Annotated in this window: 54 protein-coding genes, 1 tRNA gene and 1 riboswitch (1 of these 56 cut by a window edge); of the genes, 27 read left to right on the top strand and 28 right to left on the bottom strand. The window is 59.2% G+C overall.

From position 1 onward, the window contains the following. A protein-coding gene (locus AC0ZWN_RS04860) for an ArsR/SmtB family transcription factor (protein ID WP_007917068.1) crosses the window boundary here: on the bottom strand, nt 1–24 show its beginning. 279 nt of this gene lie to the left of the window's left edge; the window shows 24 of its 303 coding nt (coding positions 1–24); it begins with the start codon at nt 22–24; its stop codon lies off the left edge, out of view. A 170-nt stretch (nt 25–194) separates the two neighbouring features. Between AC0ZWN_RS04860 and AC0ZWN_RS04865 the strand changes: the two genes are divergently transcribed. Further along, nucleotides 195–767: an acyl carrier protein phosphodiesterase gene (locus tag AC0ZWN_RS04865; protein ID WP_476334225.1), complete on the top strand. Its 573-nt coding sequence runs from the start codon at nt 195–197 to the stop codon at nt 765–767. A 114-nt stretch (nt 768–881) separates the two neighbouring features. On the opposite strand, the gene AC0ZWN_RS04870 is transcribed toward AC0ZWN_RS04865, so the two are convergent. Together AC0ZWN_RS04870 and olsB are read right to left on the bottom strand one after the other, a co-directional pair. Then, nucleotides 882–1,676, bottom strand: coding sequence for a lysophospholipid acyltransferase family protein (locus AC0ZWN_RS04870; protein WP_476334227.1), 795 nt, complete (start codon nt 1,674–1,676; stop codon nt 882–884). Beyond that, complete coding sequence (olsB, locus tag AC0ZWN_RS04875) at nt 1,676–2,431, bottom strand: L-ornithine N(alpha)-acyltransferase (protein ID WP_476334228.1); 756 nt, start codon at nt 2,429–2,431, stop codon at nt 1,676–1,678. The genes AC0ZWN_RS04870 and olsB overlap by 1 nt, the downstream gene beginning before the upstream one ends. A gap of 153 nt (nt 2,432–2,584) precedes the next feature. Between olsB and AC0ZWN_RS04880 the strand changes: the two genes are divergently transcribed. The 5 genes from AC0ZWN_RS04880 (at nt 2,585) to AC0ZWN_RS04900 (ending at nt 6,931) form a co-directional block, all read left to right on the top strand. Continuing rightward, nucleotides 2,585–3,463: an acyl-CoA dehydrogenase middle domain-containing protein gene (locus AC0ZWN_RS04880; RefSeq protein WP_476334230.1), complete on the top strand. Its 879-nt coding sequence runs from the start codon at nt 2,585–2,587 to the stop codon at nt 3,461–3,463. A gap of 167 nt (nt 3,464–3,630) precedes the next feature. After that, nucleotides 3,631–4,704, top strand: a complete 1,074-nt coding sequence (locus tag AC0ZWN_RS04885) for a serine hydrolase domain-containing protein (protein WP_476334232.1) — start codon at nt 3,631–3,633, stop codon at nt 4,702–4,704. Beyond that, a complete protein-coding gene (locus AC0ZWN_RS04890; RefSeq protein WP_476334233.1) occupies nt 4,701–4,997 on the top strand; it encodes an amidase in 297 nt (98 codons plus the stop codon). The genes AC0ZWN_RS04885 and AC0ZWN_RS04890 overlap by 4 nt, the downstream gene beginning before the upstream one ends. 184 nt (nt 4,998–5,181) lie before the next feature. Then, nucleotides 5,182–5,772 (top strand): YceI family protein, encoded by a 591-nt coding sequence (locus AC0ZWN_RS04895; RefSeq protein WP_476334235.1) that lies wholly within the window; start codon nt 5,182–5,184, stop codon nt 5,770–5,772. Nucleotide 5,773: 1 nt separating this feature from the next. Beyond that, nucleotides 5,774–6,931 carry a phospholipase D-like domain-containing protein gene (locus AC0ZWN_RS04900; protein WP_476334236.1) on the top strand — a complete coding sequence of 386 codons (1,158 nt, stop codon included), beginning with the start codon at nt 5,774–5,776 and terminating at the stop codon, nt 6,929–6,931. 131 nt (nt 6,932–7,062) lie between these two features. Here the strand turns inward: AC0ZWN_RS04900 and bglX are convergent, their stop codons facing one another. Next, the gene (bglX, locus tag AC0ZWN_RS04905; protein ID WP_476334238.1) at nt 7,063–9,354 is read right to left on the bottom strand and encodes a beta-glucosidase BglX; all 2,292 of its coding nucleotides are present in this window, start codon (nt 9,352–9,354) and stop codon (nt 7,063–7,065) included. 262 nt (nt 9,355–9,616) lie between these two features. Here bglX and AC0ZWN_RS04910 point away from each other — a divergent pair, with 262 nt between their 5' ends. The 4 genes from AC0ZWN_RS04910 to AC0ZWN_RS04925 all read left to right on the top strand — a co-directional run bounded on the left by AC0ZWN_RS04910 (nt 9,617) and on the right by AC0ZWN_RS04925 (nt 13,151). Continuing rightward, the gene (locus tag AC0ZWN_RS04910; protein ID WP_093438567.1) at nt 9,617–10,225 is read left to right on the top strand and encodes a LemA family protein; all 609 of its coding nucleotides are present in this window, start codon (nt 9,617–9,619) and stop codon (nt 10,223–10,225) included. Between the two features lie 13 nt (nt 10,226–10,238). Then, complete coding sequence (locus AC0ZWN_RS04915; RefSeq protein WP_476334240.1) at nt 10,239–10,994, top strand: TPM domain-containing protein; 756 nt, start codon at nt 10,239–10,241, stop codon at nt 10,992–10,994. A gap of 33 nt (nt 10,995–11,027) precedes the next feature. Then, on the top strand, nt 11,028–11,645 hold the full coding sequence (locus AC0ZWN_RS04920; RefSeq protein WP_476334242.1) for a TPM domain-containing protein: 618 nt from the start codon (nt 11,028–11,030) through the stop codon (nt 11,643–11,645). A gap of 288 nt (nt 11,646–11,933) precedes the next feature. Then, nucleotides 11,934–13,151, top strand: coding sequence for a class I SAM-dependent methyltransferase (locus AC0ZWN_RS04925; protein ID WP_476334244.1), 1,218 nt, complete (start codon nt 11,934–11,936; stop codon nt 13,149–13,151). Nucleotides 13,152–13,232: 81 nt separating this feature from the next. On the opposite strand, the gene AC0ZWN_RS04930 is transcribed toward AC0ZWN_RS04925, so the two are convergent. Further along, nucleotides 13,233–14,138: a DMT family transporter gene (locus AC0ZWN_RS04930; RefSeq protein ID WP_476334246.1), complete on the bottom strand. Its 906-nt coding sequence runs from the start codon at nt 14,136–14,138 to the stop codon at nt 13,233–13,235. A gap of 278 nt (nt 14,139–14,416) precedes the next feature. Between AC0ZWN_RS04930 and AC0ZWN_RS04935 the strand changes: the two genes are divergently transcribed. The 3 genes from AC0ZWN_RS04935 (at nt 14,417) to AC0ZWN_RS04945 (ending at nt 15,845) form a co-directional block, all read left to right on the top strand. Then, entirely contained in the window at nt 14,417–14,998 is a 582-nt protein-coding gene (locus AC0ZWN_RS04935) for a DJ-1/PfpI family protein (protein ID WP_095049176.1), read from the top strand. Nucleotides 14,999–15,011: 13 nt separating this feature from the next. Then, nucleotides 15,012–15,317, top strand: coding sequence for a ribbon-helix-helix domain-containing protein (locus tag AC0ZWN_RS04940; protein WP_122608807.1), 306 nt, complete (start codon nt 15,012–15,014; stop codon nt 15,315–15,317). 183 nt (nt 15,318–15,500) lie between these two features. Then, the gene (locus tag AC0ZWN_RS04945) at nt 15,501–15,845 is read left to right on the top strand and encodes a YegP family protein (protein ID WP_093438535.1); all 345 of its coding nucleotides are present in this window, start codon (nt 15,501–15,503) and stop codon (nt 15,843–15,845) included. Between the two features lie 140 nt (nt 15,846–15,985). Here AC0ZWN_RS04945 and AC0ZWN_RS04950 read toward each other — a convergent pair whose 3' ends face one another. Together AC0ZWN_RS04950 and AC0ZWN_RS04955 are read right to left on the bottom strand one after the other, a co-directional pair. Beyond that, nucleotides 15,986–16,867, bottom strand: a complete 882-nt coding sequence (locus AC0ZWN_RS04950) for a dihydrodipicolinate synthase family protein (protein WP_476334249.1) — start codon at nt 16,865–16,867, stop codon at nt 15,986–15,988. 22 nt (nt 16,868–16,889) lie between these two features. Further along, nucleotides 16,890–17,672 (bottom strand): aldolase, encoded by a 783-nt coding sequence (locus tag AC0ZWN_RS04955; RefSeq protein WP_077571483.1) that lies wholly within the window; start codon nt 17,670–17,672, stop codon nt 16,890–16,892. A 107-nt stretch (nt 17,673–17,779) separates the two neighbouring features. On the opposite strand from AC0ZWN_RS04955, the gene AC0ZWN_RS04960 reads away from it, so the two are divergent. Beyond that, complete coding sequence (locus AC0ZWN_RS04960) at nt 17,780–18,322, top strand: helix-turn-helix domain-containing protein (RefSeq protein WP_093438526.1); 543 nt, start codon at nt 17,780–17,782, stop codon at nt 18,320–18,322. A gap of 99 nt (nt 18,323–18,421) precedes the next feature. Here the strand turns inward: AC0ZWN_RS04960 and AC0ZWN_RS04965 are convergent, their stop codons facing one another. Further along, nucleotides 18,422–19,441, bottom strand: a complete 1,020-nt coding sequence (locus AC0ZWN_RS04965) for a DUF4917 family protein (RefSeq protein ID WP_476334252.1) — start codon at nt 19,439–19,441, stop codon at nt 18,422–18,424. Between the two features lie 154 nt (nt 19,442–19,595). On the opposite strand from AC0ZWN_RS04965, the gene yiaY reads away from it, so the two are divergent. After that, nucleotides 19,596–20,744 (top strand): L-threonine dehydrogenase, encoded by a 1,149-nt coding sequence (yiaY, locus tag AC0ZWN_RS04970; RefSeq protein WP_476334254.1) that lies wholly within the window; start codon nt 19,596–19,598, stop codon nt 20,742–20,744. A 28-nt stretch (nt 20,745–20,772) separates the two neighbouring features. Here yiaY and AC0ZWN_RS04975 read toward each other — a convergent pair whose 3' ends face one another. Continuing rightward, nucleotides 20,773–21,396, bottom strand: a complete 624-nt coding sequence (locus AC0ZWN_RS04975) for a hypothetical protein (RefSeq protein WP_476334256.1) — start codon at nt 21,394–21,396, stop codon at nt 20,773–20,775. Nucleotides 21,397–21,616: 220 nt separating this feature from the next. Between AC0ZWN_RS04975 and AC0ZWN_RS04980 the strand changes: the two genes are divergently transcribed. The 8 genes from AC0ZWN_RS04980 (at nt 21,617) to AC0ZWN_RS05015 (ending at nt 28,149) form a co-directional block, all read left to right on the top strand. Then, on the top strand, nt 21,617–22,894 hold the full coding sequence (locus tag AC0ZWN_RS04980) for an NHL repeat-containing protein (RefSeq protein WP_476334257.1): 1,278 nt from the start codon (nt 21,617–21,619) through the stop codon (nt 22,892–22,894). Nucleotides 22,895–23,266: 372 nt separating this feature from the next. Continuing rightward, nucleotides 23,267–23,995 (top strand): PA3715 family protein, encoded by a 729-nt coding sequence (locus AC0ZWN_RS04985; protein WP_476334259.1) that lies wholly within the window; start codon nt 23,267–23,269, stop codon nt 23,993–23,995. Between the two features lie 37 nt (nt 23,996–24,032). After that, a complete protein-coding gene (locus AC0ZWN_RS04990; RefSeq protein WP_476334261.1) occupies nt 24,033–24,749 on the top strand; it encodes a PA3715 family protein in 717 nt (238 codons plus the stop codon). Between the two features lie 4 nt (nt 24,750–24,753). Continuing rightward, complete coding sequence (gene fos, locus AC0ZWN_RS04995) at nt 24,754–25,170, top strand: fosfomycin resistance glutathione transferase (RefSeq protein ID WP_476334262.1); 417 nt, start codon at nt 24,754–24,756, stop codon at nt 25,168–25,170. A gap of 59 nt (nt 25,171–25,229) precedes the next feature. Then, on the top strand, nt 25,230–25,868 hold the full coding sequence (locus AC0ZWN_RS05000; RefSeq protein ID WP_460127363.1) for a LysE family translocator: 639 nt from the start codon (nt 25,230–25,232) through the stop codon (nt 25,866–25,868). 79 nt (nt 25,869–25,947) lie between these two features. Further along, the gene (locus AC0ZWN_RS05005) at nt 25,948–27,297 is read left to right on the top strand and encodes a sensor domain-containing protein (protein ID WP_476334264.1); all 1,350 of its coding nucleotides are present in this window, start codon (nt 25,948–25,950) and stop codon (nt 27,295–27,297) included. Nucleotides 27,298–27,413: 116 nt separating this feature from the next. Continuing rightward, complete coding sequence (locus AC0ZWN_RS05010; protein ID WP_007911485.1) at nt 27,414–27,569, top strand: KGG domain-containing protein; 156 nt, start codon at nt 27,414–27,416, stop codon at nt 27,567–27,569. Between the two features lie 76 nt (nt 27,570–27,645). Continuing rightward, nucleotides 27,646–28,149, top strand: a complete 504-nt coding sequence (locus tag AC0ZWN_RS05015) for a DUF4142 domain-containing protein (RefSeq protein WP_116254485.1) — start codon at nt 27,646–27,648, stop codon at nt 28,147–28,149. 84 nt (nt 28,150–28,233) lie between these two features. Here AC0ZWN_RS05015 and AC0ZWN_RS05020 read toward each other — a convergent pair whose 3' ends face one another. After that, nucleotides 28,234–28,644, bottom strand: a complete 411-nt coding sequence (locus tag AC0ZWN_RS05020; RefSeq protein WP_038358294.1) for a low affinity iron permease family protein — start codon at nt 28,642–28,644, stop codon at nt 28,234–28,236. 165 nt (nt 28,645–28,809) lie between these two features. Between AC0ZWN_RS05020 and tam the strand changes: the two genes are divergently transcribed. Then, nucleotides 28,810–29,580, top strand: coding sequence for a trans-aconitate 2-methyltransferase (gene tam, locus AC0ZWN_RS05025; protein ID WP_476334265.1), 771 nt, complete (start codon nt 28,810–28,812; stop codon nt 29,578–29,580). A gap of 291 nt (nt 29,581–29,871) precedes the next feature. On the opposite strand, the gene AC0ZWN_RS05030 is transcribed toward tam, so the two are convergent. Next, entirely contained in the window at nt 29,872–30,609 is a 738-nt protein-coding gene (locus AC0ZWN_RS05030; protein ID WP_476334266.1) for a class I SAM-dependent methyltransferase, read from the bottom strand. A gap of 563 nt (nt 30,610–31,172) precedes the next feature. Here AC0ZWN_RS05030 and AC0ZWN_RS05035 point away from each other — a divergent pair. Continuing rightward, nucleotides 31,173–31,535, top strand: coding sequence for a DUF6124 family protein (locus AC0ZWN_RS05035; protein WP_093438463.1), 363 nt, complete (start codon nt 31,173–31,175; stop codon nt 31,533–31,535). 76 nt (nt 31,536–31,611) lie between these two features. Here the strand turns inward: AC0ZWN_RS05035 and AC0ZWN_RS05040 are convergent, their stop codons facing one another. The 16 genes from AC0ZWN_RS05040 to AC0ZWN_RS05115 all read right to left on the bottom strand — a co-directional run bounded on the left by AC0ZWN_RS05040 (nt 31,612) and on the right by AC0ZWN_RS05115 (nt 48,224). Beyond that, nucleotides 31,612–32,871, bottom strand: a complete 1,260-nt coding sequence (locus tag AC0ZWN_RS05040) for a type II toxin-antitoxin system HipA family toxin (RefSeq protein WP_476334268.1) — start codon at nt 32,869–32,871, stop codon at nt 31,612–31,614. Then, nucleotides 32,864–33,181: a helix-turn-helix domain-containing protein gene (locus AC0ZWN_RS05045; RefSeq protein ID WP_007911474.1), complete on the bottom strand. Its 318-nt coding sequence runs from the start codon at nt 33,179–33,181 to the stop codon at nt 32,864–32,866. The genes AC0ZWN_RS05040 and AC0ZWN_RS05045 overlap by 8 nt, the downstream gene beginning before the upstream one ends. Before the next feature lie 143 nt (nt 33,182–33,324). Continuing rightward, nucleotides 33,325–33,732: a type II toxin-antitoxin system HicB family antitoxin gene (locus tag AC0ZWN_RS05050; protein ID WP_186623803.1), complete on the bottom strand. Its 408-nt coding sequence runs from the start codon at nt 33,730–33,732 to the stop codon at nt 33,325–33,327. A 48-nt stretch (nt 33,733–33,780) separates the two neighbouring features. Next, nucleotides 33,781–33,930 (bottom strand): type II toxin-antitoxin system HicA family toxin, encoded by a 150-nt coding sequence (locus AC0ZWN_RS05055; protein ID WP_322847290.1) that lies wholly within the window; start codon nt 33,928–33,930, stop codon nt 33,781–33,783. A gap of 226 nt (nt 33,931–34,156) precedes the next feature. Beyond that, a tRNA-Gly gene (locus AC0ZWN_RS05060) sits at nt 34,157–34,230 on the bottom strand. A gap of 158 nt (nt 34,231–34,388) precedes the next feature. After that, nucleotides 34,389–35,273 carry an alpha/beta fold hydrolase gene (locus AC0ZWN_RS05065; RefSeq protein WP_093438451.1) on the bottom strand — a complete coding sequence of 295 codons (885 nt, stop codon included), beginning with the start codon at nt 35,271–35,273 and terminating at the stop codon, nt 34,389–34,391. A 316-nt stretch (nt 35,274–35,589) separates the two neighbouring features. Then, a complete protein-coding gene (locus AC0ZWN_RS05070) occupies nt 35,590–36,282 on the bottom strand; it encodes a pseudouridine synthase (protein WP_476334269.1) in 693 nt (230 codons plus the stop codon). A 33-nt stretch (nt 36,283–36,315) separates the two neighbouring features. Beyond that, nucleotides 36,316–36,546 carry a cysteine-rich CWC family protein gene (locus tag AC0ZWN_RS05075; protein ID WP_064119704.1) on the bottom strand — a complete coding sequence of 77 codons (231 nt, stop codon included), beginning with the start codon at nt 36,544–36,546 and terminating at the stop codon, nt 36,316–36,318. Next, complete coding sequence (locus tag AC0ZWN_RS05080; RefSeq protein WP_093438442.1) at nt 36,539–38,026, bottom strand: sensor domain-containing diguanylate cyclase; 1,488 nt, start codon at nt 38,024–38,026, stop codon at nt 36,539–36,541. Before AC0ZWN_RS05080 ends, AC0ZWN_RS05075 begins: the two co-directional genes overlap by 8 nt. Before the next feature lie 385 nt (nt 38,027–38,411). After that, on the bottom strand, nt 38,412–40,184 hold the full coding sequence (gene atzF, locus AC0ZWN_RS05085; RefSeq protein WP_476334271.1) for an allophanate hydrolase: 1,773 nt from the start codon (nt 40,182–40,184) through the stop codon (nt 38,412–38,414). Between the two features lie 24 nt (nt 40,185–40,208). Beyond that, nucleotides 40,209–43,856, bottom strand: coding sequence for an urea carboxylase (uca, locus tag AC0ZWN_RS05090; RefSeq protein ID WP_476334272.1), 3,648 nt, complete (start codon nt 43,854–43,856; stop codon nt 40,209–40,211). 277 nt (nt 43,857–44,133) lie between these two features. Next, complete coding sequence (locus AC0ZWN_RS05095; protein WP_099758246.1) at nt 44,134–44,775, bottom strand: urea amidolyase associated protein UAAP2; 642 nt, start codon at nt 44,773–44,775, stop codon at nt 44,134–44,136. Nucleotides 44,776–44,786: 11 nt separating this feature from the next. Then, a complete protein-coding gene (locus AC0ZWN_RS05100) occupies nt 44,787–45,512 on the bottom strand; it encodes an urea amidolyase associated protein UAAP1 (RefSeq protein ID WP_476334273.1) in 726 nt (241 codons plus the stop codon). A 25-nt stretch (nt 45,513–45,537) separates the two neighbouring features. Then, complete coding sequence (locus AC0ZWN_RS05105; RefSeq protein WP_476334274.1) at nt 45,538–46,326, bottom strand: ABC transporter ATP-binding protein; 789 nt, start codon at nt 46,324–46,326, stop codon at nt 45,538–45,540. Beyond that, on the bottom strand, nt 46,323–47,138 hold the full coding sequence (locus AC0ZWN_RS05110; RefSeq protein ID WP_016984721.1) for an ABC transporter permease: 816 nt from the start codon (nt 47,136–47,138) through the stop codon (nt 46,323–46,325). Before AC0ZWN_RS05110 ends, AC0ZWN_RS05105 begins: the two co-directional genes overlap by 4 nt. A gap of 18 nt (nt 47,139–47,156) precedes the next feature. Next, complete coding sequence (locus tag AC0ZWN_RS05115; RefSeq protein WP_476334275.1) at nt 47,157–48,224, bottom strand: putative urea ABC transporter substrate-binding protein; 1,068 nt, start codon at nt 48,222–48,224, stop codon at nt 47,157–47,159. A gap of 63 nt (nt 48,225–48,287) precedes the next feature. Next, a riboswitch (guanidine-I (ykkC/yxkD leader) is annotated at nt 48,288–48,388 on the bottom strand. 283 nt (nt 48,389–48,671) lie between these two features. Here AC0ZWN_RS05115 and AC0ZWN_RS05120 point away from each other — a divergent pair. Both AC0ZWN_RS05120 and AC0ZWN_RS05125 read left to right on the top strand, forming a co-directional pair. Further along, nucleotides 48,672–48,935: a hypothetical protein gene (locus AC0ZWN_RS05120; RefSeq protein WP_476334276.1), complete on the top strand. Its 264-nt coding sequence runs from the start codon at nt 48,672–48,674 to the stop codon at nt 48,933–48,935. 181 nt (nt 48,936–49,116) lie between these two features. Continuing rightward, nucleotides 49,117–49,524 (top strand): hypothetical protein, encoded by a 408-nt coding sequence (locus tag AC0ZWN_RS05125; protein ID WP_099758249.1) that lies wholly within the window; start codon nt 49,117–49,119, stop codon nt 49,522–49,524. A gap of 132 nt (nt 49,525–49,656) precedes the next feature. On the opposite strand, the gene AC0ZWN_RS05130 is transcribed toward AC0ZWN_RS05125, so the two are convergent. Continuing rightward, entirely contained in the window at nt 49,657–54,957 is a 5,301-nt protein-coding gene (locus AC0ZWN_RS05130) for an SET domain-containing protein-lysine N-methyltransferase (RefSeq protein ID WP_476334278.1), read from the bottom strand. Nucleotides 54,958–55,232: the final 275 nt, after the last annotated feature.

The following is a 55,232-nucleotide window of genomic DNA, read 5'->3' on the forward strand; positions in this document are numbered from 1 at the left end:
TATTTCGTCGAGGTCGAGGTTCATGGCAGGGTGCTCACAATGTGTACAACGCTATATCGCGATGTGGCGAAATATAAATCGTTAGATCGCGATACACCAATATGATTTTGATCTGACGTCAGCATAAATTGGTATATCGCGTTATAACGATACGATGGTGTATGGATTGCGGGTCGCAGTGCTAAGCTGCGCCCATGAACTATCTCGCACATTTACACCTCGGTGGCCAGCGCCCCGGGCAACTGCTCGGCAGTCTGTATGGCGATTTCGTCAAAGGTCGGCTGCAAGGGCAGTTTGCCCCGGAGGTCGAGGCGGCCATTCAACTGCATCGGCGGATTGACGTGTTTACCGATCGCCATCCGTTGGTGGACGTTGCGTTGGGGCGGTTTTCCGATACGAGGCGGCGTTATGCCGGGATCGTCCTCGACGTGTTTTTCGATCATTGCCTGGCCCGGGACTGGCGGTTGTATGCCGATCAGCCGCTGGAGGTTTTCACCGCTGATGTGTATCGGGTGCTGACCCGCGAACGGCAACTGCCCGAGCGATTGGCGAAGATCGCCCCGCACATGGTCGCCAATGACTGGTTGGGTTCGTATCAGGAATTTGAAGTGCTGGAGCAGGTGTTGCGCGGCATCTCACGGCGGCTGAGCCGGCCGGAAGAGCTGGCGGGGGCGATGGAGGAATTGCGGCGGTTGTATGAGCCGCTCAGTGAAGACTTCCGCTTGTTCTACCCACAACTCCAGGACTTCGCACAAATCCGTCAATGACATAAAACCAATGTGGGAGCGAGCTTGCTCGCGAAGGCGTCGTGTCAGCCAACATCAACTTTGAATGACATACCGCTTTCGCGAGCAAGCTCGCTCCCACAGGGGTTCTGTATTTCAAGCAGCTATCAATTCGCCGGCACGACGCGGTTCGACCGGTTTCGCCACTTCGCCAAACAACGCCTTCTGCACCGCCTGCTGTGCTTCAAATGCCAACGCCGCACGCTCACGCCCCTGACAGGCAATCGGCTTGAGCAGATGGACTTCGACATCGCCGCAATCATTGCTGAACAGACGCATCAGGTGCGAGAGCAGATCATCGTCACCAATGAACGGCGCCAGCGCATCGATCTCGCCATCACGCAGATAACGGATCGCCACCGGTTGCAGCATCACCTCGGAATCAATCGCCGCCGCCAGCAAGCGACCATGAAAGGTACGCAGCGAGCGCCCATCGGTGGTGGTGCCTTCCGGGAACATCATCAGGGCGTGGTCGGTTTGCAGGTGACGGGTCATCTGCTTGCGGATCAACTGGCTGTCGCCCGAACCGCGACGGATGAACAGGCTGCCAGCCTTCGCCGCCAGCCAACCAGCCACCGGCCAGGTACGCACTTCGGCCTTGGACAGAAACGACAACGGCGTGAGCATGCCGAGCAGCGGAATATCAGTCCACGACACATGATTGCTGACCCACAGCATCGGCTGTTTCGGCAGCTCACCGTGCACGGTCACGCGAAAGGGCAGGGCATTGCTCAGGCGCGCCATGAAGAAGCGCGACCAGCGCTGACGCCGTTCCATCGAATGCGCCAGGCCAATTCGTTCAAATACGCCAAAGACAGTGGCCATGGTCAACCCCAGCGCCACCACCAGCAGCACCCGCGCGATCCGCGCGTACACCCGCAGCCGGCTCATCACACGGCCGCCTTGAAGTGCTTGGCGTAGCGCGGGCAGAGTTCGTCGCGCTTGAGCAGGATAAACACATCGGCGACCTGGAAGTCTTCGTCCCAGCACGGCTCGCCGCAGATCTTCGCGCCCAGGCGCATGTAGGCCTTGAGCAGCGGCGGCATTTCGGCGATCACATTGGACGGAATATCCAGGGTTGGCAGCGGATTTTTCGGCACGGCGCGCAGGTTTTCGGTGCACAGATAGCGTTCACGCAAACGCTGCATGATCGCGTGGGCCTGGATGCCGCCGTCCTGCATCGGAATGCTCGCGCAACCCATCAAGTAGCTGTAACCGCCCTGATTCAACACTTCGGCCAATTCGCCCCACAACACCGCAATGGTGCCGCCGTTGCGATAGGCCGGGTCGACGCAGGTGCGACCGATTTCGAGGATCGGGCCTTGCAGATGCGTCAGGCCGTGCAGGCTGAATTCTTCTTCGCTGTAAAACTTGCCGAGGCTGCTGGCAGCGGTGTGATCGAGCAGACGCGTGGTCGCCACCAGACGGCCGGTGTTCAAGTCACGCACGCCGATGTGGCTGCAGTGAACATCATAATCATCCATGTCCAGACCCAGTTCCGCGCCTTTCAGTTTGGCGTTGAACTCGCCGCTGAAGACGTTGAAGCGCAAGGCCTGGGCTTGCTGCAAGGCCTCGGCGCCGATCAGGCGTTCGGCTTGCAGGCGGCGTTCATTGCCGGTGTCGCTGATGCGGGCGATCTGAGTCATGTGAATCTCCGTACGGGCCTTTAACCCGTCGTGGGTTGCAGCCGATCGACTTTCTTTATGCAGCCGTGTTGTGCAAAGTCAGGCTATGTAGCCCCGGTGTCATCGCCATGAACGTTCGGTGATGCTTATATGACAGCCCACAAGGAGCCTCTTATGCCCTGGCCAGATCTGCTGCACCGCCGTGAACGATTGCCCGCCGTTGCTGACCTGGCCGAGGGTTTCGCGACGTTGTTGCAGCAACTGGGCAACGTCACCCCATTCGAATTGGCGGTCGCGGGCGGGCGGCGGATGGCGACGCCGGGGCTGGCGTTTCTGGTCGGTTATCAGGCGGCATTGCGCATGTTGTGGCCGAGTGCTCCGCTGAGCCTCGGTGCGTTGTGTGCGACCGAACAGCGCAGTTTGCGTCCGGCGGACATGCAGACCCGGCTGACGGATTTACGTCTGAGCGGACGCAAGGATTTTGTCACCGCCGGCGATGCGGCGGACTGGTTGCTGATCGCCGCGCGCAGTGAAGAATCCGGTGAATCGCCGCGCCTGAGTCTGGCGGTGGTGTATCCCGGCGAACCCGGCGTGACCGTGGAGAAACTGCCGGCGCTGCCGTTGATGCCTGACGTCAGCCATGGTCGGCTGCAGCTTGATAACGCGTTGTGCGAGTTGTTGGCCGGCGATGGTTGGGACGCTTACGTCAAACCGTTCCGCACGCTGGAGGACGTTTATGTGCTGAGCGCGATGACCGCATGGCTATATGGCGTCGGTCAGGACAGTGACTGGCCGCAGGCGCTGCAATTGCGCTTGCTGGCGCTGTTGGCCGGGTGTGCGGAGGCGAGTCGGCAACCGCCGAACAATCCGGCCGGGCATGTGTTGTTGGCTGGGTTGTTTGCGCAGTTTGAGGCGCTGGAGGGGGAAGTGAGTCAAGCGTTGGCTGACGGTCCGGCAGAGTGGGCGCAGATGTGGCAACGCGATCAAGGCGTGATGCAGTTGGCGGCGGGGGCTCGGGCCAAGCGTCTGGCCAAGGCTTTGGCGCAGGCTTGACTGGCCTCTTCGCGAGCAAGCTCGCTCCCACAGTTTGATGGCATTCCAACTGAAGGAACTCGGTCAACTGTGGGAGCGAGCTTGCTCGCGAAGGCGGCCTCAACATCCCCACACATCTGTCATCAACCCCGACTAATCTCAGCAGGTTCATTCCCAGAGCCCTCACCATGCGCAAAGGCCTGTCGCTGTTTCTGCTGCTGATCAGCTTCACCGTTCAGGCCGAACAATGGCCCGGTGAAGCATGGCCAATCGGCACGACGATCACCGATACCGGAGCGCTGGAGAATTACGCCTTCCCACCCCGCGATGACAACACCCGCCAAGGCATCCGCACCGACGCCTTGCTGATCATCCGCGACGGCCAGATCATCTACGAACGCTACGCCGGCCCGACCACCGAACAAACCCCGCACCTGACCTGGTCGATCAGCAAAAGCCTGATGGCCACCGTCCTCGGTGTGGCGTACGGCGAAGGCCTGTTCAAACTCGAAGCCCCGGCCGTGCAGTTTTACCCGCCGCTGGAACAACACCCAGCCATCAAAATCGCCGACCTGCTGCACTGGGCCTCCGGTATCGACTGGCAGGAAGATTACGAATACGCGCCACTGAAATCCTCGGTGGTGGCGATGCTCTACACCCGGGGCCGTCGCGACATGGCCGCGTTCACCGCCGATCACGATGCTTACGCCGAACCGGGGCAGGCCTTCCGTTATTCCAGCGGCGACAGCAATCTGCTAGCGGCGGCGTTGAAAAATATCGTCGGCCCGCAGCGTTATCCGGATTATCCGTGGACGGCGTTGTTCGAACCGTTGGGCATCCGCCACGCCGTGTGGGAGACCGATGCCAACGGCACGTTTGTCGCTTCCTCTTATGCCTACCTGACCGCGCGGGATCTGGCGCGGGTCGGTTTGCTGATGGCTCGTGACGGGCGCTGGCATGATCGGCAGTTATTGCCCAAGGAGTGGGTGGCGTTCAGCCGCACTCCCTTCGCCGGTTACAAAGCCCATCAGGACGAAGCCGTGCCCGGCGGCCAATGGTGGCTCAATCGTCCAGCCGATGGTGCTGAATCGCCATGGCCCGCTGCACCGCCCGACACGTTTGCCGCCCTCGGGCATTGGGGCCAGGCGCTCTACGTGATCCCCAGTGAAAAACTGCTGATCGTGCGTTACGCCGATGACCGCGACGGCAGCTACAGCCATAACGAACTGCTCAAACACGTGCTGAAGGCGGTGCGGCCATGAAGCGCTTCTTGCTGTTAATGCTGGTCCTGCTGCTCGGCTGGATCGTCTACGAGCGCGAAAATCTGTGGGCCTTCCCCGACATCATCAGCGCCTATACCGCCAAGGAATATTGTTCCTGTCGTTACGTGATGAACAACGACGCCGAGTATTGTCGTGGCTATGTAAAACAATGGCTGCCGACCAGCCAATTCACCGATGACAGCGCGAACAAAACCATCACGGTCAGCGGCATGGGCCGCAGCAATCGCGCCCAGTGGCAAAGCGAACGGCAAGGCTGTCGCCTGAATCCCTGAAAACACCCGATTGTTTTTTGTGGGAGCGAGCCTGCTCGCGAATGCAATAGCAGGCGCACCTTGTCTGTTGAGGCAGATGACGTCTTCGCGAGCAGGCTCGCTCCCACCGGGTGTGATCTTCAGTTTGCAATAACAGCGTGTGCGGTTAAGGTTCGTGCAGGTTTATCAGCCCCACGAGTGTTCAATGTTCAACCGCTCTCTCTGTGCAACCCTCTCCAGTCTGCTGCTCGCCAGCGTCGCATTGCCGGCGCAGGCCAATTGGTATCTGGACGGCGAGTCGTCGCGGCTGTCGTTTGTCAGCACGAAAAACACCCATATTTCCGAAGTGCAGCGCTTTCTGGTGCTGCACGGCAAGGTCGACCCCAACGGTCGCGCCGAAGTCGAAGTCGAGATGGATTCGATCAACAGCGGCATCCCGCTGCGCGATGAGCGCATGCGCAAGGAGCTGTTCCAGATCGAGCAATTCCCCGAAGCGACCATCACCACCCAGATCGACCTGCGCCCAATCAACGATCTGGCCCCCGGTGCGCAGCTGGAATTGCGTCTGCCGCTGACCGTCAACCTGCACGGCAAGCAACACGAATACCCCGCCGAACTGCTGGCGACGCGCCTCGATGACCGGCGTTTTCAAGTGGTCACCCTGGAACCGTTGGTGATCAGCGCCGAGGATTTCGATCTCGTGCCGGGGCTGGAAAGCCTGCGCAAACTTGCCGACCTGTCGGCCATCAGTCTGTCGGTACCGGTGGGTGCGGTGCTGATTTTCACGGCGCGCTGACATGCGCGGCGCGGTGTTTCCGTGGCGCGATGGCAACCGGTTCGAACTGTTGATCGATGGCCCGCAATTCTTCCCGCGCATGCTTGAGCAGATTGCCGGCGCGCAGGAGCAGATCGAACTCGAGTTGTATCTGGTCGAGGCTGGCGCCTGTGCCGAAACCATCGTGCAGGCGCTGGTGCTGGCCGCCGAGCGTGGCGTGCGCGTGCGTTGCCTGTTCGACGATTACGGCAGCCTGGCGTTTACTCTCAATCTGCGCCAGCGCCTGACACACGCCGGCGTTGAACTGCGTTTCTACAATCGGCTGAACTGGCGGCGCTGGGTCGGTAATTTCTATCGTGATCACCGCAAGTTGCTGCTGGTCGATCAGCGTCTGGCGGTGGTTGGCGGCACCGGTGTCACCGATGAGTTCTGGACACCGGGGCACGACACCAGCGAGTGGCACGAAGTGATGGTCGAGATCAGCGGCCCGCTGGTGATCGACTGGCAATTGCTGTTTGATCGCCAGTGGATCGCCAATCGCTATCGCCGCGCTTGGCGCCCGGCCGCGCATTTCGGCTTGCCACGGTTACCACGGGTGCCGGACAAGGGCGAGGGCATGGGCCGAGTGGCGTACGCCGACGCCCGCCAACATCGCGACATTCTGCAATCGCTGTTTCGCGCTTTGAACAGCGGGCAAAAACGCATCTGGATGGCCACACCGTATTTCCTGCCGACCTGGAAAATCCGCCGCTCCCTGCGCAAGGCAGCGGCGCGCGGAGTCGATGTGCGGCTACTGCTGACCGGGCCGCGCACCGATCACCCGTCGGTGCGTTACGCCGGGCATCGCTACTACCCGCGACTGCTCAAGGCCGGGGTGCAGATCTTCGAATACCAGCCGTGCTTTCTGCACTTGAAAATGGTGCTGGTTGACGATTGGGTGAGCATCGGTTCGTGCAACTTCGATCACTGGAACCTGCGCTTCAATCTGGAGGCAAATCTGGAGGCGCTGGATCCGTCGTTGACGGCAGCGGTGCAGGCGAGTTTTGTGAAGGACTTCGGGCTGAGTCAGCAGGTGAGTCTGGAGGAGTGGCAGCGCCGGCCGTTGTGGCGGCGGGTGAAGCAGCGGGTGTGGGGCTGGGTGGATCGGTTGGTGGTCAACATTCTCGACCGCCGCGGCTAGTCGCTCACGTTGATCGTTCCTACGCTCTGCGTGGGAATGCAGCCCGTGACGCTCCGCGTCACTGGACGCGGAGCGTCCCTTGAGGCATTCCCACGCGGAGCGTGGGAACGATCAGGGTACTGCGGCGTTGGTTACAGCAATTCAAAGCTCTGCTGCGTCACGTCCTGCGAATCCAGGCCGATCTGCACGTTGAACTTGCCAGGCTCTGCCGCGTATTTGAGCTGGGCGTTATAGAACTTCAGGTCATCCTCGCTGATGGTGAAGTGCACGACTTTCTGTTCACCGGCCTTGAGCATGATTTTCTGGAAGTTCTTCAGTTCTTTCACCGGACGAATCATCGAGCCGGTGACGTCCTGAATGTACAACTGCACCACGGTTTCGCCGTCACGCTTGCCGGTGTTCTTGACCATGACGCTGGCGTCGAGCTTGCCGGTGGCGTTCAGGGTGGTCGACGACAGCGCCATGTCACTGAGGGCGAATTGGGTGTAGCTCAGGCCATAACCGAACGGGAACAGCGGCCCGGTCGTGTCATCGAAATACTGCGAGGTGTAGTTGCCCGGTTTGCCCGGCGTGAACGGCCGGCCAATGCTCAGGTGGTTGTAGTAAGTCGGGATCTGGCCCACGGAGCGCGGGAAGGTCACCGGTAGTTTGCCCGACGGGTTGTAGTCGCCGAACAGCACGTCAGCGATGGCGTTACCGCCCTCGGTGCCGCTGAACCAGGTTTCCAGAATGGCGTCAGCCGACTGGTTCTCTTCGAGAAGGGTCAGTGGGCGGCCGTTCATCAGCACCAGCACCAGCGGTTTGCCGGTAGCTTTCAGCGCGCGGATCAGCTCACGCTGGTTTTCCGGAATGTTCAGGTCGGTGCGGCTGGAGGATTCGTGAGACATGCCACGGGATTCACCGACTGCCGCGACGATCACGTCAGCGTCCTTGGCGGCTTTCACCGCTTCGTCGATCAGCACGTTGGCCGGACGCGGATCGTCGACCACTTCCGGCGCATCGAAGTTGAGGAAGTTCAGGTAGTCGAGGACCTTCTTGTCGCTGGTGATGTTGGCGCCACGGGCGTAGATCAGGTTCGCCTTGTCACCGATCACCGAGCTCATGCCATCGAACAGGGTCACCGATTGCGCAGGCTTACCCGCTGCGGCCCAGCTGCCCATCATGTCGATCGGTGCTTTGGCCAACGGACCGACCAGTGCGACTTTCGCGTCTTTCTTCAGCGGCAGGGTTTCGTTCTGGTTCTTCAACAAAACCAAGCTGCGACGCGCCACTTCACGGGCCTCGGCACGGTGCAGACGGCTTTCGGCGTAGGTGTCGGCCGGATCGTCCTCAGCCTTGCCGATGCGCAGGTACGGGTCCTTGAACAGGCCCATGTCGTACTTGGCCGCGAGCACTTCGCGTACGGCGTTGTCGATGTCTTTCTGTTCGATCTCGCCGGACTTGAGCAGCCCCGGCAGCTCTTTGCCGTACAGGGTGTCGTTCATGCTCATGTCGATACCGGCCTTGATCGCCAGCTTCGCCGCTTCACGACCGTCGCGGGCCACGCCGTGCTTGATCAGTTCGAAAATCGCGCCGTGGTCGCTGACCGCCAGGCCCTTGAAGCCCCAGTCTTTGCGCAGCAGATCATTCATCAGCCAAGTGTTGGCGGTGGCCGGAATGCCGTTGATCGAGTTGAGCGCAACCATCACACCGCCGGCACCGGCATCAATCGCGGCGCGGTACGGCGGCAGGTAATCCTGGTACATCTTCACCGGGCTCATGTCGACGGTGTTGTAGTCGCGACCGCCCTCGACCGCGCCGTACAGGGCGAAGTGCTTGACGCTGGCCATGATGCTGTCGGCCGCGCTCGGGGTGGCGCCCTGATAGGCGCGCACCATGACGCCGGCAATGCGTGAAGTCAGGTAGGTGTCTTCACCGAAGCCTTCGGAGCTGCGGCCCCAGCGCGGGTCGCGAGAGATGTCGACCATCGGCGCGAAGGTGATGTCGAGACTGTCGGCGGCGGCTTCTTTAGCAGCAACGCGCCCGGACTGACCGACGGCGTCCATGTCCCAGCTCGAAGCGAGGGCCAGTGGAATCGGGAAAATCGTACGGTGACCGTGGATCACGTCGTACGCGAAAAACATCGGAATCTTCAGGCGACTGCGCATGGCAGCATCCTGCATCGGCCGGTTTTCCGGACGGGTGATCGAGTTGAACGTGCCGCCGATGTTGCCGGCGGCGATTTCTTTGCGGATCAGCTCTCGGGGCATTTCCGGGCCGATGCTGATCAGGCGCAACTGGCCGATCTTCTCGTCGAGGGTCATTTGCTTCATCAGGTTGCTGATGAACGCGTCCTTGTTTTCCAGGGGGACCGGGGTCGTGGCGGCCAATACTTGATGACTGGCCAGACTGACGAACAGACCCAGCAAACACAGCTTCTTCATGAATAGTTTTCTCAAGGGCCCAAGCGGCAATGCAACGCCGGCCAGCCAAAATTTAGGGAGCGACTATTGTTGTTCGGGTACAGGCTCAAAGAAACAGAGCCAAAAAACGGCAGCCGACACTTGGCCGCATGATCACGCAGGGCACTTTTTAGCCCATTGCCCCGTCGTAATCCAGCGACGCGGCCGATTATGCCCCAACAGCCCGCTGAGAATGTTTCGCGCTCGGTTTTTATAATGATATGTGCCAAGGAGCATCACTGCGATGAATGTAAGCCCAACCAATCGCTCGCGTTTGCAGGTCGCCACACTGCTGGTGCTGGCCACGCTGTTGACCGCGTGCGGCATCAACAATATCCCGACCCTCGACGAACAGGCCAAAGCTGCGTGGGGCCAGGTGCAGAACCAGTACCAGCGCCGCGCCGACCTGATCCCCAACCTGGTGGAAACGGTGAAGGGTTATGCCAAGCATGAAGAGGAAACCCTCACGGCAGTGATTGAAGCGCGGGCGAAAGCGACCTCGATTCAGGTCGACGCCAGCACCCTCGACAATCCCGAGAAACTCAAGCAATTCCAGCAGGCGCAGGACCAACTGACCGGCGCATTGAGCCGCCTGATGGTGGTGTCCGAGCGCTATCCGGATCTGAAGGCCAACCAGAACTTCCTCGCCCTGCAATCGCAGCTGGAAGGCACGGAAAACCGCATTGCCGTGGCTCGCCGCGATTTCATTCTGGCGGTGCAGAAATACAACACCGAGATTCGCACCTTCCCCGGTCGCCTCTGGCACAGCGTGATGTACAGCGATCTGCCGATCCGCGAAACCTTCGAAGCCACCACGCCCGGCGCGGAAAAGGCCCCGGAAGTGAAATTCTGATTCGAGGTTGTCCATGCGTGTGTTGAAAATGGGCCTGGTGCTGATGCTGTGGCTGTTCGCCGTCAGCGCCCGGGCCGAGTTGACGTTCCCGGCGCTGAGCGGGCGGGTGGTGGACGAAGCGCAGATGCTCGAGCCGTCGGTGCGCACGCAACTGACCCAGCAGTTGCAGGCCCACGAACAGGCGACCGGCGAGCAGTTGGTCGTGGTCACGCTGCCGGATCTGCAAGGCACGACCATCGAGGACTTTGGCGTTCAACTCGGGCGTCATTGGGCGATTGGTCAAAAGGACAAGAACAACGGCGCGCTGCTGATCGTTGCCCGTGACGAGCGCAAACTGCGCATCGAAGTCGGTTATGGCCTGGAGGATCGGCTGACCGATGCGCAGACTTCAGTGATCATCCATCAAGTCATCACGCCTGCGTTCAAGAGCGGCAATTTCAGCAAAGGCATCAGCGACGGCGTGGCGGCGATGCTGGTGGTGCTGGGTGGCAATCCGCTCGATGAACCGTCGACGGTGTATGAATCCACCGGTGATCCGTCCGATGATTTCATCTCGCGGCATCCGGCATTGTTTGTGTTTTTGGTGATGTTGTTCATCCTGACGGTGTTTGTCTGCCAGATGCTCGGTATCCTGCCTGCCGGCCGGGGTGGCTCTGGAGGAGGGGGCGGCTTCGGCGGTGGTGGCGGATTTGGCGGCGGCGGTGGAGGTGGAGGCTTCAGCGGCGGCGGGGGCAGTTTCGGCGGCGGTGGTTCGTCCGGCGGCTGGTGATATCAGAAGAATAATGAGCAGGCACTTTTCAACATGGCACTACTGACCGAACACGAACAACGCAAAGTCGCCGAGGCGATTGCCCGGGTCGAGCGCGACACCGACGCCGAACTGGTGACGGTGCTGGCCGCGCGCGCCGATGACTACGCGTACATCCCGCTGCTGTGGGCAAGCCTCTTGGCACTGGTGGTGCCGGGCGTCGTGCACTACCTGACCGGGTGGTTGACCATGCACAGTCTGCTGCTGGTGCAGTGGGGCGCGTTTATCGTGCTGTGTCTGCTGTTTCGTTTGCCGAAAATCACCACTCATTTGGTCCCGCGTCGCGTACGCCACTGGCGCGCCTCGAATCTGGCGCGGCGGCAGTTTCTAGAGCAGAACCTGCACCACACCGTGGGCAGTACCGGCATGCTGATTTTTGTCTGCGAGGCGGAGCGGTATGTGGAGATTCTGGTGGATGAGGGGATTTCCAAACGACTGGACAATAAATCCTGGGATGCAATTGTCGCGGCGTTTACCGAGCAGGTGCGGCTGGGGCGTACGCTGGAAGGGTTTGTGACGTGTATCGAGGCGTGTGGGGAATTGCTGAAGGTGCATGTGCCGGTGACGCAGGTGAGGAATGAGTTGCCGAATCGGTTGATTGTGCTGGGGTAAGGCCTGGATTATTCGTCGACGCAGAGATCCAACCCCTCACCCCAGCCCTCTCCCAATGGGAGAGGGGGAAAGGGAGCAGATCGGGGGCCTTTCAAACCTGAGTTCGGCTCGGTAGTTCAGGTCGGCGTAGCTCGTGAAAACACCTCGGTCAGTCCCCTCTCCCTCCGGGAGAGGGCTAGGGTGAGGGTGCTTCTAACAACCGTTGGGTAAATAAGAGCGTGTCCCCAACCCCCATCCCCCCTAAAATACCCGCCATTCCCGATTTCGCCCGTCCGAGGCCGCTTTTTCATGTCCGTTACTGCCCCGTCCATCAAGCCTGCGCCCGATCACCACGCCCAGTTCATCGAGCTGCTGCAAACCAGCCTCGAACAGAACGGCTTCATCAAACTGGTGCTGGCCAAATACGTCGGCGAAGAAGTGGATCTGCAGCGAGTCATCATCAAACCGGTGACGGTCAAGGCGCAGCCGAATCTGTCGTTCGTCTATCGCTACAAAACCCGCGACATCACCAAAAATCTGCCCTTGGCTGACGGCGTGGCGGCGATTGCCGAGTTGTTGCCGGCCTCGTTCAAAAATGCCCATTTACTCGCGGTGACTGATGAAGCCCAGCTCGAATACAGCAAAAAGGGCAAGAGCTCGCTGTTCAAGAGCAAACCTCAGCAATTGCGCGAAGCGCCGTCTGCCGAGCACAACCGCGAGAAAAACCGCTTCCTCGAATTGAGCCGACCGTTCCTCAAGGATCTGGGCGTGACCAACGCGCAACATGAGCTGATCCCGGCGATGTCGCGCAAGTGGAAGCAGATCAACAAGTTCATCGAAGTGTTCAGCCATGCCCTGACCTCGTCGCCGCTGGCGCTGGACAAACCGGTGCGGGTGGCAGATTTCGGTTCGGGCAAGGGCTATCTGACGTTCGCCATTCACGATTACCTGCGCAATACGCTCAAGGCTGAAGGCGAGGTCACCGGCGTCGAGTTGCGCGAAGAGATGGTCAACCTGTGCAACGCCGCTGCAGCGAAACTCGATCACCCGGGGCTGGTGTTCAAGTGCGGTGACGTACGCAGTGTGGCGCCGAGCGAGCTGGACGTGATGATCGCCCTGCATGCCTGCGACATCGCTACCGATTACGCGATCCACACCGGCATCCGTTCCGGCGCGTCGATCATCATGTGCTCGCCGTGCTGCCACAAACAGATCCGCCTGCAGATCCAGAGCCCGGCGTTGCTCAAGCCGATGCTGCAATACGGTTTGCATCTCGGTCAGCAAGCGGAAATGGTCACCGACAGCTTGCGCGCGCTGTTCCTTGAAGCCTGCGGTTACGAGACCAAGGTGTTCGAGTTCATCTCGCTGGAACACACCAACAAGAACAAAATGATTCTGGCGGTGAAGCGCGCCGAACCGCTGGACCCGACGCAGTTGTTGGTGAAGATCGAAGAGTTGAAGGCCTTCTACCACATCAGCGAGCACTGCCTGGAAACCTTGCTGCGCGCGGATGGTTACCTGGCCTGACACAAAACCCTGTGGGAGCGACGGTGCGACGATTCGACCTGCTCGCGAAGGCGGACTGACATTCAACAATGATGTTGGCTGTTACGGACCCTTCGCGAGCAGGCTCGCTCCCACATGGGGTTTGATCGCGGTCTTGCGGCCGAGCATCACGGTGGCAATCACACCGCAGGCAAACACCCAGGTAATCGGTTCGACATGTTCACCAAAGAACAGCGCCGAAAACGCGATGGTGAAGAAAATCTGCAATAACTGGATCTGACTGACCCGGGCGATGCCACCCATGGCCAGCCCTGCGTACCACGCGAAAAATCCGAGAAACTGCGAAAACAGCGCCACATACCCGAACGCCCACCAGGCCTTGGCCGACACCGCGCCCTGATGTTGCAGCGCCAGATACAGCACCGGCCCGATCAACAACGGCGTCGACAACACCAGCGCCCAGCAGATCACCTGCCAGCCGCCCATCTCCTTGGCCAACCGGCCGCCCTCGGCATAGCCCAGACCACCGACGGCAATCGCACCGAGCATCAGCAGATCGCCCGCTTGAATGCTGCCGGCACCGGTGTATAGCGCATAACCGAGCACCAACGCGCTGCCCAACGCCGCGCAGGCCCAGAAGGCCTTTGACGGACGTTCGTGGGACAACCACGCGGCGTACAGCGCCACGCACAAATGTTGCAGCCCGTTGACCAGCGCACCGTGGGACGCCGGCAATGTCTGCATGGCCCACGCCGACAACACCGGAAAACCCAGAATCACCCCGGCGATCACCAGGCTCAGGCCTTTGACTTGCTGCCACGTCGGCCATTTCTCGCGGCGCCATAACAGCAACGCCGCCGCCGGAATCGCCGCGAACAGCGCACGCCCCAAACCGTTGAGCAGCGGATGCAGTTCCTGCACCACGATGCGGGTGAAGGGCAGGGTAAGGCTGAAAATCACCACGCCGAGCAGGCCGAGGGCCATGCCGGTGTTTTCGCGCGAGGACATGATGGAGACCAGATTTGAAGGTGGCAGGGAATGACCTTCATAAAGCCATAAACCGGGGGCTTGTGACTGTTACAGCTAGGCACGGACTTAGGCGTACAGTTTGAGGGCCTCTTCGCGAGCAAGCTCGCTCCCACAGGAGAATGCATTCCAAATGTGGGAGCGAGCTTGCTCGCGAAGAACGATGACACGGTCTGAGGTAGTAGCCGGTTGTTACCCGAGCCTCCGGATAAGGTCTACCTTGAATACTCCCAAGCATGTCCTCCAGAGGAGTCCTCCCCATGGCCGCGAAAAAGATCCTGATGCTGGTCGGCGATTACGTCGAAGACTACGAAGTGATGGTGCCGTTCCAGGCCCTGCAAATGGTCGGTCACACCGTTCACGCCGTGTGCCCGGACAAGGCTGCCGGTAAAACCGTGCGCACTGCGATCCATGACTTTGAAGGCGATCAGACCTACAGCGAAAAGCCCGGTCACCTGTTCGCGCTCAACTTCGATTTCGCCAAGGTCAGCGAGGCCGATTACGACGCGCTGCTGATCCCCGGTGGTCGAGCGCCGGAATACCTGCGTCTCAATGAAAAAGTCCTCGACCTGGTGCGCGCCTTCGACAAGGCCGGCAAACCGATTGCTGCGGTCTGCCACGGCGCGCAATTGCTGGCAGCGGCGGGCGTGCTTGAAGGTCGCGAATGCAGTGCCTATCCGGCCTGCGCGCCGGAAGTGCGACTGGCGGGCGGTACGTACATCGATATCCCGGTGACGGACGGCCACGTTCAAGGCAATCTGGCCACAGCCCCGGCATGGCCGGCGCATCCGAACTGGCTGGCCGGTTTCCTCGGTTTGCTCGGCACCAAAATCACCCTGTAACGAGGATCCGCCGATGTGCGAGCTCTACGTCAAGGCTGACCCGATTCTCTACGAATCACGCTCGCGTTCGCTGCGCATCTGCGGTGTGGTGACGACGTTGCGCCTGGAGAATCAGTTCTGGGACATCCTCAGCGAAATCGCCGAGGTCGACGGCATGACCACTAACCAGCTGATCACCAAGCTGTATGAAGAGGTGATGGATTATCGCGGGGAAGTGGTGAATTTTGCCTCGTTCCTGCGGGTGAGTTGTACGCGCTATCTGAGTCAGCGGCGGGTGAGTGCGCCGGAGTTGTCGGTGGTGCGGGCGGTGGTGAAATAGCCGGCACCGAGCTGCCTCATTCGCGAGCAGGCTCGCTCCCACTTTCGACCGCGTTCTGCAACTGGAATGCGCTCAAATGTGGGAGCGAGCTTGCTCGCGAAAGGGCCGGTTCAAGCGACAGATATTCAGGACTGGTCTTTACTCTGAAGCGCCAAACCTCTCAATCGCCAAGGAGAAACGCGCATGTCCGGATGGTACGAAATCAGTAAAAGCAGCAACGGCCAGTTCAGGTTCGTGCTGAAAGCGGCGAATGCCGAAACGATTCTGACCAGCGAGCTGTACACCACTCGCGCTGCGGCCGACGGCGGCATCGCTTCGGTGCAAACCAACAGCCCGCTGGATGAGCGCTATGAGAAGAAGTCGACGAAGGACGGCCATCCGTACTTCAACCTGAAAGCGGCCAATCATCAGATTATCGGCAGCAGTGAATCGTATTCGTCGGAGGCGGCGTGCGATAAAGGCATTGCCAGTGTGAAGGCGAACGGACCGAGCAAAGTGATCAAGGACAAGACCTTGCCGGTGCTCTGACCTCACTTTCAAATCCACCAAAACCCCTGTGGGAGCGAGCTTGCTCGCGAAAGCGGTCGTTTACTCAACATCAATGTTGACTGAACTGACGCCTTCGCGAGCAAGCTCGCTCCCACAGGTTTTTGTATATTGCAGTGAGATCAGCGCAGGGTCTTCAGGATCGTTTGCAGCTGAGTCTGGCCCGCTTCACTCAGCGGAAATACCGGCAAACGTGGATCGCCCACCTCCAGCCCGGTCTGCCGCAACCCTGACTTGATCGTCGCCGGCAAGCCACCCTTGAGGATGAAATCCAGCAGCGGCAACTGGCGGTAAAACAAATTCCGCGCGCGATCCAGATCACCGGCCATGGCGGCCTCGTACAAGTCCAGATTCAACTGCGGGATCAAGTTCGGCGCCGCCGTGCACCAGCCTTTCGCCCCGGCCGCAAACGCTTCCAGTGCCAGCGGATTGCAGCCGTTGTAGAACGGCACCTGACCTTCGCCGAGCAATTGCAGTTTGTGCATGCGCTGAATATCGCCGGTGCTCTCCTTGACCATGGTCACGTTTTCCACGCCTTTGACGATGCGCAAAATCAGCTCCACCGACATGTCAGTGCCGCTGGTGGCCGGGTTGTTGTAGAGCATGATTGGCACGCCGATGCGCTCGCCAATAGCGCGGTAGTGAGCGAAGATTTCCGCCTCGGTGAGCTTCCAGTACGAAGCCGGCAGCACCATCACCACATCGGCACCGTGGCCTTCGGCGAAACGTGCGCGGCGCACGGCTTTGGCGGTGGTCAGGTCAGAGACGCTGACGATGGTTGGCACCCGTTTGGCGACGTGCTTGATGCTGAACTCGGCAACCTGATCCCACTCCGCATCGCTCAGGTAAGCGCCTTCGCCAGTGCTGCCCAAAGGAGCGATGGCGTGGGCGCCGCTGTCGATCAGGCGATCGATCGATTGACCGAGCGCTGGCAGGTCCAGCCCTTCGCCCTTGGCGCCGAACGGGGTGATGGTGTAGCCGATGATGCCGTGAATAGTGGACATGGGAATCTCTCCGTAACAGGTTTCAGTTCAGGCAATCGGCGTGTTGGCGCAGGTTCTGCCGGGCGTAATAGTTGAAGGCAGCGGCGTGGCGTTTCGGCTTGGCGATCCAGTCATGCGCTTCGCGACCCAGTTCGGGAATGATCGGCTTGATCGTACCGGCCGCCATCGCCAGCAGTTGCAGTTTTGCCGCGCGCTCGATCAGTTGGGCGATGACACAGGCCTCTTCAATCGTTGTGCCGGTCGACAGTTGACCGTGGTGCGAAAGCACAATCGCGCGTTTGTCGCCCAGCGCGCCGGCAATCAGCTCACCTTCTTCGTTGCCCACCGGCACACCCGGCCAGCCTTCGAGAAACGCGCAGTCGTCGTACAGCGGGCACAGGTCCATGTGGGAAATCTGCAACGGCACCTCCAGCATCGACAGCGCCGCGACGTGGGTCGGGTGGGTGTGGATGATGCAGTTCACGTCCGGCCGGGCGCGGTACACCCAGCTGTGGAAACGGTTGGCCGGGTTGGCCATGCCGTGGCCTTCAAGGACTTCCAGATCCTCGTTGACCAGCAGCAGATTACTCGCGGTGATTTCGTCGAAACCCAGGCCCAGTTGCTGAGTGTAATAGGTGCCGGGTTGCGGCCCACGGGCGGTGATTTGTCCGGCCAGACCGGAGTCGTGACCGTTCTCGAACAAAATCCGGCAGGTCAGGGCCAGCTTTTGCCGGTCCGTCCACGTATTATCCGCCAGGCTTTTTTGCATCTGGGTCAGCGCTTGCTTGACCAGTTGGTCTTTGGGTAGTGCTAATGTCTTGGCCATGTCTGTGTCCTTTGGGGTGATTGCAAATGACACGAAAGAGGCTATATGACACAAAGTGTCATTGGCAAGCACGAATCGTCGCTTCCTCCATGGAATAACTGTTTCGCATGTCTATCCGTTTGAAATTATTGAGAAAAAAACTTGGCGTTACCCTTGAGGCGCTGGCCGAAAAATCCGGCATGACCAAGAGTTATCTGTCCAAAGTCGAGCGCGGGCTGAACACGCCGTCGATTGCTGCCGCGTTGAAACTGGCGAAAGCGCTGAACGTCAAAGTCGAGGAGTTGTTCTCCGAAGACAACGTCAGCCTCGACAGCTACAGCCTGGTGCGCAGCCATGAGCGCCAGTCACTGGCGGCGAATGACCAGAGTCCCGGGTACGCCGTGTTGGCCCATCAGGTCAGCGAGCGCAGTCTGCTGCCGTTCATCATCTACCCGCCGAGCGAGTTCACTGACAAAACGTTCAAGGAGCATTTGGGCGAAGAGTTTCTGTTCGTCCACGAAGGGCAGGTCGAAGTGGATTTCATGAACGAAAAGGTGCTGCTGGAACGCGGTGATGCGCTGCACTTCAATGCACAGAAGCCGCACCGGATCCGCTCGGTGGGGGAGGTGCAGGCGCAGTTGCTGGTGGTGGTGCACAGCACTGAAGAATGAGGTGTCAGCTAAAAGCTTCGCGAGCAAGCTCGCTCCCACAGTAGTCCGCGTTCCAATGTGGGAGCGAGCTTGCTCGCGAAGGCGTCGGCGCGGTCTACATCAAACCTCGACCGGCACCGACAACTTCGGATTGCCGAGCGCATGGCTCTTGGCATCAAAAAACCGCAACTCCACACCCGTGCCCTCAAACACCTGCGCGTAATGCCGCTTCTGATGCTGAACAAACGCCGCACTGCGCGGATAAATCGAGATCGCCACCACCTTCGGTTTCGCCAGGCGCAACGCCCGCACGATGTGCGCATCCTGCTCACCCAGCGCATGGCCAAAGATGCACAAACTGCCGCCATGCCCCAATAACTGCTGATAACAGAACGACAGATAATCCGAGCTGCGAATGGTCTTGAGTTTGTCCGCACTCGGCCCTTCGGTGACGAACAGCGGCACGTCATCCAGCGTCTTGAGCGTGTTGTTGATTGCGAAGCTGCCGAGCAGCGTGCCCTCGGTTGAGGTCAGCTTGCGCGCGGTGCCGTCCTGATTGCGCACCAGATGCAGACCACCGTGCAGGTACAACAAGCGCGGTTTGTCGGTGGCAGTTTCGCTCAGATCAAAACTCGCGCTGGCGCCGTTGAACAGATCGTCAATGGCCGCGCTGTTGTGTTGCAGCGCCCAGTAGTTGAGCAGGTCGTAATTGGTGGTGAACACGGTGCGATAGCGCGCCAGTTCTTCGTTCACCGTCGCCAGCGTCGAAGGCTTCACCAGTCGCCACGGAATGTGCACCGCGTGCACGGTGTTGATCAGCGCTTCCTTGATCGCATAGTAGCGATTGCGCGGTGCCGCCGAGCTGACGGCCAACGCCTTGTTGACCCGGCTGGTGGTTTTCAGTGCGCCGAGTACCTGCTCGAAACTGCGCGTTTGCATGGCGTCGAATACCGCCAGTTCCGACGGGCTGAGTGGTTTCTCCTCGACGGTCCGGGCGTTTTCGAACAGCGAGTCATAGCCGAAGTCATCCCACACCGCACGACTGGCGCCATTGCCCACCAGCAGGCCGTTGAAGTCGCTGGTGGCGCGCAAGGCGTTCCAGTCTTCGAGGGTGGCGTCGACATCCAGAAAATCGGTCATTGCACAGGCGTCTCAAAACAAAGGGGCTGATGGGCGGCGACTTTATCACGAGCGGGCATTGAGCCAGATCAACATCGCTCGTGACCGATCGGTCGATCCTGTGTGCATCCGTCGGATCGGCGCAGTCGATTCGGCCTCAGTCAGGAGATGCACGATGAGCAGCACCTTTTTCATTCCGGCGGTCAACATCATGGGCAGCGGCTGCCTCGACGAGGCCATGGTCGCGATCCGCAACTACGGTTTTCGCAAGGCGCTGATCGTCACTGACACAGGTCTGGCCAAGGCCGGCGTGGCGACCATGATCGCTGAGAAGCTGGCGATGCAGGACATCGACTCGGTGATTTTCGACGGCGCCAAACCGAACCCGAGCATCGCCAATGTCGAGTCGGGTCTGGGGTTGCTCAAGGAAAGTCGCTGCGATTTCGTCGTGTCGCTGGGCGGCGGTTCGCCGCATGACTGCGCCAAAGGCATTGCCCTGTGCGCGACCAATGGCGGGCAGATTCGTGATTACGAAGGCGTCGACCAATCGAGCAAGCCGCAACTGCCGCTGATCGCGATCAATACCACCGCCGGCACCGCCAGCGAAATGACCCGCTTCTGCATCATTACCGACGAATCGCGCCACGTGAAAATGGCCATCGTCGACCGTAACGTCACGCCGCTGCTGTCGGTCAACGACCCGGCGTTGATGCTCGCCATGCCCAAAGGCCTGACCGCCGCCACTGGCATGGACGCGCTGACTCACGCCATCGAGGCTTATGTCTCGACCGCCGCCAACCCGATCACCGACGCCTGCGCGCTGAAAGCCATGACCCTGATCAGCAACAACCTGCGCCTGGCCGTGCGCGACGGCGGTGATCTCGCCGCGCGGGAAAACATGGCTTACGCGCAGTTCCTCGCCGGCATGGCCTTCAACAATGCCTCGCTCGGTTACGTGCATGCGATGGCGCATCAGTTGGGCGGTTTCTACGACTTGCCCCATGGCGTGTGTAACGCCGTGCTGCTGCCCCACGTGCAGACCTTCAATGCGCTGGTGTGTGCCGAGCGGCTGACCGATGTGGCCCACGCCATGGGTGCGGATATTCGCGGTTTCAGTGCCGAAGAGGGCGCGCAGGCGGCGATCAATGCGATCCGCTGCCTGGCCAAAGATGTCGAAATTCCCGGTGGCTTGCGTGAACTCGGCGCCAAGCTCAGTGATATTCCGCTGCTCGCCACCAATGCCCTGAAAGACGCCTGCGGTTTGACCAATCCTCGGGCGGCGGATCAGCGCCAGATCGAGGAGATTTTTCGCAACGCGTTTTGATGGGCGCGGCAGGGTTAATTCTTGAAGGTCAAGTTTTGCCCTTGCCCTTGCCCTTGCCTTTAGCGATCACCGTAAACGTACGAACACGGACCCAGTCGGACAAATTCCCGTTGATGTTGTGAATGGCAGATATCCGGTGCGGTCCGGGAGGTAAGGGTTCTGTAATCTGTTTACTCCATTGCTTGAGGGAGTCGACGTCGGCTTTGGCAATCATCTCGCCGGTGTCCAGATCGATAATGCTAACGAAGCCTTCAGCTTTTGTGACATTTCCGGAAAAGACCGGAACAGCGCTTACCTGTGCTCCCTCTTTTGGTTCGACAATTACCGGGACGTCGATTGCTGGCTGCAGTAGCACGGTATACCTGCGTTCGTCACTCCAGTCTGACTTGATGGCTTCCCATGTCTGGTGGGCGCGAACCCCGTGCTGACCCGTCGACTGGGCACCGCTGATGCTAAACGCCCATCGTCCATTTGCGCTGACCTGTCCTGCACCGAGTGAATGCGTATTTTCAATGTTCCAGACCTGCACCAGAGCACCCGGTATACCGCTGCCGAGAAACAGTGTTGCAACTCCCGTTTTCTGGCCCTCTTCGGGGTACGTGATGGTTGGGGGCGGGACAGGTTGCGTATTGGGCTTGTCGGGAGTGCTCATTGTTCTTCTCGTTTCAGGCTGAACTTGAATCGAGAGGCTGGCATGACCGGTTGCGTTTTGAACCTGTAAGAACTACCAGTTTTTTAGCCTTTTTTACTTGATCAATAATTTCGTTTTCTTCTAAAAAACTGTCATTTCTGTCAGTTGTCTGGTGTGGCTGCTTCGGATCGAATGCTCTGACAGCGGGGTCGACTCCGATCGCCTTGAGGAGCACACGAACATGCCGAAAGCCAAAGCACGTAAAGCACGATCAGCCGGTGAGCTGGATCAGACCTTTGCCCATTCGGGCCTGCAAACACTGCAGTTTCCAGCCGCGCGCAAAACCATCGGGAAAAGTGTCGCAGTGCTGCCTTCGGGACACATCATGGTCAGTACGACCGTCATCGATGCATCGGGAGCCTCGCATTACGGCCTGACGCGATTGCTCGCGGATGGTCATCTCGATACCAGCTTCGGCGAGGGCGGGTACCTTCGCGGTCAGTTTGTCAGGGGGCGATTGTCACAAGGCGGGAACCTGGCCGTCGGTGAGAGCGGCGTATTCTGGTTGTGCGCAGTGCTTGCAGATGCAGCAGGCAAGCTTGAGCAAATCATCGCTCGATTCAAACCGGACGGTACGCTCGATCCCGAATTTGGTGATGGACAGACAGGCTACCGAGTCGTGCCGATGCGTATTCCCGTGCTGAACAATGCCACGGGCGGCCGCTTGATATTGGCGCACTCCACTCCAGCGAAAGCGCTGCCGGACAGATTGCTTTTCGTCACCTCTCAAGGGGGCAGCGGGTTATTGACGCGTTTTTTTCTGGATGGCAAGGATGACCCGGAGTTTGCAGGCAAAGGCTGGATTCACCTGACGCTTTCCGGTGTGGCGATCACGTTGCACGGGGTTACGCAGTTGGACGATGGGCAGATTCTGGTCCATGGCAAGACTGAAGTGACCAACCAGGGTTTGGTCATGGCTTACGAGCGTTCCGGGCAGGATGCTGAGTCGTTCGGCGAGAAAGGCACGCTGCTGCTGAATCTGCACAATGCCGGCGCACCGCTCGAAAGCTCGGTGAATCGCATCGTTGGGCAATCGGCACAGCGCCTGTTGTTGATCGGATCGGTCGTCGAGTCGTCTGCCGGGGAAAAGCGTCAGCATGGCTTCATCAGCGGGATCACTCGCGACGGTAGGCCTGATTCAGCGTTCAATCGCGGGACGCCAGTCCTTACCGTTGCCGCGCAGCCACTGGATCTGAAAAGCTGGAGCGCAGGATTCGCGCTGAATGACTCCCCCGGCTCGCCAATCGTCACGGTCGGGCAGACCTCGGACGGCGAACGACGCTTACTCACCGGAGGCTTTTTGGTCGATGGCGCCGTGGATCCTGCATTTGATGTCGAAGGCGCCGCCGGTATCGAATGGATTGCGCAGGATGCCTGTCTGCAGGAGTCGTCAGTGTTGGTACTGGGGCAGAGAAATGAAGCCGCTCATCTGGTGCGATTGTTGACGGCAGCGGACTGACGGGGAGGGCTGACAAGCCTTCGCTGAAGGGGCTGGCCTCTTCGCGAGCAAGCTCGCTCCCACAGTTGATCGCATTTCCCAGTTGAAATGCATTCCCCTGTGGGAGCGAGCCTGCTCGCGAAGACTGACTTCCAGACGCAGAAAAATCATGGATTCATGACATCAGCTAACAGCCAGTCCGTTCCTCTCAAGCATCCGAATCAACACCACCCCCGCGATCACCAACATCGCACCGCCACCCGCGACGCCGTCAACTGCTTCTCGCTACCAAACGGGAAATGCGCTTTGGTCTGCTGATGATTCGGTTGAAAGGGCCGATACAGCAGGGGATAGTACGCGGCTGAAAAAGTAATCAAGGAGCGGGAAGTGACAATGAAGTCTGGCTGGATCGGATGTGCGGCATTGTGCGGGTGGTTGCTGGCGGGGCAGGCATTGGCCGATTGCACGCCGGCGGTAGTGTCGGGGGATCTGGATTTTTCGGTTTGTAAGGATTGGCCGGCCTATCCAGGGCAGACCCTCAGCGCCACCGCCAGGTTCGAGCGAGCTTCCGATTATGTCGAGGGAAACTCGCATGGCTTTTACGATGTTGATTTGTCTGTATTCCAGGATGGACGATCAGTTCCTCTCGCCACTTATCATCAAGCCGCTGCTTTCGAAACTGACGGCGTAGCCTTGGTGGAACTGGCACTCGATACTGCACGCTACAAACTTGCTGCCGATTTCCGTGCCTTCGGTGTGCGTGCCCGTGTCACCAATGGATCCCGTCTTAATCCTTTGGAAGAGGTTCAACTCTCGCTTTACGTGAGAGAGGGCGCAACGTTGCGTCCAGTCCTGAGCCGGTTGCTAGTCTCGCAATACAGCGGCGAATGGAATGATGTTTGCGAAGGTGAACGCAGCGAAACTATCAGAACGGTGGAAGTCGCCAAAACAAGCTCCCATGGTTACGCGGATCTGATCGTCAAGACTCAGCAAACCGGCACAAGCAGCGTGGGCGACGCAGAGGCTTGTGAAGATAAAATCACCCATTACCCACCCGTTCTCACAACATTGCGTTATGACGGAAAGTCTTACGTCTTGCCGCAAGGCTTCAAAGGCCTTTAACCGGCCTGCTTAACACGACTCTTATCAAGGAAGAACAATGCTCACGCCCATCCGACTCCTTATCGCCCTCAGTATTCTGGTCCTCGCTCCTCAAGCCCAGGCCGCGTGCCAGACCAAAGACTTCGACGGCAAATCCCTGTCGCGCTGCAAAGTCTGGCCCGCCGTGCAGAATCAGGCGATCGCAGTCAAATCCACCTACCTTGCCGACGCCGGCGACGATGATGCCGGGGTGTTCGATCTGGATCTTTCGATCGTCAATGCGAGCACTTACAACACCGTCGCCACTTACCGTAAACCGGGGGCATACAACTCCGATGCCGTGCGCTTTGAGGATCTGCGCATCGACACCGCCCGTTATCGACTGGCGCCGGAGGTTCGGGCTTTCGGTCTGCGTTCAAAGTTCGCGCACAGTTCCCACGCCATTCCCTACGAGAAAACCGATCTGGCGCTGTATGTTCGCGAAGGCAATGAGTTGCGGCCGGTGCTGGAGGGCTTGGTGGTTGCCAAGAGCAACGGTGAGTTCATGAATGATTGCGAAGGCTACACAAAGACGATTCGCCGAACCGTCGAGATCGGTCCTTCCAGCCATCATGGTCTGGCCGATTTGATCGTTACCACCAGCGGCAGCAAAATGAAAAATACTCAATCGGGTAAAGAGTGCGTTTCCAATACCACTCGCCTGAAGCAAAAACAGATCACCCTGACCTACGACGGCCAGCAATACATCGTTCCCGAAGACCTCAGAGGTTACTGACCCGATGCTCACCGGCCTCAACCACCTGACCCTCGCGGTCAGCGATTTGAATCGCAGCCTCGCCTTCTACCGTGATCTGCTGCAGTTGCGCGTCGAAGCCACGTGGGATGCCGGTGCCTACTTGTCGCTGCCGGGACTATGGTTGTGCCTGTCGCTTGATCCGCTGCGTTCGAGTCAACCGTGCGCCGATTACACCCATTACGCTTTCAGCCTCGATGCAGCCAATTTCTCAACGTTCGTGCAGAAGTTAAAAGCGGCGAACGTGCGGGAATGGCGGGATAACCGTAGCGAAGGTGCGTCGATCTACTTTCTCGATCCCGATGGCCACAAGCTCGAAGCCCATGTCGGCGATCTCGCTTCACGGCTTTCGGCGTGTCGGCAAAAACCGTACGCCGGCATGCGTTTTTACGACGAGTCATGATCAGACACATTTGTCTGTTATAGACTGGCGGCCACGTGTTCTGGCGCTGCAGGTTTTCCATGACTTCATCGTTGCTAATGGCCGTGCTGGCCTCGGGTTTCATTTACGGCATTACGCCAGGGCCGGGTGTGCTAGCGGTGTTCGGCATCGGTGCAGCCCACGGGCGGCGGGCCGGGGCGGGGTTTCTTTGCGGGCATCTGCTCGGCGATGTGGTCTGGTGCAGCACAGCGCTGATCGCGATTGTCGGCGCCCGCGAGATCGGCAGCACTGCGTTTGATGTGCTCGGTGTGCTCAGCGGTGTGTACCTGTTCTGGCTCGGCTGGCGCGCGGTGCGCGCCCAGCGTCGCAACGGTGACGAGCCGCAGGGCGCGGCGCGCAATCCGTTCTGGCACGGCATTCTGTTTGGTTTGACCAATCCCAAGGCCTATCCGGTGGCGGTCGCAACGTTCACCGCGCTGCTGTCGAGCCGTGCCGAACTGCTCAACTGGTCGATGCTGCCGGCGCTGATTGCGCTGAGTTTCCTCGGTGGCTTGCTGGCCTACGCTATTCTCATCGGCGTGGTCGGCGCGCAGCGGGTACGCACGCTGTATCAGCGCCACGAACTGTTGATCACCCGGCTATGCGGCGTGATGTTTATCGGTTTCGCCATCAACGCGCTGATGCATGCGCTGCCGGGGCTGATGCCGAACAAGGCTTGAAAGTGAGTGCAGGGAGGCGCAATCACGAGGTCAGGGATGGTTGATCAGTGCTGCATTACCCGGACACCCACGCTGAACCATGGAAAGCCGAAATTCCGCGCCGTTGGCGAGTTTTATTGATCTGTTGCTGGACGCCGTTTGCGCGGTCGACAAGCAGGGGCGCTTTGTTTTCGTCAGTGCCGCCTGCGAGCGTGTTTTCGGCTATTCGCCTGAAGAGTTGATCGGCCGGCAAATGATTGAGCTGGTGCACCCGGCGGATCGTCAGCGCACTCTCGCGGCTGCCAGCGAGATCATGGGCGGCGAACCCAAGCTCAACTTCGAAAACCGTTACTTGCGCAAGGATGGCAGCGTCGTGCATATCCTCTGGTCAGCGCGCTGGTCGGAAGTCGATCAACTGCGCATCGCCGTGGCGCGCGACATCACCGAGCGCAAGCAGGCCGAATCGCGCCAGGCTGCGCTCTATGCGATATCCGAAGCGGCCCATGCGGCTGAGGATCTGCTGGCGCTGTTCAAGCGTATTCATCTGATCATCGGCGAATGGCTGCCGGCGATGAATTTTTCCGTGGCGCTGTACGACGAGCACTGCGCACAACTGAATTTCCCCTATCACGTCGACGATGACGAATTGCAGCCCGAGCAACCGGGTACCGTCACCGGGCGGCTGTGCACGGAAGTTATCCGTAGCGGCCAGCCGATTCTTCTGACCCCGGACAGCCCGGATTCCCCAGCCGATTTCGCCGAACTGGTGGCCGGTCAGCACGCGCCGTGCTGGCTCGGCGTGCCGTTGAATTCGAAAAACGGCACCATCGGCGCCTTGATCGTCAAAAGCCTGCCCGGCGGCGAGCGCTACACCGAGCAAGACAAGGAACTGTTGCAATACGTCTGCGCCCAAGTCGCCACCGCCATCGAGCGCCAGCAACTGCACGCTCGCCTGCGACGCATGGCCCAATACGATCAACTGACGCAACTGCCCAACCGTGAATTGCTGCGTGATCGCCTGAAAGCCGCGTTGGCCGGCGCTCGCGAGCAATCCGGGCATATGGCCTTGTTATATGTCGACCTGGATCGCTTCAAACAGGTCAACGACACCTTCGGTCATGCGGTCGGCGACATGCTCCTGCAAACCGTGGCCAACCGCCTAAAAGGCTGCGTGCGGGAAACCGACACCGTGGCCAGAATTGGCGGCGATGAATTTGTCGTGCTGCTGCACAGCGTGCAGGTTTCGGAAGATGCTGACGGCGTGGCGGAAAAAATCCGACAGGTACTGGTACAACCAATGCGCCTCGATGGCCACAACCTGCACATCGAACCCAGCATCGGGGTCGCCCGCTATCCAGAGCACGGCAGTGAGGAACAGCAACTGTTTCGCCATGCCGATCAGGCGATGTACGCCGCTAAACGCTTGAACTATCACGCGCTCAATGGCTGAAAAAGCGGCGCCGTTCGTCGCAGCGACTGCAATTTTTCTAAACCTTTGCCGGTCAGAAAATTCTCAATCTAGGCGGGCACCTGCTCGCCACGATCATTACCAAGAGGTAGAGAATCATGCCTAATTCAAGAAACTCGAACTCGGGAAACTTCGCCAACGATCGAACGAAGGCCTCTGAAGCAGGTCGCAAAGGTGGGAAAACCACCACAACGACTGTCGACAAAGAGCCAAAACCAGACATGGGCCGCAAGCCCGCTCAGAAATCGAAGTAGTCGGTGAAGGTAGTTTTGATTGAGAGGCGGGGGCGTAAGCTCCCGCTTGAATTTCGCTAGGAAGGAGGGCGCGACCATGAGCCGGATGGCCACCCGTGTACGCATTATGAGTTTTGCATCGCTGTTGGGTCTGTTTGCCAGCAGTGCTTTTGCCCAGTCGCCCGCCGATTTCATCAACGATGCCTCGGCCAAAGGCATGGCCGACATCGAGGCCAGTCGTCTGGCCCACAGCAAGGCCGAATCGAAAGAGGTCAAGGACTACACCATCGTCGTCATCAACGACCGCACAACGGCCAACCAGCATCTGGCGAAAATCGCCAAGAAGCTCGATCTGCCTGTCGCGCCTCGTGAAGAACTGGCCGACAAGGCCAAAGAACTGATGCCGCCAGTGACCGACGGCGCCTCCTTCGATCAGGCCTATGCCGCCAGTCAGGTCAAAGCCACTGAAGAGGCCATCGAGCAGATTCAGCAGGAAGCGCAGACCACCGACGTGCCGGAGATCAAGGCGTTTGCCGACGAGACATTGCCGAAACTGCAAAGCCATCTGGAGATGGCCCGCCAGTTACAGGCCAGCCGCTAACTGCAAAAGATCGCAGCCTTCGGCAGCTCCTGCAGCCGTTTCTGTAGGAGCTGCCGAAGGCTGCGATCTTTTGATTTTAAACCCTCAGCACTCATTCAAATCCTGCTTCGACTTACTCTTCTCACCCAGCCCCTCAAGGTTAAACACCTCACCCTCGCCCAACGAGCGGTAGTGCCTGCGCAACGCCTCCAACTGCTTCAGATCCAGCGCCTCCAGCCCGAGCATCGCGTTTTGCGCCTCTTTGGTGACCAGTAGCAACTCATCGATTTTCAAATGAAGAATGTCGGTATCGCGGTTCTGCGTGTTCTGAATCAGGAACACCATCAGGAAGGTGATGATGGTGGTTGAGGTGTTGATGATCAGTTGCCAGGTGTCGTTGTAGTCAAAGATCGGCCCGCTCAGTCCCCACAGCCCGATCAGGATCAATGCGCCCATAAAGGTCTTTGGACTGCCCGCCCACAAAGCGAGCTTCTGGGAAATCTTTGCGAATTTCATGGCCGTTTTCCTTATTGGGAAGAGTCTTGAAATTCAGACATCTGCGGCTGGTGGAAAATTCTAATTACAAATCCGCCCACGTCACTGGACGTTGGTAGGGCAGGCAGACGCGCCAGATAGCGGTATCGTGACCAACCGCTGGAATGCCCCCGACAGGAGAACGCAATGAGTTGGTCCGCCAAACAATACGTCGCTTTCGAAGATGAACGCACCCGCCCGGCCCGCGATTTGCTGGCGGCGATTCCCACGGCTGAAGCGCGAACAGTGGTCGATATCGGTTGCGGTCCCGGCAACTCGACTGAGTTGTTGGTGCAGCGTTTTCCCGGGGCGAAGGTCAGCGGGCTGGACAGCTCGGCGGACATGATCGACGCGGCTCGCAAGCGCTTGCCGGATTTGCGCTTTGATGTCGCCGAGATTGATCAGTGGGCCGATGCCGGGCCGTTCGATGTGATCTTCGCCAACGCCGTGTTGCAGTGGGTGCCGGATCACGCGACGCTGTTGCCGGCGTTGGCCCGCAAGTTGTCGGCAGGCGGCAGTCTGGCGATCCAGATGCCGGATAACCTCAATGAACCGTCTCACCGTTTGATGCGTGAAGTCGCTGCGAATGGTCCGTGGGCGAGCAAGCTTTCAGGCGCTGCGGGGCAGCGCACCGACATGGCGAGTGCCAGCGATTATTTTTCGATGCTGCGACCACTCTGTACGCGGGTCGATGTGTGGCGTACGACCTATCACCATCAACTGTCAGGCGGGGCGGCGGGGGTGGTGGAGTGGTTCAAGGGGAGCGGGTTGATTCCGTTTTTGAATCCGCTGACCGAGGCGGAAAAGGCGCAGTACCTGGAGCAGTATCTGGCGGAGGTCGGGAAGGCTTATCCGGCATTGGCGGATGGTTCGGTGTTGTTGCCATTTCCACGGTTATTCATTGTCGCGACGCGCTGAAATCAATTGAGTCTGTTGTTCGGCTTGAGATTTTTGGTGCGCTCTCGGACGGCCCCCTCACCCCAGCCCTCTCCCAAGGGAGAGGGAGCCGATTGGTGTTTTTTTCAAAACCTGAGTTCGGCTGGATTTCGCACGTCGGCGTAGCTCGTACTGGCACTGCAGTCAGTCCCCTCTCCCAAGGGAGAGGGAGCCGATTGGTGTTTTTTTCATAACCTGAGTTCGGCTGGATTTCGCACGTCGGCGTAGCTCGTACTGGCACTGCGGTCAGTCCCCTCTCCCTTTGGGAGAGGGTTAGGGTGAGGGCTTCTGCACCGCCACCAACATCATCATCGGCCGCTCCCGCTCTTCTGCCAGCGCCGGTTGCGCCGTCACTTCAGCATCGCTCGGCCCCCATTCATTGACATGTCGAATCGTGAACCCTGCGTCGATCAGCGAATTGAGCAATGTCCCGACCGTACGATGCTGCTTGATCACGCCCTCGGCCAACCAGTTCGTAACCCGCTCACCCTCCAACTGATAGCTGTCCAGCGGCCAACGCTTGTTACCTTCACTATCCACCAACCAGCCCGGATTACGCGGCGCCATGAAGATTGGATGCTCAATGGAAAACACAAAGTGCGAGCCCGGTTTCAGCGCTGTGTACAGGCGCGCAAACAGCCCCGGCAGATCCTTGATGTAATGCAGCGCCAGCGAGCTGTAAGCCAGATCGAAACTGCAAGCGGGCAGGTCGAGCTGTTCCAAGTCGGCGCGCTCATAACGAATGTTCGCCGCCGTCGTGGTCGCACGCGCGCGCTCCAGCATCTTCTCCGAGACATCCAGCCCCAAGACACTGGCCGCGCCATTCTCAATGGCCCAGCGACTGAACCAGCCATAACCGCAGCCCAGATCCACCACGTTCAGGCCGTGCATGGAGGGCAACAGCGCCTTGAGCGCTGGCCACTCCGGCGCCGCGTCGAGGCCGCCGATGGAACGGTTCATCTGGCTGTAACCTTGGAAGAATTCGGGATCGTCGTAAATATTTTGCGTCATGGTGAAGGCTCTTCTGAGTTCGGTCGTCAGCGGCAAAGTGGCCGCGATTGGAATCCCTCGAAAGTGATGGCGCGTATTCGTCGATGGCCGCGCAGGGGGAGGGTGGTGGGTGATGAGGAAATGCTAGTTGGTCGGGTGGGAGGTGGAAACCAGTGGAGTGTTATGGATCTGTAATGTCGGGGAGATCGCTATATTTTATCGCCGCGTAAACGTCTTCCGAGCGAAGTGTTTAAAGGCGTGCAGTGTTACGTCCTGACGCCTACAAATCCTTGCGCCGTTGCCTACCGCTACGCCAGAATCCGCCGGCTTGTGCGCCTTTGGGGCAGTCGGTAACTTGGTTCGCGTCACTGATTTCCAGTGATCGGGTTTAGCAGCCACGCGTTTCCACCAAATCGTACGAGCGTCATTTAGCCAGGTTCTCCTGTGCTTAATGGTGGCTGTGCGCATGGCACCCTCGGGTGCGCCGGGATTTTGGTGGATTCGCCCGGTCTGCTAACTTGCGTACAGCCGCCACCCTTTCGTGTAGCAGCGGAATGGTCGTAGCCCTATTCGGAATACACCAAATGTTCAAAGTAACGCCCAATCCGCCAGAAACCGATCCGGCATCCCCCTACGAATCACCCAACTCAAAGAAATTCCACGAAGCCGCCGAACGCGCCCTCGACCACTATCTAAGCCCCACGGCCAGAATCATGGGTTCCACCCACGAACCCGAACCGATGTACCTCGCCAATCCTGCCTACGACACCGAATCCTTGCTGGCCAACGCCAGCGAAACACTCGGCTCGGCGACCACCATGCTCAACAACTTCGCCGCGTTGCTCGACACCTCACACCGCAAGACTGCACTCGGCATCGCGCAGGTCGTCATGTTGGGGGAATTGGCGGTGAATCAGGCGCTGGATAAGGTTGTGCCGGCGGGTTAACCCTTTCGCTTCAAGAAGCCAAAGAAACCGGCCAATGAGTGCCGGTTTCTCGAGACTGCTACGTGGCAGCACGAATTCAGGCAAGTAGCCCGATGTTTTGGTCGATGCGTTGTTGAATGGTGCGCAAGGTTTCCTGGGTGATCACGCCTGGATACAAACTTTCAGCCATGGCTGAGAATCGGCTAGCTACCTCGCAAAATCGGTCAATGATGTCGGCGGCCGTAGCGGCGTTTACTTCAGCCTCCACTGCAAGGTTGAGCAGGTTTTTTCTGCCAATTTCCAAGGCTTCACCCATCACGTCCATCTGGTGATAGCCTCCCGGCCCCTCGCAGAAAGTGACGTCATAGGCCGGCGCTAATTTCCAGTCTCCGCCAGGCGACATGATGTAAGCAAAGTTCTTCGGATGGTCGTCTCGGTTATTGAATGCGACATTGAAGACGACCCGCTCAAACGCTACGGCTTTCTCTCGTACGTCATTGCTGCACTTATGAGTCGCACGCAAGAAGTTGACGTAGTCCAGCGCCCCTGGGGATCTGAAATCCGCACCGGTAAAGGCTGCAAGACTCTGCATGGGCACCCGCAAGTCGTTTTGTCGGTCAAAGCGTTTGGTGGCAAAAGCGGCCATTCCCTCAGACAGGCTGAAATAACGAGTGTCAGGAGTCTGGATACCGCACAAGCGTAAACATTCGGCATAGACCATTTCGATGGCGCACACCTCGGGATGTTCTTGCTGAGCCGGAAACTTCACCAACCAGGCTTCGAAACCGGGAGTGGCAGCCGTAGTAAAGGCGTCAGTGTGCGGATCGCGATACACCAGCGCTTTGGGTCGGGCGCCCTGTGGAGAGCCTCCGACCAGTAGCAGCTTCTGGAGAAGCTCTCCACCTTTACCTTTGAGTACCTCCTGCACTTCGGATGCGAGCAAGTCGATGGGAACATGCATTTGCGGTTCCAGCGCCTCGGGTGCAACAGGTTCAAACGACATGGCCCCCATGGCATTGTTGCCAATGTAGGCTAGCCGCTCCAAGGGGCCTATGCGCGCGGGGTTGAGGCCTCGACGTTTGAACAATCGGTCCATCAGCAACATGCCCCAGCCATCTGGCAGCGAGTCATAAACCGGCCCAGGCAGTCCCAGCTGATGTGACGGGAAATCCCGGTTTAACCTGGCTCCCTGTAATGGAAGCCTCAAGGAGGAGAGTTCCAGCCCTCTGTTTTTTGCCTCATCGCTGTACTCAAACATGACCTGCGGGCGACCGGTCAGGGCTTTCGTCGAAGCAAGTGTGCCCCACCGCCAACGTTCACCCCAGCCCTCGTAGTAGACGTCAACTTGTTCAAGCATTGTCGGCTTTCCTTTTGATGCGATGACGCTTGGCCGTTTTTTCGTAGCGAATGATATCGTCCAGAGTTTCGAGCCTTGGCAGAAACAACCCTTCGAGTTCCTTTTCGCGCCCGAGAACCATCGCCACTCGCACCATGTTGTCGAAACTCACATTACGACCGGCTTCAAGGTTTGACACCGTATTCGTCGCAATGCCCGCGCGAGCGGCCACGTCTGCCTGTGTCATCTCCAAAGCCAATCGTTCTGTGCGCAGGCGGTGGCAAATCCGTTTGACGATCTCGCTTGCGGTGGTGAGGCTTAAATCCAGCATGTCGTGTGTACCGTCGGCGTTCAGTTTTGATTGTCAGTACACAATATACTGTGGATTAAACCTGAAAATATCATTTAACTCACAAGAAAATGTAATTAGGTTTAATGGGTAGGATAGGCCGGCACGGGTTGACGCGCCAAGGTTCAACCCTGCTGCAAAACTTTCAGAGCCGCCGACGCCAGAAAGCCCGAGCGGCTTTTCTCTTCCGGGTGGTGCAACACATATTCGTCAATGCGGTTAAGCAAGTGCCCCGGCAAAGTGATGTTGAGTTTCTGGGCTTTACCCAAGTACTTCACGACATCTATATCGACCACGGCCCATGCACATCCTGCGTACTTCGGATTAGCGACGTTCACGCCAAGTTTGCTCGCAGGCGGGATCGGCGCACCGTCCTCAGCCAAAATTTCGAAATGCCCCTCGATGGCTTCGCGAGCCATGGCGACGGCATCATCCAGATCATCGCCAGCCGAAAAGCAGCCCGGAATGTCCGGCACCTCCACGCCCCAGGCGTGTTCCTCATCACCTATTGAAATCGCAATCGGGTAGAGCATATTCGTTTCCTCCATCGTGCCGATGACCTGAACAAGTCAGAGCAGCGCTTATTGCAAAATACTGATGGCCGTTTTCTTCAACAGATTTTTCTTCGGATGCGGCACAGTGACCAGTCCAGGCTTGACTGGTTGTTTGAAGTGATGGTGGCTGCCTCTGACCCGCACTAAAGACCAACCGTCTGCGACGAGCTGGCCTATACCTACTTGGCTTTTTTGATCAACACTATAACCACCAAGTGGTCATTGTCCGTCATTCGGCTCAGAGGTTTGAATCCCCAAGGATTCAGAGTGTGTTGCAGGTTTTTGCATTGTTTCGAAATGCAGCATCGGATTTTTTCAGGCACAAAAAAACCGGCCATCAAGGCCGGTTTTTTCTGTTCCTGCATCTCCCGTCAAAAATCACAACGTGAGACCAATATTCGAGTGGAGCGGGTAGAGGGAATCGAACCCTCGTCGGAAGCTTGGGAAGCTACTGTTCTACCATTAAACTATACCCGCTCAGAGCGGCTGACTTTGTACCAGACTCGGCCACGGATTTGAAGTTTTTCTTTTGCTCATGAACGCTTTAAATCACTGAAAACGGTCAATCGCGGGCGAGCGCTGCGGTGAGAAAAGCCAAATCCCAACCCCACAGCCTCGCTCGCGACGACACCCTTTCAAATAGCCAATGCATGTTGATCCTGAACAAACGAGTAACGCGTTCGGCTAGCCTGCTGCGCCGGTTTCAGAAAGCCAAGCAAGGCGTTCTGGCTATCGCGACACGCGGCCTTGTGTTCCATGTCGAGAAAATGCCCGGTGGCCTGCAGCGTGGTGAACGTGCTCTGCGCCACGTGGTTGCCAAACAGGCGTGCATCTTCGGCTGCGGTGTACTCGTCCCATTCGCCGTTTAGAAACAGCACTGGTACGTTGATCTTTTTCGCTGCGTTCAGATAGCACTGCCGATCGCTGTGCAGCACGTCGCTGATGTGGAAGTGCATCTGCCCGTATTCGTGCTCGGCGAGGCTGCTGACGTGGCGATAGTTGAAGCGTTTGAACAACGACGGCAGGTGTTTGCCGATGGTGTTGTTGACCAGATGGCCGACGCGGTCGCCGTCGCGCTGGCCGAGGTAGTCGACGCCGCGTTCGAGGTAGTCGAGCATGTGCGCGTTGATTACTGGCGAGAACGAGCTGATCACCGCCCGTTCGATGCGCCGTGGCTGGTGGGCGAGGGCGACCAGGGTCGCGGCGCCGCCCCAGGAGAACGACAGCACGTGTTCGGCGGCGAAGTGGTCGATCAGCTCGAGCAGAATCTGCCCTTCGACATCCTTCGTCAGATGTTTCTCGTGGCGGTTGTGGGCTTTTGACCGGCCCGCGTAGGGCTGGTCGTAGCAGACCACGTTGAATTGCGGGTGCAGATTTTTCACAGTCTGTGCAAACGACGCAGTCGTGGCCATCGAGCCGTTGACCAGGATGATGGTCTTTTCTGCGGCGTCTGCGCGATAGAACTCCGTGTAAACCCGATACTGACCCTGTATATCCAGCACAGCGATTTCTGGCCTCATGTCATAAGACTCCTGGCAAGCAAGCGGGTATGCGCGCAAATAGAGATTGCACGAGCTTTGTGACAGGTAGGCATACGCCTGGAATTTGCTTGGCCCATGTCGATCCATGACTGCGGTCGACGGGTGTTGTTATTGGCGGGCAGTCTGCCGGCTGAGGCGGAGCCTTGAAGGCTCTCTACCGACAAAAAGTTTCTTGGATGTCTGTTGTGACTCATCGGTCACAATCTGGCCGACGTCCTGATTCAAGCAGGGGAGTAGGGATCGCGCAAGTGCCGTTGGTAAATTGTTCGACAACTTCTGCTGAGCGGTCGCGGGCTTAGAACAAATGGATCTCTTCGGTGCGCAAAGCGCGGTACTCGCCCGGTTTTAGCGCGTTATCGAGGTGCAGAAGCCCCATGGATTCGCGGTGCAGGCGCAGGACTTTGTTGTTGAAGAAACCAAACATGCGCTTCACCTGATGATAGCGGCCCTCGACGATGCTCAGCCGCGCCGAGCGTGGGCCGAGCAGCTCCAGGTGCGCCGGCTGCGTGGTCAGGTCTTCGAAGGCGAAGTAGATCCCCTCGGCAAAAGTACTCGCATATTGCGCGCCAATCTCCTGCTCGGTCTCGACGTAGTAGACCTTTGGCAGTTTGGTCTGCGGCTGAGTCAAGCGGCGCGACCACGCGCCGTCGTTGGTGATCAGCATCAGGCCGGTGGTGTTGAAGTCCAGGCGTCCGGCGATGTGCAGGTCGTCCTTGTCCGGCTCATCGATCAGGTCTAGCACCGTCGGATGCTGCGGGTCACGCGTGGCGCTGACGCAGCCCGGCGGTTTGTGCAGCATGAAATAGCGTGCCGGTTTGCCGCTTTGCAGGACTTCGTCATCGACTTCGACACGGCTGAATTCCAGCACTTCGCTGTGCGGATCGCTGACGACTTTTCCGTCAATCCGCACACGCTTTTCCACCAGCAACAGACGAACCTGCTGACGGTTGTAGCGGGGCAGGTTGCTGAGGAAACGGTCGACGCGCATGTTCAGGTTTCAGTGAGTGGCGGGGCGCGCATCTTACGGGATCGGCCGCTTGGCCGCTTGCAGTTGCGCCTCGACTTGCGCGCAACGCGGGCACAGGCAGGATTGGTTGCGCAGTTCTGGCGGCAGCGCTTCAAGCACGGCCGGATCGATGCTCACGCCATAGCACCAGCATTCGCGGTCGGCGGTGCGCGGGTCGGCCAGACTGCAGTCGTTGCGGGCGCCGCAGGCCGGGCAGTGGTCGGGTTTAACGTCGGAATCAGGCATAAGTCGAGTGAGGCATTTCCACGCAGGTGCGGTTGCGGCCGGTTTGTTTGGCCCGGTACATCGCATGATCGGCCCGCGACAGCAAGCTGTGCAAGGTGTCATCGCGTTGCAGGGTGGTGGCGCCGATGCTCACCGTCAGATTGAGGCTGTGGCCGTCGTAGGCATATTCGTGTTGTTCGACGTGTTGGCGGATCTTTTCGGCAATTTTCTGACCGGTATCGCCGTCGGTGTCCTTCAGTAAAACGATAAATTCCTCACCACCCCAGCGGCAGACAATGTCGGCATGGCGCAGGCAACTTTGCAGATCGCGGGCGAAACCGATCAGCACCTGATCGCCGGCCATGTGCCCGTAGGTGTCGTTCAACACTTTGAAGTGATCGAGGTCGAGCAGCAACGCGGTTAAAGGTTTGGTCTCGCGTCGGGCTTCGTGCAGGGCCTGCGCGGCGAGAATATCGAAGCCTCGGCGGTTGGGCAGCTCGGTGAGGCTGTCGAGTATGGCCTGCGCCTGGATTTTGCTTTGGTAGCGCTTGATCACGCGGTTGAGCAGCGCCAGCACAATCAGCGTCACCAGCAGGCAGATCAGTAGATTCAGATACAGCGACTGGCGGATCTCACTCAGCGCGCCGTCTTCGCGTTTATCGACAAACAGATACCAGTTCAACTCAGGAATAAACCGCACGTTGAGAAAGTGCCCCTGGCCGTGGGCGGAGTATTCGTAGCTGCCGCTGTGCGGTTTCGGCAACTGGCTGACCAGGCTTTTCATGCTCTCCAGTTCACTCAGGCTCTGACCGATGTGCGCGCTTTCAGGCCCGCCTTCGGCGCCGGTCAGGACCAACCGGCCAAAGGTGTCGACGAAGTACACGCTGCGTTGATAGCGCTGTTGATACTTGTCGATCAGCTTGATCACCGCGTCCACGGTCAGACCGACCCCGGCCGCGCCGATGAAGCGGTTGTGGTAGTCGTAAACCTTGTAGTTGATGAAGAAGGTCAGGTTGTCCTTGTTGGCCAGATCCGGGTCGACGTTAATCTCATACGGATCCTTCATGTCGCGCACGCGGAAGTACCAGGCGTCGCGCGGTTCATCGACCTTGACCTGCTTGAGCACGCCTTTGGCGTGGTAGTAGGTGTGGGTGCTGTTGGAGACGAAAAACGCGGTGTAGGCGCCGTAGTGGGTCATGACCTCGTCGAGGTAGCGGGTCATCTGCTCGGGGTTTTGTTCGCCGTTGACCACCCAGTCGCGCATGAAGGTGTCGCGGGACATCATCGAGGAAATCAGGATCGGCCGGACCAGGTCTTTCTGGATTTCCGAGTACACCGTGTCGGACGTCAGCGGCAGTTCAGTGTTGACGATGTTGTCGCGAATCGACTCGCGGGAGGCGTAGTAGCTGAGCAACGACGTGGCGAGGAAACCGGCGCCGAGCAGGGCGATCAGCGTCAGGACCAGTGAGCGTTGCGAGTACAGGGGAGAACGAAGCGGCATGGCGGTTCCGTTGGCAGTGGCCCGATGGCATGCATTCTAGTGGGATGGCCGGGAAAAGCCTGCGGGATTTATGCCTGAAATGGCGGGGGATATGACGTAGAGGGTGTGTCAGGAGGATAGCTCCCTCACCCCAGCCCTCTCCCGGAGGGAGAGGGAGCTAGATTGTGGTGATTTCAAAAAGTGTGTTCGACTCGGTATCACCGAATGGCAACCACCTGACAAACACCTCGGTCAGTCCCCTCTCCCGGAGGGAGAGGGAGCTAGATTGTGGTGATTTCAAAAAGTGTGTTCGGCTCGGTATCACCGAATGACAACCACCTGACAAACACCTCGGTCAGTCCCCTCTCCCTCCGGGAGAGGGCTAGGGTGAGGGCTGGTTTCTGGATCAGTTCCGAGTCTCAAGATACGCCCGCCATCCCCCCAAATGGCTGATGTCCAGCGCACCCTCCAGACCATACGGCTCGCAGATAAACCCGCTCTCCCAACGTCCGTCCGCCAGTTGCACTTTGCCCAGTCCCAGCGGCGCCGGAATCCCGGTGAGGAACGAACCCAACTCACTGCTCGGCAATTCCCACACCTCCACCGCAATCGCCACGCCGCCATCCTTGACCCGCACCATCCCCGGCCGCAATGGCGGGCCGCCGGCCAACGCATACAGTTGATAGTCCGGCGAACTCAACGTCGTTTCCAGCAAGCGCCCACCCCGCTGGGTCAGTTGCCAGTTCAACGCCAACCCTTGCAGATGCGCGCCACACACCACGATGCGTGCGCGATCATGGCGAGCTGCGTTCGCTGGTGTCGGCAGGTCGGAATCCAGCTGACGCTGCAGCGCATCGGCCACGCTCAGCAGGTATTGATCGGTGAACGCCCGGCCAAACAGCGTCACGCCCCACGGCAAACCGTTGGCCATGAACGCGCTCGGCACGGCGACGGCGGCGTAGTCGAGCAGGTTCATGAAGTTGGTGTAGTAACCCAGTTCGGAGTTGCGCAGTACCGGTTCGGCGTGCAGTTCGGCCAGTGTCACCGGGCGGCCGATAGTCGGTGTGAGTACGCAGTCGAGGTCTTCGAGGGCCTGATCGCACAGGGCTTTCAGGGCTTGCAGCCGATACTGCGCACGGAAGGTCTGCACGCCGCTCACCGCCGGGGCTTTCGCCAGCACGGCTCGAATCACCGGTAACACCGCTTCGGGATTCTGCTCCATCAACTCACCCGCCACGCTATAGCGCTCGGCAACCCACGGCCCTTCGTAAAGCAGGCGCGCGGCTTCAAGGAAGGGCGACAGATCCAGTTCGACCGCTTCGCCACCCAATGCCTTGAGCCGGTCGATGGCATCGCCGAACAACAACGGGCCTTCGACGCAGCCGAAAAACTCAAGGTCCTGCGCGCGCGGCACACCGAAACGAAACGCCCGTGGCGCACCAAACGCCGAGCCGTCATTCCACGATGGATTGCGGCGGCTGTATTCGTCGCGCGGATCTAGTCTGGCGGTCAGCGCCAGCAACTGACTGGCCTCACGCGCTGTGGCGGTGAACGTGGTCACGCAATCCAGCGTGCGACACGCCGGCAGCACACCGGCGGTGGAGATCAGCCCTTTGCTCGCCTTCAACCCGACCAGATTGTTCAGCGCCGCGGGCACCCGACCGGAGCCTGCGGTGTCGGTGCCCAAGGCAAAACTCGCCACGCCCAACGCCACCGCCAGCGACGAACCGGCGCTGGAGCCACCGGACGGATATTCCGTCAGCACGCTGTTCGGGCACGCGCCATAAGGCGAGCGGCTGCCGTTGAGGCCCGTGGCAAATTGATCGAGATTGGTCTTGCCCAGCGGAATCGCGCCCAAGGCGATCAACTGCTCGACGATGGTCGCCGAGCGTTCCGGCACATAAGCAAAGTCCGGACACGCGGCGGTGGTCGGTATGCCGGCCAGATCGATGTTGTCCTTGATCGCAAACGGCACGCCGTACAGCGGCAAGCTGTCGAGGTCGCGACCGTCGAGGGCAGCAAGGTAGGGCTCCAGTTCTGCGACGCTGAGCAGATGAATGAACAAGTGATAATCCGGGTTCAGCGCGGCGGCTTTTTCCCGTAGTTTCAGCAGCAGTTGGCGCGGTGTGGTGTCGCCATTGCGATAGGCCTGGCGCAGTACATCGAGTTGCAGATTCATGAGTTGATCCTTATCCAATTGGCTTCAGTCGAGTTCCAGCACCACGACGCGTTGTCCGGCGCGTACCGCCGAACCGGGCTGCACGCGGATCTCGCGCACCACCCCGGCCAGCGGCGCGAGTACCGGGATCTCCATCTTCATCGACTCGAGAATCACCAGCACATCGCCCGCTTCAACGCGGCTACCGGCCTCGACCTGCACCTGCCAGAGATTGCCAGCGATGTGGCTGTCGACGCTGTGTTCACCGTCGGCCAGTGGCGCATCCTCGGTCGATTCCGGCACGGCTTCTTCGCTGTCGAAATGCGCCTGACCGCTGGCGATCCAGCGTTCGCGTTCGGCGTTGAAGGCGCCCTGTTGCTGGGCACGAAAGGCACTGATGCCTTCGGCTTCGCGATTGAGAAAAGCCTGATAATCGGCAAGGTTGAGCTGGATGTGTTCGATGTTCAGCTCGAAACGCCCCAGCGGAAAATCGCGGCGGATGCGCAGCAGTTCTTCGGCGCTGACCGGGTAGAAACGAATCTGATCGAAGAAGCGCAGCAGCCACGGTCTGCCATCGAACGCAGCGACTTCGCGGTAGCGATTCCACATCTGCAGAGTGCGCCCGACAAACTGATAACCGCCGGGGCCTTCCATGCCATACACGCACATGTAGGCGCCGCCGATGCCCACCGAGTTTTCAGCGGTCCAGGTGCGTGCCGGGTTGTATTTGGTCGTCACCAAACGATGGCGCGGATCCAGCGGCGTGGCGACTGGCGCTCCGAGATAAACGTCGCCAAGGCCCATCACCAGATAGCTCGCATCGAACACCGTGCGCTGCACTTCGTCGAGATTCGGCAGGTCGTTGATGCGGCGGATGAACTCCAGATTGCTCGGGCACCAGGGCGCGTCTTTACGCACGGTGGTCATGTATTTCTCGATGGCCAACTGGCAAGCCGGGTCGTCCCAGGACAGCGGCAAATGCACGATGCGTGACGGTACTTGCAGGTCGTTGGCGGCGCACACCGCGTCCCACTCGCCAGCGATGATGCCGAGCAGATCGGCCAGCGGCAGTTGCTCGGGCTGGTAGTGGATTTGCAGCGAGCGAATGCCGGGGGTGAGGTCGATCACGCCGTGCAGGGTTTTGAGTTCCAGCGCTTGCATGAGGGCGTGGGCGCGGAAGCGCAGAACCAGATTGAGTTCCGGCTCGCCGATTTCCAGCAACAGATGAGTATCCCCGGAGACCCGTGCAACAAGCCGCCGATCCCCCTGACCCAAATCCAGCACTACAGGTGACATCAAACCCTGTGGGAGCGAGCTTGCTCGCGAATGCGGTGTGTCAGACACATCAATGTTGACTGACACGGCCTTCTCGCGAGCAAGCTCGCTCCCACAGGGGAGATCCCATCTCAGGGCGAGATCGCGGGCGGTCTTGAGGTCGACAGGAATGAACTGGATTTTATCGCCCGCCTTGAGCTGTCCAAGCTGCCAAAGATCCGCTTCGATCACCGTCACCGGGCACACGAATCCGCCAAGGCTCGGGCCATCCGGGCCGAGGATCACCGGCATATCCCCGGTGAAATCCACCGCGCCAATGGCATACGGATTGTCGTGAATGTTCGACGGATGCAACCCCGCCTCGCCACCGTCGGCCCGCACCCATTCCGGCTTCGGCCCGATCAGCCGGACACCGGTGCGGCTGGAGTTGAAATGCACTTCCCACTGAGTTTGAAAAAAAGTGCTGATGTAGTTTTCAGTGAAGTATTCCGGTGCCGCGTGCGGGCCGTAAATCACCCGAATCTGCCGCACTGCCGGCAACGCGGTGATGTGCTGTTCGGCCAGTTGCTGACCCGCACTGCGGTCCTTCAGCGCAGCGATATGCAACACGTCCCCGGCACGCAACGCCCGACCACCGTGCCCACCAAACTGACCCAGAGTGAAAGTACTTTTGCTGCCCAGGTAATCCGGCACCTGCAAGCCACCGCGCAGACACAGATAACTGCGTGCCCCGGCGCCGCTGATGCTGCCCAGATGCAACGTCGCGCCAGCGGGGATCAGCAACGTGGTGTTCATCGGCACGCTTTCGCCCTCAAGCGTCAGGCCAATCGGCGCCCCCGTCACCGCGACCACCGCCGCACAATTGAAGCGCAGCAAAGGTCCGCTCATGGTGATTTCCAGCGCCGCCGCACCTTCAGGATTGCCGAGCAGACGATTGCCCAGACGCAATGCACGGCTGTCCATCGGCCCCGACGGCGGCACACCGACCGCCCAATAACCGAGGCGGCCGGGATAGTCCTGCACACTGGTTTGCGTGCCGGCGCTGAGCACTTCGAAGGTGTTGGCGCGATAGACCAGATTCTCCAGACAACGGGTCCACGGCTCACCGCTGGCGAATGGCGTGTCGAGCAAAATCTGCCGCAGGTAATCACGGTTGGTTTCCACACCGTACAACAGACTTTCGCCCAGCGTTTTATGCAGCTCGGCGCGCGCCTGTTCGCGAGTCGGCGCCCAGGTGATGACCTTGGCGATCATCGGATCGAAGTACGGCGGGATCTCGCAACCGGCCTCGACCCAGGTATCGATGCGCAGTTGAATGCCGTTGGCCGGCGGAAACTCCACCGCCGTCAGCAGGCCCGGGCTCGGCTGGAAATCGCGCCCCGGATCTTCTGCATACAGCCGCGCCTGAATCGCATGGCCCTCGGGTTGCAAACCACATATGAGTTCGCTCAGCGGCGGCAGATCACCGGCCGCCAGCTCGACCATCCAGCGCACCAGATCGACGCCCCAGACTTGTTCAGTGACGCCGTGCTCGACCTGCAAACGCGTGTTCACTTCGAGAAAGTAAAAGCGCTGCGCCTCGCTGTCGAAGACGAATTCCACGGTTCCGGCGCTGCGGTAGTTCACCGCTTTCGCCAGCTTGATCGCCGCCGTGCACAGCTCTTCGGCCATGCCGTCTGGCAGGTTCGGCGCCGGGGTTTCTTCGAGGACTTTCTGATTGCGCCGCTGCACCGAGCAGTCGCGCACGCCGAGGGCGATGACTTCACCGCGACCGTCACCGAACACCTGAACCTCCAGATGGCGGGCGCGCTGGATGTACTTCTCGATGAACACGCCAGCGTCGCTAAAGTTGTTCTGACCGAGACGTTTTACCGCTTCGAAGGATTCGCTCAATTCGCTGGCGCTGCGGCACACGCGCATGCCGATGCCGCCACCGCCGGCGGTGCTTTTCAGCATCACCGGGTAGCCGACCTGTTCGCCGGCAATCAGCGCGGCGTCGAGGCTGTCGAGCAGTTCGGTGCCTTCGAGCATGGGCACGCCGTGCTGTTTGGCCAGCGCACGGGCGGTGTGCTTAAGGCCGAATACGCGCAGTTGTTCCGGCGTCGGGCCGATGAAAGCGATGTTGTGCGCTGCGCAGGCTTCGGCGAACGCGGCGTTTTCCGAGAGAAACCCGTAACCGGGATGGATCGCCGTGGCGCCGCTTTGTCGGGCGATGGCGAGGATTTTATCCACTGCCAGATAGGTACCGGCAGCGGCGCCTTCACCGAGGCTGTGCGCTTCATCGGCGTGCAGAATGTGCAGGCTGGCGGCGTCGGCTTCGGAATACACGGCCACGCCTTTGACCTGCAGTGAAGCAAGGGTGCGCAGGATGCGGCAGGCGATGGCGCCACGGTTGGCGATGAGGACTTTTTTGAACATGGCATAACCCCTGAAGGGGAAGCGGGCCGTCCCGCCGTTTTTCGACAGACATCCGGGCCGTCCCGGATGAAAAAACACTTCAGATCACCACCGATCCCTTGTAGGAGTGAGCCTGCTCGCGATAGCGTCGGATCAGTCAAAACTGATGTGTCTGACCCACCGCTATCGCGAGCAGGCTCACTCCTACAATTGGGTCTGTGGTGGTTTCACTTTTTCAGGCACTGCCCGGAACGCGCCTGGCACAGTGCAAACAACCAACGGCGTAAACGGCGGATAGTCAGTTCCATACCAGTAGCTCCGCAGGTGTCGGGTTATAGGCGTTGCACGGGTTGTTCAACTGCGGGCAGTTGGAAATCAGCACGATCACGTCCATCTCCGCGCGTAAATCGACGTACTTGCCCGGCGCCGAAATCCCGTCCTCGAAGGTCAGCCCGCCATCCGCCGTCACCGGCACATTCATGAAGAAATTGATGTTCGGCCCGATGTCGCTTTTGCCCAGTCGCCCATCATGGGCACAAGCGCGCAGGTAGTTGTCGCGGCAGCTGTGCATGTAGCGTTTTTCCAGGGCGTAGCGCACGGTGTTGCTCTCTTGTGCACAGGCACCGCCGAGGGTGTCGTGGCGTCCGCAAGTGTCGGCGACGATGGTCAGCATCGCGTGGCCGAGGTTGGAATACAGCACGCTGCCGGTGCTCAGGTAGACGCTGTTCTGCCGACGCAAGGTGCGCTGCACGTCGTAGCGTTCCTTGGGATTGGCGAGGCTGTAGAACAACGTATCGATGGCCTGATTACCTTCCAGATCGAGGATGCGCAGGGTCTGGCCGGCCTTGACCTCCATCAACCAGGGTTCACCGGCCGGGATCGTGGCGCGGTAAACCGCTGTGTCGGGTTGGTTTTGCGAAGTGGCGATAGCAACTGACATGGCAGCGATCCTCAGGCAAACAAACGGTCGGTGTTGATAAAGCCGCGCTCATTTTCCGGGCGCGAGGTGCGGCAGTGTTCGGCGACGCTGGCGTCGGCGTTCATCCAGCTCAGCTTCAGTGGTTTCGGTGCGTATTCCGGCGCCGGATCCATCGGGTGCTGCAGCGCAGTGAGCACCACCAGTGTGTCCATCGGCGCGTACAGTTCGATGTAATCGCCGGCCTTGGAATTGCCTTCGACGAAGTGGAAACGCCCGGCCTCGTCGACGTTGACGCGACTGAACAGATTGAGCGTCATCAATAGGTCGGAGAGGCCCAGGCCCCACTTGCCGAGTTCCACCAGCAGGTTGTCGGTACCGTTGCGGAAGAAGCCGTTGCGCAGTTCCTGATAGCGGCCCTGACCGTACTTCTGCGCGACTTCTTCGGCGCAGAGCACGCCGCCGAGGCTGTCGCTCCAGCCGCAGGTGTCGGCGGTGATCGCGGCGAGGACGCGGCCCATGTCCGAGTACAGGCAATGGCCCCTGGTGAGCTTGGCGGTGTGTTGGCATTTGAGGCTGTCGGGCAGGTTCAGCCGCTCGGTTTTTTCATTGGCGTTGAGCAAGGTCAGGCTGACGTTGGCGCCGCCGCGCAGATCGGTCAGGCGCAGCAATTGACCGCGCTTCAACACGAAAGAGCGATGGCCGCCGCCGGGAAGCATTTCTTCGGCGAAAGGTGGGAACAGTTGGGTCGAATCAGTCATCGGCTTATTCATCGGAGCAGTCCTCTCAAGCGGTGCGAAGGGCACCTGCCAGTGGCAACGGCAGGGCGTCGACGGCGGCGCGTTGGGCGCGGCGGTCGCTGTTCAAAGGGATGTCGTAGGTGATGCGCGCGCCATAGGCGCCGGGGGCGTGCGGGTCGAGGCGAACCTTGTCGAACACCAGCAGACGCGTGCCGAGGCTGAAGCCTTCGGACAGGTCATGGGTGACCATGAACACCGTCAGTTTGGTTTCGCGCCACAGCTCCAGCAGCAAGGCGTGCATGTCTTTGCGGATGCCCGGATCGAGCGCGCCGAACGGTTCGTCGAGCAGCAGCACGCGCGGTTTCATGATCAGTGCCTGGGCAATCGCCAGCCGTTGCTGCATGCCGCCGGACAGCTGCGCCGGGTACTTGTCCAGCGCATGGCCGAGGCCAACTTTATTCAGCAATGCTGCCGCTTGTTCGCGAGCTTCACGTTTGGCGCTGCCGAACAGCCGACCGAGCAATGGCGCACGCGGCAGTTCGAGGCCGAGGGCGACGTTGTCGAGCACGCTCAAATGCGGGAACACCGAGTAGCGTTGGAACACCACGCCACGGCTGGCATCCGGCTCGCTGGCGAGCGCTTGGCCGTCGAACAGAATCTCGCCGCGACTCGCCGTTTCCTGGCCGAGCAGCAGACGCAGGAAGGTCGATTTGCCGCAACCGGACGCGCCGACCAAGGTGCAGAACTCGCCCTCGTTGACGCTCAGGTTCAAGCCTTCCAGCACCACCTGATCGGCGTATTGCTGCCAGACGTTTTTCACGGTGATGAAGCTCATTTGGCCGCCCCCTCATACCAAGGGAATGCGCGACGGGTCAGGTATTTCAGGCCCCAATCCATCAGCCAGGCGAGGAGGGTGATCCACACCACATACGGCAGGATCACGTCCATCGCCAGATAACGCCGGACCAGAAAAATCCGGTAGCCGAGGCCGTCGGTGGAGGCGATCGCTTCGGCGGCAATCAAAAACAACCACGCCGAGCCGAGCATCAGCCGCAGCGAGATCAACAAACGCGGCAACAGTTGCGGCAGCACTACGCGCAGCATCAACGTCCAGGTTGAGGCACCGAGGGTCTGCGCTTTGATCAGCAGTTCGACGGGGATTTCCCGCGCACGCTGTTCAAGGTCGCGAGCGAGCGCCGGGGTGATGCCGATCACGATCAGCATGACCTTCGACAACTCGCCCAGACCGAACACGATGAACAGAATTGGCAGGATCGCCAGCGGTGGCACCATCGACAGCACCGTCAGCAGCGGCGACAACGGCGCACCGAACAACGGCAACGTGCCGGCAGCGATGCCCAGGCACAGCCCGGCCAGCGCGGCGATGCCAAGGCCGATAGCCAGACGCCGCAGACTCGACGCGGTGTCCTGCCATAACAGGTAGTCACCGGTGCGACTGTCGGCATTGAAGGCCAGGCGTTTGACCGCGTCGGTCATCTGTACGGCGCTCGGCAGCAGTTTGTCGTTGGGGTTGTCCGCCAGGCGCTCGGCCGAGCCCATGAAGTAGGCAAACAGCACCAGGGCGAACGGCAGGATCACCAGCAACAGGCGACTCGGGCGATCCGGGTGGCGATTGATCAGGCGCATGGCCAAATCCTCCGTGGCTTACAGCTTGGCGTCGGCGGCCATCTGCACGTAGGTCGGATCGAAACGCAGCTTGAGGTTGCCGGTATCGCCACTGGTCACGCCGTTGGCGAAGGCCATGCCGACCGCGCTGGTGTCTTTCGCGCCTTCGCCGAGCAAGCCGTGCTGGAAGGAGAATTCGGCGACCTTACGCATGGTTTCCGGCAGCTGTTTGCTGGTGGCGAAACTCAGCGCTTCGCTCGGGGTGGCGAACAATTTGGTGGTGTCGAGTTGTGCCTGGAATCCGGCCAGATCCGTGCCCGAGGCCTTTGCCATGTGCTCCAGCGCAGCTTTGCTCGCGGCGTTCTTGGCGTTCATCAGCTCGACCACTTCGAACCACGCGCCGGTCAGCGCTTTGCCCAGCGCCGGGTTGTCTTTGAGGGTGGCGCTGTTGACCACCATCATGTCCATGATCTCGCCGGGAATCTGACTGGAATTGAACACTTCGGTCACGCCCGGCTTGGCCTTGATGTCCGAGAGCATCGGGTTCCAGGTAGTGACGGCGTTGACCTGTTCGGTGTTGAAAGCGGCGGAGATATCGGCGTCGGAAGTGTTGACCACTTTCAGGTCTTTCTCGGTCAGATCGACCGAATCCAGCGCGCGGGCCAGCAGATAGTGCGAGACCGACAGTTCGACCAGATTGACGTCCATGCCCTTGAGGTCGGCGACTGTCTTGCCCTCGCCCTTGAGGACAATGCCGTCGTTGCCGTTGGAGAAGTCGCTGACGATCAGCGCGGTGCTGTCGACGCCGCCGGCGGCCGGAATGGTCAGCGCATCCATGTTGGTCATGGTGCAGCCGTCGAACTGGCCGGCGGTGTACTGGTTGATCGATTCGACGTAGTCGTTGAGCTGCACGACGTCGATCTTGATCCCGTACTTCTTCGCCCATTTGTCGACGATGCCTTGGCTGCCGGCGTATTCCCAGGGCATCCAGCCGGCGTAAATCGTCCAGCAGACGCTGAAATGGTCTTTCTGGGCGGCGGGGGATTGCGTGCTGATGAGCGCGGCGAACGCAGCGGCGAGCAGGGCGGGCAAACGTAGTCGGGTCATGGTGGATTCTCCAGTTGATCAAGGGCGGACAGGAAGGCAACGCGGCACCGCGAACGGTGGCTTGTCTCCCGGGCTTTTGTCCCGCCGTGTAACCTCAACTGGAGGTCGCCAACTCTCGGACCAGCCACTCGCGATTGCGAGCCGGAACCCTAGTCAGCCATTGCAAATTGTGGTGCCGCGAACCTGTGATGACTCCTGCACGGGTTTGCTAAAGCGAGACGCGTGCCAAGTCGCGTCAGGCGCTCTGGCACGGGCGCGCGGGTTGCCTAGGGTTGGTGGCGAGGCTGCTGAGGCGCTTTGTGTTGGTGCGCCGCTGCACCGTCATGCAGCGTGGTTGCCGCTGATCTGATGGTTTTGCGCTGTTGGCACTCGGCATGGCTTCGCCAGTCAAAACAGATGTCAGCCGGTCTGTGCCGACTGCTGTCGCGGGTCTTTCAGGAGGCCGCCATGCTTATTCAAAAAACATTGCGAAGGGTGCTGCTGGGAGCGGTGCTCGGTTTGGGTCTGTCCGGTTGTTACTACTACGCCGGACCCTACGGCGGTTACCCAGCCACTTATTACTATCCCGGCTATTACTCACCTTATCCGTACGGCAATTATTACGGCCCCCGCTACTACGGCGGCGCGCGTTATTACTACGGTGGCTACGGGTATCGAGGCGGTTACGGACGGGGTTATCACGGCGGCGGATATCACGGTGGGCAACATTAATCAGCGGCTGAATGACAGCGTTTTTGCGGATGAACAAGGTTTCATAGATCACTTGTTTCAACTTGTTGCAGGAACGCACCAGATGCCGAAAACGCTGTCTGATTTTTCGACAGTCACCGATTAAATGACTGTCGCCTGCCAGCGTCGCTGGTGTGGCCAACCCGCGGTCCAGGAGGCCGCCATGTATAGACGAATTCTTCTACTTGCTGCGATGATGTTTTCCGTTGCCGGTTGCGTCCCGTACTCCTACGCGGACTCGTATTACAGCTCAGAGGTCTACACATCACCCGCACCGGCCTACTACAACACGGGCGGCACGTATTACAACGGTGGCAGCAGGTATTACGCGCAGCCACGCTACTACCAGCCAGCCCCGCGGTACTACCAGCAACCGCGCTATTACCAATCGGCGCCGCGTTACTACCAGCCGGCTCCACGTTATTACGAAAGCCGTCGCTGGCACGACAACGATCGCGGGCGTTGGGATGGCCATCGTCGCGGCGGTTGGGATAACGATCACCGCGGTCGCGGTAACTACGACCGACACAGTGGGCGTGGCGACCATAACGGGCGTGGCAACCGCTGGTAGATCCACGCAAATGAAAGCGGCGCAATTAGCGCCGCTTTTTTATGCCCGGGGAATATCGTCAGGATGAAGGCGTCACCGTACAGCGCACCCAAGGATCAATGGCCGTCGTCGCTTTGACGCCTCAACGGGCAGTCAGCGACCAGGGTCCTGTTTGACCGCTATATCAGGCACGGGCTGATAGAGCAGGCCGTAATCCATCAGTAATTCATTACCCTTGCTGATGTCTTCTAGCGCCACGTAGAACGTCAGGTTTTTTCCCGCGGCAATGGAAATGACGTTGTTCGACTTCCATGCCGGCTCATTGCCCAGTTGTGAGGTATTGATCAGGCTCAGGGTATTGCCCGTGTGCAGCCCACTCACCGAGCGATTGCCCGAGCGTGTGCCGAACAAGTAAGTCAGTACAGCCCGTGAACCTTGTTTGCGTATCTCCTGAAACAACGACGCATCTGATTCATGAAACTTGCCTGCGTACGGTCCTAGCACTTCAAATTTGGCAATATCGCGTCGTGCCCACACTGACGCGCCGCGATTGGGTCCACCGTCATCCAGTGCCGTGAACACTTCCAGAGTTTGATCAAACCGCGATTGATGCTGTCCTTCGGTACGCAACCAGTCTTTGATCGATTCCTTGATCTGGCTTGAAACGTTTTTTTTGCTTGCGTTATCGAGACCGTCAAGCAGGCCATTCCAGTGGGCGATACGGATGTCATCTATCGGCCCCTCTAATGCATCGGTCAAACTGAGCCTGGGGTTCTTTGGGTCCTGCAGGATTGGCAATGTGTTGTCGACCTGATGAGGCAATGACGAGGACGTTCCGGTTTCAACCTTGATTGCGACAGGCAGGATGTCCGAGGAGGGACCGGGAGCCTGTGCTGAGTTTTGTGGTGTGTCGGCAGACTTCTTCGGCTGGGTCGGGTCGACAGATTCCTGTGCAGGCCGCTTTTGTCCCGAACTTGTCTCGATTTGTTGAGGCGCAGGAGACAATGTGGTGTTTCTCCCTGCATGTTCGAGACGCCGCACAGCAGTATCTTTTAAGAGTCCATTAGCTCTGACAAGTCGTCGCCAAGAGTTGGGGCTTAATCCGTGCTGGCGTACGAATTCTTCTACTGTGACTGTGTTGCCCGACTTCTCGAAGAGCATTTTCCACTGGCTTAGATGCTCATCTCTAATCGAGTTGTAAGCAACGCCTGCCGCCCTGTTCAACATCGCTTCACCGGCAGGTGCCAGGCTTCCATTTTGCCGGACAATACTTTTAAACAAACCCGGATGAAGGTGATGAAGACCGGCAAATCCCTCCATGGTCATTGCATCACGCAACGGTTGTGTCATGGCTTGCCAATCACGAATATGCGCAACGGTCACCTGATTGACGGGTGTGCCGGCGGGGCGTTCACGCACGATCATGCCCGCGGCGCTCAACTGTCCGTCAGGCTCCACGTAGTACGCAAAGGTTTTGCCGGATAGACCTTTCTGGCGGGAAAAACCCTCGCGGGTGAGCGACAGCCGTTCTGCTCGCGGTAATGCTTCCCAAGCCAACAAGTGCTCAGCAGTAATTAACTCACTACGCCGGCTTGGCAGATGAGCCGGCAGGCTCGCACTTGCATCAGGTTTTTGGGGCGCGGAGGGGAGTAGAGCGACGTCGTGCCCAGCTGGATAGAGACGCTGCGCAGTGGCATCTCGTAAAGATCCATTAGCTCTTACTTGCGCATGCCAAGAGGTTGGGCTAAATCCGTGTTGACTGACGAACTCCGCTGCCGTGACTAAATTATCCGGTTGCCCGAATTGCCGGCTCCACTCGCGTAGATGATCATCGGTAATCGCGTTATAGGCGGTGCCCGTTGCCCTGTTCAATAGCGCTATACCGGCAGGCCCCAAGCTGCCATTGCGCCGCACAAAACTTTTGAACGTCCCCGGATGAAGGTGGTGATGACCGGCAAATCCCACCATGGTCATTGCGTCACGCGCTATTTGCGTCATGTTTTGCCAATGATCGATATGCGTTTGGGTCACCTTGTTGAAGGGGGTATTGGCGGGGCGGTTGCGCACAATGGCGCCCGTCGCACTCAGTTGGCCGTCAGGTTGCACGTAGTATTCAAAAGTTGTCTGGGACAGGTTATGTTGCCGGGCAAAGTCTGCACGACTCGTGTTCCCCTGTCTGTTACGCGACACCGCCTCCCAATTCAGTAGATGCTCGGCAGTGATCTTCTCCTCCAGTCCCCCCGGAACCCGCGCCGGCAGACGGGCTGGCGTGGCAGCGACAGGCACGGCGGACGTTTGCCGAGCTTGATCAAGACGCTGCACAGTCTCATCTTTCAGGGTGCCATCAACTTTAACGTGATGTCTCCAAGAGTTCGGGCTGAGCCCGTGTTCACGTATGAACTCTTGCGGTGTGACCGAGTTGTCCGGTTTCTCGAACAACCCTTTCCACGTGCGTAAATGGTCATCGGTAATCGCGTTGTAAGAGCTGCCGGCCGTCCTGTTCAGCAGCGTTTCACCAGCGGGCCCGAGCCCGTCGGCTCGCACATAAGTTTTGAACGAGATCGGATTAAGGTGGTGGTGGCCGGCAAATCCTTCCATGGTCATTGCGTCACGCGCCGGCTGTGTCATGGTTTGCCAATCACGGACATGTACATGAGTCACCTTGTTGAAAGGGGTGTTGGCGGGTCGGTTACGCATGAGCAAGCCGGCAGCGCTCAATTGCCCCTCGGGTTCTACGTAGTACGCAAAGGTTTTGGCCGACACTCCGTTCTGTCGCGCAAAGCCCCGAATGGTCAGCCTCTTCTGTTCCGCTTGCGGCAACGCCTCCCAGGCCCGCAAGTGATCCGCCGTGATCTGCCCCCCACCAAACAATCCCAGTCGTTGCCACTGATCACCCTGGAGATGCTGGACCAGCAGACTGGTTTGCCGGTTGTCGTGATACACCCGCGCACGCACGACGCCGTCTTCCGTGCGAGTGACCTGCCTGACCTCGTACACCGCCGTGGTACCGCTGCCATCGGTATGGCGTATGTGGGAGAGGTGTCCGTCGGCGGCAACATACACCCCTTGGCTGTTGCGAGAGAGCCCGGCGATTCTGGAATCGGGCACACTGTAGCGGCTGAATAGGGTATGGCTCAGTTCGTCCCACCCATCGATGTGTGCAGCGAGCACTTCTCCGGCGACCGCCTGGGTGGCGACAGCGAATTCCTCGAGCGGGCTGCCGTAAGGTCGCATCGTGTCGGCATCAAATGAATACCATTGACCGCTCTTCAGCACGGCCGCACCTTCCACAGTCTGGCCAGTTACTTTTACGGTGCCCGTTGCCGCCGCGTCATACTGTTTGCTGAGCGCTTTCAAGACATCGTAACTGTCGGCGGTCCCCCTGAGCCGGTTGACGGCTTTGGCGCCTCTGGACAGCAGATAAAGGCCACCGGTGCCCACGAGTCTGGCCAGATCACTCAAGCCACCCACCGGGTTGAGCACATCAATGGTGGCGACACCGATGACATGGGCGGTCTTCAATGCCTTGGCGCCGGTGGACAGAGCAGTCCTGCCGATTCTGATCAGTTTCCCTGCCGTGGCGACGCCCGCCGTGAGAAAACCGAATACATCCACGGTGAGATCAAACACCGCCTCGCCGTAGTTGCCCTTCTGGAAATTGACAATGGCGGATCTGAAGGGGATCAGGTTCAACAAAAACTCACCCAGCGGTTTGGGCCGGTAATATTCGTCCATGGGGGTTTGCCCGCGTGCCAGCTCTTTGATTGCGGGGTCATCCAGATCCAGATGTTGCACAAAGGCGTCGGCAATCGCACGGGACCGCGCGCTGCTGAAACTGCTCACCAGTGATTCGCTTAAAGCGAACTCGCGACCCAGTTCATTTGCCGCTTCACGGGGGACAAGCTCTTTGGTCGTGAAGTATTTGTTGGCCTCCCTTGATTCCTGTTGCTTTGCCTTGTGCAGCGCCGTCCGTTCAATCGTGTCTTTATTGATGTTGATTTCATACGCCTGGAACGTGCCGCTCAGCTCCGTCCTGATGAGCAGCCCGGGCTCGTTGGGGCAAGGGGTATGATTGAAAAATCCATCCGAGACAAATGAACCTTGTTGGAAAAAGCTGACTTTTCCAAACTCGAAGTTCTTTTTGTCTTCTAGTGGGAGCAGGGAGATCATGTGCCTGATCGTTGTATTGACGGCGGCCTTTTTATCCAGAATTGAGCGGGCGAACTGCCGGTCGAAGGCTTCCCGCACACCGAACGTCGGGTTGTTATTCAATGCCTCGAGTGGGAGGCGGGTATCACTTGATGCAAGTGGACGCGGATTCGGCAAGTCCATCATTGCGTAATCCAGAAGCGAATGGATGCCACTGAAACCCGTCTGTCCACTCTCGCCACGATACGTATCCGTGTGGAGAGCCTTGACTTCGAAAAGCGTGCCCAAATCGCTAAACCGCTCTATCAGCAGGGCCAGGGCAATGTCTTTTCGTGTCGGTAATGCTTTGTCCAGAATCCTGGCGGCAGCAAGCCGCTCTTCAAGCTCTTGGTTAAATGTCGCTCTTATCGTTTCGAGTTGTCCGTCGGTGTAGGCGTCATCGTTTCTTTTCAGGATGATTTCGTTGGTGACAGCCCAATCGCGTAATACGGCTGTCTGAATGCGTTGAGTCGATGCCGGGTCAGCCCGGCGAGCACTTTCAGCCTTGCTCATGACTTGGGCAAACGTCAGGCCGGGGACTTTGCCAGGTGTTTGTGCCTCGATGGCCATTGCCACCATGGTCAGGTTGGCCCAGGCCAGACTGCCAACTTTCACATTTCGGGGAATGTCTGCAATCAGAAACTGCGGTGCCGACCTGCCTAGCAAAAGGTAGGCGCCGGTTTTCGCCAGGGCAGCGCTGGTTCTCCCTTCACGGCTTAAGTGTTCGGCGAGGTCATCGATGACTGCAGATGCATGCCGGCCGCAATGTCGATTGCTGGCCAGATCGAAGCCAGCTGTCTTGTTGCGAAGGGGGGCGGTGATCGACTCAGGATCCATCTGCAGTGCGATCCCCGCCAGCAGGTAATCCATAACGCTGCTATCGCTGTCGATGCCTTGCATTCTCTGTTGCAGCGTTTTGCCCATCAGTTGCCCTTGCGGGGAGCGGAGCAGCGCGTCGAGCATCTTTGCAGGGTCGTCTGTCACGTTCTCGGGAACAGGGTGGTCATAACGCAAGAACTCCAGCACACCGCCCTTGATCTGCATCACCAGCGGCTGGTCGCCCAAATGGTGTGCATGACTCATGGTGATCAGACGCAAGCGGCGTTGTTCGTCCGCACTCAGGGGAATGGGCCAGGACAACGCCCCACCCAAGTTAGCCAGGGGAGTAGCCGGGGAGTCGATGTCATCAGGTCCTGGCGTGGATTGATCGTCAGGGGAGAGCCGTTGAGTCTGCGAAGGTGTGAGTACGAGGGTGTTGGCCATCATGAGACTGTCCATAGTCAAAGAGTCATCCTTGGAAGCGCGCAGGTTGGCGCTTCCAGCGTTCACGAGTGTAAAAACACTCCGTGAATAAACGCCATAAACCAAGTATGAGTCTTTGCGTACAGGTCAGATGAGCCCTGCGCCGCTTTTTATGCCCGTCGAAAAAGTCGCCCCGTTAGCCATCTCCTAGGGCATTCCCAGACACTTCCTACAGTTTCATTTCCTTGCATTTGTTAGCGTCTGTTCGTGCCGATCAAGGTGAGCAAAACTCAGTTCAA

This window comes from Pseudomonas sp. 3B-A001-10F (genome assembly GCF_056313565.1).

Bases quoted from the DNA above. Each gene is read 5' to 3' on its own strand.
- AC0ZWN_RS04865 (WP_476334225.1), top strand. From the start codon at position 195: ATGAACTATCTCGCACATTTACACCTCGGTGGCCAGCGCCCCGGGCAA.
- AC0ZWN_RS04870 (WP_476334227.1), bottom strand. From the start codon at position 1,676: ATGAGCCGGCTGCGGGTGTACGCGCGGATCGCGCGGGTGCTGCTGGTG.
- olsB (WP_476334228.1), bottom strand. From the start codon at position 2,431: ATGACTCAGATCGCCCGCATCAGCGACACCGGCAATGAACGCCGCCTG.
- AC0ZWN_RS04880 (WP_476334230.1), top strand. From the start codon at position 2,585: ATGCCCTGGCCAGATCTGCTGCACCGCCGTGAACGATTGCCCGCCGTT.
- AC0ZWN_RS04885 (WP_476334232.1), top strand. From the start codon at position 3,631: ATGCGCAAAGGCCTGTCGCTGTTTCTGCTGCTGATCAGCTTCACCGTT.
- AC0ZWN_RS04890 (WP_476334233.1), top strand. From the start codon at position 4,701: ATGAAGCGCTTCTTGCTGTTAATGCTGGTCCTGCTGCTCGGCTGGATC.
- AC0ZWN_RS04895 (WP_476334235.1), top strand. From the start codon at position 5,182: ATGTTCAACCGCTCTCTCTGTGCAACCCTCTCCAGTCTGCTGCTCGCC.
- AC0ZWN_RS04900 (WP_476334236.1), top strand. From the start codon at position 5,774: ATGCGCGGCGCGGTGTTTCCGTGGCGCGATGGCAACCGGTTCGAACTG.
- bglX (WP_476334238.1), bottom strand. From the start codon at position 9,354: ATGAAGAAGCTGTGTTTGCTGGGTCTGTTCGTCAGTCTGGCCAGTCAT.
- AC0ZWN_RS04910 (WP_093438567.1), top strand. From the start codon at position 9,617: ATGAATGTAAGCCCAACCAATCGCTCGCGTTTGCAGGTCGCCACACTG.
- AC0ZWN_RS04915 (WP_476334240.1), top strand. From the start codon at position 10,239: ATGCGTGTGTTGAAAATGGGCCTGGTGCTGATGCTGTGGCTGTTCGCC.
- AC0ZWN_RS04920 (WP_476334242.1), top strand. From the start codon at position 11,028: ATGGCACTACTGACCGAACACGAACAACGCAAAGTCGCCGAGGCGATT.
- AC0ZWN_RS04925 (WP_476334244.1), top strand. From the start codon at position 11,934: ATGTCCGTTACTGCCCCGTCCATCAAGCCTGCGCCCGATCACCACGCC.
- AC0ZWN_RS04930 (WP_476334246.1), bottom strand. From the start codon at position 14,138: ATGTCCTCGCGCGAAAACACCGGCATGGCCCTCGGCCTGCTCGGCGTG.
- AC0ZWN_RS04935 (WP_095049176.1), top strand. From the start codon at position 14,417: ATGGCCGCGAAAAAGATCCTGATGCTGGTCGGCGATTACGTCGAAGAC.
- AC0ZWN_RS04940 (WP_122608807.1), top strand. From the start codon at position 15,012: ATGTGCGAGCTCTACGTCAAGGCTGACCCGATTCTCTACGAATCACGC.
- AC0ZWN_RS04945 (WP_093438535.1), top strand. From the start codon at position 15,501: ATGTCCGGATGGTACGAAATCAGTAAAAGCAGCAACGGCCAGTTCAGG.
- AC0ZWN_RS04950 (WP_476334249.1), bottom strand. From the start codon at position 16,867: ATGTCCACTATTCACGGCATCATCGGCTACACCATCACCCCGTTCGGC.
- AC0ZWN_RS04955 (WP_077571483.1), bottom strand. From the start codon at position 17,672: ATGGCCAAGACATTAGCACTACCCAAAGACCAACTGGTCAAGCAAGCG.
- AC0ZWN_RS04960 (WP_093438526.1), top strand. From the start codon at position 17,780: ATGTCTATCCGTTTGAAATTATTGAGAAAAAAACTTGGCGTTACCCTT.
- AC0ZWN_RS04965 (WP_476334252.1), bottom strand. From the start codon at position 19,441: ATGACCGATTTTCTGGATGTCGACGCCACCCTCGAAGACTGGAACGCC.
- yiaY (WP_476334254.1), top strand. From the start codon at position 19,596: ATGAGCAGCACCTTTTTCATTCCGGCGGTCAACATCATGGGCAGCGGC.
- AC0ZWN_RS04975 (WP_476334256.1), bottom strand. From the start codon at position 21,396: ATGAGCACTCCCGACAAGCCCAATACGCAACCTGTCCCGCCCCCAACC.
- AC0ZWN_RS04980 (WP_476334257.1), top strand. From the start codon at position 21,617: ATGCCGAAAGCCAAAGCACGTAAAGCACGATCAGCCGGTGAGCTGGAT.
- AC0ZWN_RS04985 (WP_476334259.1), top strand. From the start codon at position 23,267: ATGAAGTCTGGCTGGATCGGATGTGCGGCATTGTGCGGGTGGTTGCTG.
- AC0ZWN_RS04990 (WP_476334261.1), top strand. From the start codon at position 24,033: ATGCTCACGCCCATCCGACTCCTTATCGCCCTCAGTATTCTGGTCCTC.
- fos (WP_476334262.1), top strand. From the start codon at position 24,754: ATGCTCACCGGCCTCAACCACCTGACCCTCGCGGTCAGCGATTTGAAT.
- AC0ZWN_RS05000 (WP_460127363.1), top strand. From the start codon at position 25,230: ATGACTTCATCGTTGCTAATGGCCGTGCTGGCCTCGGGTTTCATTTAC.
- AC0ZWN_RS05005 (WP_476334264.1), top strand. From the start codon at position 25,948: ATGGAAAGCCGAAATTCCGCGCCGTTGGCGAGTTTTATTGATCTGTTG.
- AC0ZWN_RS05010 (WP_007911485.1), top strand. From the start codon at position 27,414: ATGCCTAATTCAAGAAACTCGAACTCGGGAAACTTCGCCAACGATCGA.
- AC0ZWN_RS05015 (WP_116254485.1), top strand. From the start codon at position 27,646: ATGAGCCGGATGGCCACCCGTGTACGCATTATGAGTTTTGCATCGCTG.
- AC0ZWN_RS05020 (WP_038358294.1), bottom strand. From the start codon at position 28,644: ATGAAATTCGCAAAGATTTCCCAGAAGCTCGCTTTGTGGGCGGGCAGT.
- tam (WP_476334265.1), top strand. From the start codon at position 28,810: ATGAGTTGGTCCGCCAAACAATACGTCGCTTTCGAAGATGAACGCACC.
- AC0ZWN_RS05030 (WP_476334266.1), bottom strand. From the start codon at position 30,609: ATGACGCAAAATATTTACGACGATCCCGAATTCTTCCAAGGTTACAGC.
- AC0ZWN_RS05035 (WP_093438463.1), top strand. From the start codon at position 31,173: ATGTTCAAAGTAACGCCCAATCCGCCAGAAACCGATCCGGCATCCCCC.
- AC0ZWN_RS05040 (WP_476334268.1), bottom strand. From the start codon at position 32,871: ATGCTTGAACAAGTTGACGTCTACTACGAGGGCTGGGGTGAACGTTGG.
- AC0ZWN_RS05045 (WP_007911474.1), bottom strand. From the start codon at position 33,181: ATGCTGGATTTAAGCCTCACCACCGCAAGCGAGATCGTCAAACGGATT.
- AC0ZWN_RS05050 (WP_186623803.1), bottom strand. From the start codon at position 33,732: ATGCTCTACCCGATTGCGATTTCAATAGGTGATGAGGAACACGCCTGG.
- AC0ZWN_RS05065 (WP_093438451.1), bottom strand. From the start codon at position 35,273: ATGAGGCCAGAAATCGCTGTGCTGGATATACAGGGTCAGTATCGGGTT.
- AC0ZWN_RS05070 (WP_476334269.1), bottom strand. From the start codon at position 36,282: ATGCGCGTCGACCGTTTCCTCAGCAACCTGCCCCGCTACAACCGTCAG.
- AC0ZWN_RS05075 (WP_064119704.1), bottom strand. From the start codon at position 36,546: ATGCCTGATTCCGACGTTAAACCCGACCACTGCCCGGCCTGCGGCGCC.
- AC0ZWN_RS05080 (WP_093438442.1), bottom strand. From the start codon at position 38,026: ATGCCGCTTCGTTCTCCCCTGTACTCGCAACGCTCACTGGTCCTGACG.
- atzF (WP_476334271.1), bottom strand. From the start codon at position 40,184: ATGAATCTGCAACTCGATGTACTGCGCCAGGCCTATCGCAATGGCGAC.
- uca (WP_476334272.1), bottom strand. From the start codon at position 43,856: ATGTTCAAAAAAGTCCTCATCGCCAACCGTGGCGCCATCGCCTGCCGC.
- AC0ZWN_RS05095 (WP_099758246.1), bottom strand. From the start codon at position 44,775: ATGTCAGTTGCTATCGCCACTTCGCAAAACCAACCCGACACAGCGGTT.
- AC0ZWN_RS05100 (WP_476334273.1), bottom strand. From the start codon at position 45,512: ATGACTGATTCGACCCAACTGTTCCCACCTTTCGCCGAAGAAATGCTT.
- AC0ZWN_RS05105 (WP_476334274.1), bottom strand. From the start codon at position 46,326: ATGAGCTTCATCACCGTGAAAAACGTCTGGCAGCAATACGCCGATCAG.
- AC0ZWN_RS05110 (WP_016984721.1), bottom strand. From the start codon at position 47,138: ATGCGCCTGATCAATCGCCACCCGGATCGCCCGAGTCGCCTGTTGCTG.
- AC0ZWN_RS05115 (WP_476334275.1), bottom strand. From the start codon at position 48,224: ATGACCCGACTACGTTTGCCCGCCCTGCTCGCCGCTGCGTTCGCCGCG.
- AC0ZWN_RS05120 (WP_476334276.1), top strand. From the start codon at position 48,672: ATGCTTATTCAAAAAACATTGCGAAGGGTGCTGCTGGGAGCGGTGCTC.
- AC0ZWN_RS05125 (WP_099758249.1), top strand. From the start codon at position 49,117: ATGTATAGACGAATTCTTCTACTTGCTGCGATGATGTTTTCCGTTGCC.
- AC0ZWN_RS05130 (WP_476334278.1), bottom strand. From the start codon at position 54,957: ATGATGGCCAACACCCTCGTACTCACACCTTCGCAGACTCAACGGCTC.